At 65.4% G+C, this 56,971-nt stretch carries 50 protein-coding genes, 3 tRNA genes and 1 riboswitch (2 of these 54 running past the window's edge); of the genes, 24 read left to right on the top strand and 29 right to left on the bottom strand.

Annotated features, from left to right (window positions below; genetic code table 11):
* On the top strand, positions 1–1,399 hold the 3' end of the coding sequence (locus DC366_RS02110) for a vitamin B12-dependent ribonucleotide reductase (RefSeq protein WP_108690511.1). 2,282 nt of this gene lie to the left of the window's left edge; only the last 1,399 of its 3,681 coding nucleotides appear in the window; its start codon lies beyond the left edge, outside the window; the stop codon is at positions 1,397–1,399.
* Between the two features lie 147 nt (positions 1,400–1,546).
* Here DC366_RS02110 and DC366_RS02105 read toward each other — a convergent pair whose 3' ends face one another.
* The 4 genes from DC366_RS02105 to DC366_RS02090 form a co-directional block, all read right to left on the bottom strand.
* Positions 1,547–4,678 (bottom strand): efflux RND transporter permease subunit, encoded by a 3,132-nt coding sequence (locus DC366_RS02105; protein WP_108690510.1) that lies wholly within the window; start codon positions 4,676–4,678, stop codon positions 1,547–1,549.
* Positions 4,675–5,916, bottom strand: coding sequence for an efflux RND transporter periplasmic adaptor subunit (locus tag DC366_RS02100; protein WP_108690820.1), 1,242 nt, complete (start codon positions 5,914–5,916; stop codon positions 4,675–4,677). The genes DC366_RS02105 and DC366_RS02100 overlap by 4 nt, the downstream gene beginning before the upstream one ends.
* A gap of 86 nt (positions 5,917–6,002) precedes the next feature.
* On the bottom strand, positions 6,003–6,764 hold the full coding sequence (locus tag DC366_RS02095) for a SpoIIAA family protein (protein WP_165802826.1): 762 nt from the start codon (positions 6,762–6,764) through the stop codon (positions 6,003–6,005).
* 59 nt (positions 6,765–6,823) lie between these two features.
* The gene (locus DC366_RS02090) at positions 6,824–7,576 is read right to left on the bottom strand and encodes a TetR/AcrR family transcriptional regulator (RefSeq protein ID WP_165802825.1); all 753 of its coding nucleotides are present in this window, start codon (positions 7,574–7,576) and stop codon (positions 6,824–6,826) included.
* 129 nt (positions 7,577–7,705) lie between these two features.
* Here DC366_RS02090 and DC366_RS02085 point away from each other — a divergent pair, with 129 nt between their 5' ends.
* The 7 genes from DC366_RS02085 to DC366_RS02055 all read left to right on the top strand — a co-directional run bounded on the left by DC366_RS02085 (position 7,706) and on the right by DC366_RS02055 (position 14,146).
* Complete coding sequence (locus DC366_RS02085) at positions 7,706–8,392, top strand: helix-turn-helix domain-containing protein (RefSeq protein WP_207768646.1); 687 nt, start codon at positions 7,706–7,708, stop codon at positions 8,390–8,392.
* On the top strand, positions 8,382–9,455 hold the full coding sequence (locus DC366_RS02080; protein WP_108690507.1) for an extracellular solute-binding protein: 1,074 nt from the start codon (positions 8,382–8,384) through the stop codon (positions 9,453–9,455). The genes DC366_RS02085 and DC366_RS02080 overlap by 11 nt, the downstream gene beginning before the upstream one ends.
* A 119-nt stretch (positions 9,456–9,574) precedes the next feature.
* Positions 9,575–10,453, top strand: coding sequence for an ABC transporter permease (locus DC366_RS02075; protein WP_108690506.1), 879 nt, complete (start codon positions 9,575–9,577; stop codon positions 10,451–10,453).
* A complete protein-coding gene (locus DC366_RS02070) occupies positions 10,450–11,241 on the top strand; it encodes an ABC transporter permease (protein WP_108690505.1) in 792 nt (263 codons plus the stop codon). The genes DC366_RS02075 and DC366_RS02070 overlap by 4 nt, the downstream gene beginning before the upstream one ends.
* Entirely contained in the window at positions 11,238–12,350 is a 1,113-nt protein-coding gene (locus DC366_RS02065) for an ABC transporter ATP-binding protein (protein ID WP_108690504.1), read from the top strand. The genes DC366_RS02070 and DC366_RS02065 overlap by 4 nt, the downstream gene beginning before the upstream one ends.
* Before the next feature lie 11 nt (positions 12,351–12,361).
* Complete coding sequence (locus DC366_RS02060) at positions 12,362–13,750, top strand: NAD(P)/FAD-dependent oxidoreductase (protein ID WP_108690503.1); 1,389 nt, start codon at positions 12,362–12,364, stop codon at positions 13,748–13,750.
* Positions 13,751–13,795: 45 nt separating this feature from the next.
* A complete protein-coding gene (locus DC366_RS02055; RefSeq protein WP_108690818.1) occupies positions 13,796–14,146 on the top strand; it encodes a cupin domain-containing protein in 351 nt (116 codons plus the stop codon).
* A gap of 105 nt (positions 14,147–14,251) precedes the next feature.
* On the opposite strand, the gene DC366_RS02050 is transcribed toward DC366_RS02055, so the two are convergent.
* The 4 genes from DC366_RS02050 to DC366_RS02035 all read right to left on the bottom strand — a co-directional run bounded on the left by DC366_RS02050 (position 14,252) and on the right by DC366_RS02035 (position 17,391).
* Positions 14,252–14,806, bottom strand: coding sequence for a CHAP domain-containing protein (locus DC366_RS02050; RefSeq protein WP_108690502.1), 555 nt, complete (start codon positions 14,804–14,806; stop codon positions 14,252–14,254).
* 213 nt (positions 14,807–15,019) lie between these two features.
* Positions 15,020–16,078, bottom strand: coding sequence for a methyltetrahydrofolate cobalamin methyltransferase (locus DC366_RS02045; protein ID WP_108690501.1), 1,059 nt, complete (start codon positions 16,076–16,078; stop codon positions 15,020–15,022).
* Positions 16,079–16,099: 21 nt separating this feature from the next.
* Positions 16,100–17,029 (bottom strand): methylenetetrahydrofolate reductase, encoded by a 930-nt coding sequence (locus DC366_RS02040; protein WP_108690500.1) that lies wholly within the window; start codon positions 17,027–17,029, stop codon positions 16,100–16,102.
* A 26-nt stretch (positions 17,030–17,055) separates the two neighbouring features.
* Positions 17,056–17,391, bottom strand: a complete 336-nt coding sequence (locus tag DC366_RS02035) for a virulence factor (RefSeq protein WP_108690499.1) — start codon at positions 17,389–17,391, stop codon at positions 17,056–17,058.
* 262 nt (positions 17,392–17,653) lie between these two features.
* On the opposite strand from DC366_RS02035, the gene DC366_RS02030 reads away from it, so the two are divergent.
* The 3 genes from DC366_RS02030 to DC366_RS02020 all read left to right on the top strand — a co-directional run bounded on the left by DC366_RS02030 (position 17,654) and on the right by DC366_RS02020 (position 20,111).
* Positions 17,654–18,772, top strand: a complete 1,119-nt coding sequence (locus DC366_RS02030) for a Ppx/GppA phosphatase family protein (RefSeq protein WP_108690498.1) — start codon at positions 17,654–17,656, stop codon at positions 18,770–18,772.
* The gene (locus DC366_RS02025; protein ID WP_108690497.1) at positions 18,769–19,485 is read left to right on the top strand and encodes an RlmE family RNA methyltransferase; all 717 of its coding nucleotides are present in this window, start codon (positions 18,769–18,771) and stop codon (positions 19,483–19,485) included. Before DC366_RS02030 ends, DC366_RS02025 begins: the two co-directional genes overlap by 4 nt.
* Positions 19,486–19,634: 149 nt before the next feature.
* Positions 19,635–20,111 carry a fasciclin domain-containing protein gene (locus DC366_RS02020; RefSeq protein WP_108690496.1) on the top strand — a complete coding sequence of 159 codons (477 nt, stop codon included), beginning with the start codon at positions 19,635–19,637 and terminating at the stop codon, positions 20,109–20,111.
* Positions 20,112–20,219: 108 nt separating this feature from the next.
* Here the strand turns inward: DC366_RS02020 and DC366_RS02015 are convergent, their stop codons facing one another.
* Entirely contained in the window at positions 20,220–22,487 is a 2,268-nt protein-coding gene (locus DC366_RS02015; RefSeq protein WP_108690495.1) for a hypothetical protein, read from the bottom strand.
* A gap of 172 nt (positions 22,488–22,659) precedes the next feature.
* Here DC366_RS02015 and DC366_RS02010 point away from each other — a divergent pair, with 172 nt between their 5' ends.
* Complete coding sequence (locus tag DC366_RS02010; RefSeq protein WP_165802824.1) at positions 22,660–23,301, top strand: thiamine diphosphokinase; 642 nt, start codon at positions 22,660–22,662, stop codon at positions 23,299–23,301.
* 4 nt (positions 23,302–23,305) lie between these two features.
* Here the strand turns inward: DC366_RS02010 and DC366_RS02005 are convergent, their stop codons facing one another.
* The 7 genes from DC366_RS02005 to DC366_RS01975 form a co-directional block, all read right to left on the bottom strand.
* The gene (locus tag DC366_RS02005) at positions 23,306–24,232 is read right to left on the bottom strand and encodes a DMT family transporter (RefSeq protein WP_108690493.1); all 927 of its coding nucleotides are present in this window, start codon (positions 24,230–24,232) and stop codon (positions 23,306–23,308) included.
* Positions 24,233–24,241: 9 nt separating this feature from the next.
* Positions 24,242–25,615, bottom strand: coding sequence for an L-serine ammonia-lyase (locus DC366_RS02000; RefSeq protein WP_108690492.1), 1,374 nt, complete (start codon positions 25,613–25,615; stop codon positions 24,242–24,244).
* A gap of 233 nt (positions 25,616–25,848) precedes the next feature.
* A complete protein-coding gene (locus tag DC366_RS01995; RefSeq protein WP_108690491.1) occupies positions 25,849–27,129 on the bottom strand; it encodes an amidohydrolase family protein in 1,281 nt (426 codons plus the stop codon).
* Positions 27,129–28,073, bottom strand: coding sequence for an ABC transporter permease (locus DC366_RS01990; RefSeq protein ID WP_108690490.1), 945 nt, complete (start codon positions 28,071–28,073; stop codon positions 27,129–27,131). The genes DC366_RS01995 and DC366_RS01990 overlap by 1 nt, the downstream gene beginning before the upstream one ends.
* Positions 28,073–29,122 (bottom strand): ABC transporter permease, encoded by a 1,050-nt coding sequence (locus DC366_RS01985; RefSeq protein ID WP_108690489.1) that lies wholly within the window; start codon positions 29,120–29,122, stop codon positions 28,073–28,075. The genes DC366_RS01990 and DC366_RS01985 overlap by 1 nt, the downstream gene beginning before the upstream one ends.
* Positions 29,112–30,656 (bottom strand): ABC transporter ATP-binding protein, encoded by a 1,545-nt coding sequence (locus DC366_RS01980; protein WP_108690488.1) that lies wholly within the window; start codon positions 30,654–30,656, stop codon positions 29,112–29,114. Before DC366_RS01980 ends, DC366_RS01985 begins: the two co-directional genes overlap by 11 nt.
* Positions 30,657–31,712, bottom strand: a complete 1,056-nt coding sequence (locus tag DC366_RS01975) for a BMP family protein (protein WP_207768644.1) — start codon at positions 31,710–31,712, stop codon at positions 30,657–30,659. It lies immediately after the preceding gene.
* 246 nt (positions 31,713–31,958) lie between these two features.
* On the opposite strand from DC366_RS01975, the gene DC366_RS01970 reads away from it, so the two are divergent.
* Entirely contained in the window at positions 31,959–32,435 is a 477-nt protein-coding gene (locus DC366_RS01970) for a c-type cytochrome (protein WP_108690487.1), read from the top strand.
* 69 nt (positions 32,436–32,504) lie between these two features.
* Here DC366_RS01970 and DC366_RS01965 read toward each other — a convergent pair whose 3' ends face one another.
* The 5 genes from DC366_RS01965 to DC366_RS01945 all read right to left on the bottom strand — a co-directional run bounded on the left by DC366_RS01965 (position 32,505) and on the right by DC366_RS01945 (position 39,876).
* Positions 32,505–34,943 carry a GcvT family protein gene (locus DC366_RS01965; protein ID WP_108690486.1) on the bottom strand — a complete coding sequence of 813 codons (2,439 nt, stop codon included), beginning with the start codon at positions 34,941–34,943 and terminating at the stop codon, positions 32,505–32,507.
* A complete protein-coding gene (locus tag DC366_RS01960; protein WP_108690485.1) occupies positions 34,940–35,830 on the bottom strand; it encodes a phosphotransferase in 891 nt (296 codons plus the stop codon). Before DC366_RS01960 ends, DC366_RS01965 begins: the two co-directional genes overlap by 4 nt.
* Positions 35,827–37,809 (bottom strand): ABC transporter permease, encoded by a 1,983-nt coding sequence (locus tag DC366_RS01955; RefSeq protein ID WP_108690484.1) that lies wholly within the window; start codon positions 37,807–37,809, stop codon positions 35,827–35,829. The genes DC366_RS01960 and DC366_RS01955 overlap by 4 nt, the downstream gene beginning before the upstream one ends.
* A gap of 11 nt (positions 37,810–37,820) precedes the next feature.
* Complete coding sequence (locus DC366_RS01950; RefSeq protein ID WP_108690483.1) at positions 37,821–38,852, bottom strand: quaternary amine ABC transporter ATP-binding protein; 1,032 nt, start codon at positions 38,850–38,852, stop codon at positions 37,821–37,823.
* Between the two features lie 88 nt (positions 38,853–38,940).
* Positions 38,941–39,876: an ABC transporter substrate-binding protein gene (locus DC366_RS01945; protein WP_243405005.1), complete on the bottom strand. Its 936-nt coding sequence runs from the start codon at positions 39,874–39,876 to the stop codon at positions 38,941–38,943.
* A gap of 211 nt (positions 39,877–40,087) precedes the next feature.
* Between DC366_RS01945 and DC366_RS01940 the strand changes: the two genes are divergently transcribed.
* The 3 genes from DC366_RS01940 (at position 40,088) to DC366_RS01930 (ending at position 42,717) form a co-directional block, all read left to right on the top strand.
* The gene (locus tag DC366_RS01940) at positions 40,088–40,864 is read left to right on the top strand and encodes a DeoR/GlpR family DNA-binding transcription regulator (RefSeq protein WP_108690481.1); all 777 of its coding nucleotides are present in this window, start codon (positions 40,088–40,090) and stop codon (positions 40,862–40,864) included.
* The gene (locus DC366_RS01935) at positions 40,861–41,640 is read left to right on the top strand and encodes an inositol monophosphatase family protein (RefSeq protein WP_108690480.1); all 780 of its coding nucleotides are present in this window, start codon (positions 40,861–40,863) and stop codon (positions 41,638–41,640) included. Before DC366_RS01940 ends, DC366_RS01935 begins: the two co-directional genes overlap by 4 nt.
* 75 nt (positions 41,641–41,715) lie before the next feature.
* Entirely contained in the window at positions 41,716–42,717 is a 1,002-nt protein-coding gene (locus DC366_RS01930; protein ID WP_108690479.1) for a GlxA family transcriptional regulator, read from the top strand.
* A gap of 28 nt (positions 42,718–42,745) precedes the next feature.
* On the opposite strand, the gene DC366_RS01925 is transcribed toward DC366_RS01930, so the two are convergent.
* The 4 genes from DC366_RS01925 to DC366_RS01910 all read right to left on the bottom strand — a co-directional run bounded on the left by DC366_RS01925 (position 42,746) and on the right by DC366_RS01910 (position 49,046).
* Positions 42,746–43,729 carry a C45 family autoproteolytic acyltransferase/hydrolase gene (locus tag DC366_RS01925; protein ID WP_108690816.1) on the bottom strand — a complete coding sequence of 328 codons (984 nt, stop codon included), beginning with the start codon at positions 43,727–43,729 and terminating at the stop codon, positions 42,746–42,748.
* 11 nt (positions 43,730–43,740) lie between these two features.
* Positions 43,741–45,228 carry a biotin carboxylase gene (locus tag DC366_RS01920; protein ID WP_279305749.1) on the bottom strand — a complete coding sequence of 496 codons (1,488 nt, stop codon included), beginning with the start codon at positions 45,226–45,228 and terminating at the stop codon, positions 43,741–43,743.
* Positions 45,225–47,984 (bottom strand): aminotransferase class I/II-fold pyridoxal phosphate-dependent enzyme, encoded by a 2,760-nt coding sequence (locus tag DC366_RS01915; RefSeq protein ID WP_108690477.1) that lies wholly within the window; start codon positions 47,982–47,984, stop codon positions 45,225–45,227. Before DC366_RS01915 ends, DC366_RS01920 begins: the two co-directional genes overlap by 4 nt.
* 78 nt (positions 47,985–48,062) lie before the next feature.
* Complete coding sequence (locus tag DC366_RS01910; RefSeq protein ID WP_108690476.1) at positions 48,063–49,046, bottom strand: carbon-nitrogen hydrolase family protein; 984 nt, start codon at positions 49,044–49,046, stop codon at positions 48,063–48,065.
* Positions 49,047–49,249: 203 nt separating this feature from the next.
* Here DC366_RS01910 and DC366_RS01905 point away from each other — a divergent pair, with 203 nt between their 5' ends.
* The 7 genes from DC366_RS01905 to DC366_RS01875 all read left to right on the top strand — a co-directional run bounded on the left by DC366_RS01905 (position 49,250) and on the right by DC366_RS01875 (position 54,451).
* Positions 49,250–49,915 carry an outer membrane protein gene (locus tag DC366_RS01905; protein WP_108690475.1) on the top strand — a complete coding sequence of 222 codons (666 nt, stop codon included), beginning with the start codon at positions 49,250–49,252 and terminating at the stop codon, positions 49,913–49,915.
* Positions 49,916–50,127: 212 nt separating this feature from the next.
* Positions 50,128–50,203, top strand: a tRNA-Val gene (locus DC366_RS01900).
* An 82-nt stretch (positions 50,204–50,285) separates the two neighbouring features.
* A riboswitch (cobalamin riboswitch) is annotated at positions 50,286–50,491 on the top strand.
* 136 nt (positions 50,492–50,627) lie between these two features.
* Positions 50,628–52,469 carry a TonB-dependent receptor plug domain-containing protein gene (locus tag DC366_RS01895; RefSeq protein WP_108690474.1) on the top strand — a complete coding sequence of 614 codons (1,842 nt, stop codon included), beginning with the start codon at positions 50,628–50,630 and terminating at the stop codon, positions 52,467–52,469.
* Positions 52,456–53,322: an ABC transporter substrate-binding protein gene (locus DC366_RS01890; protein ID WP_243405004.1), complete on the top strand. Its 867-nt coding sequence runs from the start codon at positions 52,456–52,458 to the stop codon at positions 53,320–53,322. The genes DC366_RS01895 and DC366_RS01890 overlap by 14 nt, the downstream gene beginning before the upstream one ends.
* A 53-nt stretch (positions 53,323–53,375) precedes the next feature.
* The gene (locus tag DC366_RS01885) at positions 53,376–54,044 is read left to right on the top strand and encodes an adenosylcobinamide amidohydrolase (RefSeq protein ID WP_108690473.1); all 669 of its coding nucleotides are present in this window, start codon (positions 53,376–53,378) and stop codon (positions 54,042–54,044) included.
* A gap of 107 nt (positions 54,045–54,151) precedes the next feature.
* Positions 54,152–54,228 (top strand) — tRNA-Asp (locus DC366_RS01880).
* Between the two features lie 146 nt (positions 54,229–54,374).
* Positions 54,375–54,451: transfer RNA gene (locus DC366_RS01875), tRNA-Asp, on the top strand.
* A gap of 43 nt (positions 54,452–54,494) precedes the next feature.
* Here DC366_RS01875 and DC366_RS01870 read toward each other — a convergent pair.
* Entirely contained in the window at positions 54,495–54,674 is a 180-nt protein-coding gene (locus DC366_RS01870; protein ID WP_108690472.1) for a hypothetical protein, read from the bottom strand.
* Positions 54,675–54,848: 174 nt separating this feature from the next.
* On the opposite strand from DC366_RS01870, the gene DC366_RS01865 reads away from it, so the two are divergent.
* The gene (locus tag DC366_RS01865) at positions 54,849–55,295 is read left to right on the top strand and encodes a type II toxin-antitoxin system RatA family toxin (protein ID WP_108690471.1); all 447 of its coding nucleotides are present in this window, start codon (positions 54,849–54,851) and stop codon (positions 55,293–55,295) included.
* Here DC366_RS01865 and DC366_RS01860 read toward each other — a convergent pair.
* The 3 genes in view from DC366_RS01860 to DC366_RS01850 are tightly spaced (each overlapping or abutting the next) and all read right to left on the bottom strand, a layout consistent with a single transcriptional unit that may run on beyond the window.
* On the bottom strand, positions 55,284–55,766 hold the full coding sequence (locus DC366_RS01860; protein ID WP_108690470.1) for a CinA family protein: 483 nt from the start codon (positions 55,764–55,766) through the stop codon (positions 55,284–55,286). The two genes, DC366_RS01865 and DC366_RS01860, sit on opposite strands and share 12 nt — an antisense overlap.
* Positions 55,763–56,260, bottom strand: a complete 498-nt coding sequence (locus DC366_RS01855) for a phosphatidylglycerophosphatase A family protein (RefSeq protein WP_108690469.1) — start codon at positions 56,258–56,260, stop codon at positions 55,763–55,765. The genes DC366_RS01860 and DC366_RS01855 overlap by 4 nt, the downstream gene beginning before the upstream one ends.
* Positions 56,257–56,971: the 3' portion of a bifunctional 2-C-methyl-D-erythritol 4-phosphate cytidylyltransferase/2-C-methyl-D-erythritol 2,4-cyclodiphosphate synthase gene (locus DC366_RS01850; RefSeq protein ID WP_108690814.1), read on the bottom strand. The gene runs 416 nt beyond the window's last position; 715 of the gene's 1,131 nt are visible here — the last part of the coding sequence; its start codon lies off the right edge, out of view — the gene reads right to left on this strand; its stop codon occupies positions 56,257–56,259. Before DC366_RS01850 ends, DC366_RS01855 begins: the two co-directional genes overlap by 4 nt.

The raw sequence follows: 56,971 nt of genomic DNA, 5'->3' as shown, positions 1-56,971 counted from the left end.
GGGATCTGCGTTCGACATCCGTTTCGTGTTCAACCAGTGGACGCTGGGCCTTGAGTTCTGCACAAATGTGCTGGGCATCCCCGAGGCCAAGCTGAACGATCCGGCCTTCGATCTGCTGGCGCATCTGGGCTACAGCCGCGCCGATATCGAGGCGGCGAACGACCATGTCTGCGGCACCATGACGCTGGAGGGCGCGCCCTATCTCAAGACCGAGCATTACAGCGTCTTCGACTGCGCCAACCCCTGCGGCAAGAAGGGCACCCGTTACCTCAGCGTGAACAGCCACATCACCATGATGGCCGCCGCGCAAAGCTTCATCTCGGGCGCGATCTCCAAAACGATCAACATGGCCAACGACGCCACGATCGAGGATTGCCAGAAAGCGTACGAGCTGTCTTGGTCCCTCGGGGTCAAGGCCAACGCGCTTTATCGCGACGGCTCGAAACTCAGCCAGCCGCTGGCATCGGCGCTGGTCGAGGATGACGACGACGCGGCCGAGGTGCTGGAAAGCGGCTCGAACCACGAAAAGGCCGCCGTTCTGGCCGAAAAGATCGTCGAGAAGATCGTGATCAAGGAGGTCAACAAGTTCCAGCGCGACAAGATGCCGGAGCGCCGCAAAGGTTATACCCAGAAGGCGATCATCGGCGGGCACAAGGTTTACTTGCGCACCGGCGAATATGCCGACGGCCAGCTGGGCGAGATCTTCATCGACATGCACAAGGAAGGCGCGGGTTTCCGCGCGATGATGAACAATTTCGCCATCGCCGTCAGCGTCGGCCTGCAATACGGCGTGCCGCTGGAGGAGTTCGTCGATGCCTTCACCTTCACCAAGTTCGAGCCCTCGGGCATGGTGCAGGGCAATGACAGCATCAAGAACGCGACCTCGATCCTTGACTACATCTTCCGCGAGTTGGCGGTCAGCTATCTGGACCGCACCGATCTGGCGCATGTCAAGCCCGAGGGCCACAGCTTTGACGATCTGGGCCGCGGCGAAGAGGAAGGCGTGCGCAACATCACCGAGATGAGCGAGGCGGCCGCCACGAAATCGCTCGAAGTGCTCAAGCAGATCAGCTCGACGGGGTATCTGCGAAAGCGGCTTCCGCAGGAGCTCTATGTGCTGAACGGCGGGCAGGCGTTTGCGGCGCAGGCCGGCGGCGATCCGGTCAGCAGCCTTCAGACGCTGGTGCCCGAAACGGCGATGGGCACGATGACCGCGACCACCGCATCGGCCACCACGGCCACGTTCAGCGCCACGTCCACCTCCATGGACGCACGCGTCAAGGCCAAGATGCAAGGCTACGAGGGCGAAGCCTGCGGCGATTGCGGCAACTACACGCTGGTGCGCAACGGCACCTGCATGAAGTGCAACACCTGCGGCGCGACCAGCGGGTGCAGCTGAGGGATTGAGGGGTGGGGACCGGTGTTAGAGCACCGATCCCCGGCCTGGTCTCTCGCATTGGCCCGCCAATGGAAACACGAGGAACGATGCCAAAACCATCCGGGGGCGTCCATGCGGCGTCCCCGTTTCTTTGCAAGCATCCTTGCGTCACGCCGATTGCTGCGCGCCGATATCGGGCGCAGGGTCGGCGCGGCGCGCCTTCTTCTCGCCCAGCATCAGCATCGCGGGGGTGACGATCAGCGTCAGAACGGTGGCGATCACGAGGCCCCCGGCGATGGCCGAGCTGAGCTCGGTCCACCATTGCGTGGAAGGGGCGCCGTAGACGATTTCGCGCGTGAAGAAATTCAGGTTCACGCCGATCACCATGGGCATCAGTCCAAGCGCCGTCGTCACGGAGGTCAGCACCACGGGGCGCAGACGCTGCGCGCCGGTGCGCAAGGCGGCCTCAAGCGGGGACAGGCCCGCCTTTTTCAGATCGTTGTAGGTGTCGATCAGGACGATGTTGTTGTTGACCACGATTCCGGCCAGCGCGATCACTCCGATTCCGCCCATGACCACGCCGAAAGGGCGGCCGGTGACGATCAGGCCGAAAAGGACGCCCGCGATCGAAAAGACGATGGCACTCATCACGATGAACGCCTGGTAGAAGCTGTTGAACTGGATCACCAGGATGATGAACATCAGGAAGATCGCGGTGATGAACGCGCCGATCAGGAAGGTCATCGCGTCGGTCTGGTCCTGCGCCTCGCCGGCAAAGCTGGCCTCGGCGCCGGCGGGCAGATCCATCGCGTCGATCGCCGATTGCAGCGCCGTGACCTGATCGTTGACCAGCACGCCGGGGGCGACATTCGCCTCGATGGTGATGACGCGGCGCTGATCGACGCGGGTGATGGTGCCGCTGCGGGGCGACGGCTCGAACGTGACGAAATTCGAGATCGGGACAAGGCCAGTCGATGTCGGAACGCGCAAGCTTTGCAGCTCTTCCAGCGTGCGCTCGTCGGCGGGGAAGCGCACGTTGATGTCGACCGTTCCGTCGGCGCCGTCGGGGCGGTAATCGGCGACGGTGATCCCGCGCGTCAGCAGCTGGACCGCCTGCCCAAGGGTCGAGACATCGGCGCCAAAGCGCGCGGCCTCGGAGCGGTCCGCGATGATGCGCCATTCGACGCCGGGCAGGGGGCGCGTGTCGGTGACATCGGTGAATCCGCCGATCTCGGTCATCGCGGCGCGGATTTTTTCGACCGCGCCTGCCTGGGCCTCGGGATCGCGGGCGAGCACGCGCAGGTTGATCGGCTTGCCGGTCGAGGGCCCTTGCGAGGCCGTCTGCACCTGCACGTCGATACCGGGAATGGCGGTCATCTCGGCGCGGATCTCCTCGCCGATCTCCTCGGCGGTGCGGCGCGTGTTCCATTCGGTGAATTCGATCTGCACCGTGCCGATCAGGTCCGCCGTATCGCGGTTCGACCCGCCGGTGCGGGCATAGACCGAGGCGATCTCGTCATAGTCGAAAAGGCGCTCTTCGACCCGGCGCACCAGCGCGTCCTTCTCGAAGATCGAGAAATTGTCGCGCGCGCGCACCTGCACTTGGGCAAAATCCGGCTCGATCGAGGGGAAAAAGCTGATGCCGGTGCCGAACTGGCCATAGGCGCCGAAACCGGCCAGCAGAAAGGTTACGGCCATCAGCAGCGTCGCCCAGGGGCGCAGGATCGCGAATTGCAATAGCTTGACATAGCCGCCGGTGAACCCGCCCAGGTCGCGCGGATCGCCCTTTTCGGCGGCGTGCAGCGTCGCCTTGTCCTTGGCCGACTGGGGCGGCTTCTTGCCGATGAGGCCGCCCACGACGGGGATGAAGATCAGCGCCATGAACAGCGATGCGGTCAGCGTCAGGATCACGGTGATGGGCAGGAACTTCATGAATTCGCCCACGATGCCGGACCAGAACAGAAGCGGAAAGAACACCGACAGCGTTGTCGCGGTCGATGCGATGATCGGCCAGGCCATGCGCTTGGCCGCGAAGGTATAGGCGGCCTTGGGCGCGTCGCCCTCCTGCAGGCGGCGATCGGCCAACTCGGTCGTGACGATGGCGCCGTCAACCAGCATCCCCACCACAAGGATCAGCGAGAAGAGCACGACAAGGTTCATCGTGTAGCCCATGAACCAAAGCGCCGTGACACCAGCCAGAAACGCACCCGGAATCGCAAGGCCGACCAGCAACGCCGAGCGGATGCCAAGCGCCCAGACGATCACGATCATCACCAGGATCACGGCGGCGATGACATTGGCCTCCAGATCGCTGAGCATGGTTTCGACCTGCTCGCTTTCGTCCTGCATGTAGGCAATTGTGACGCTCTCGGGCCAATCGGCCTGCGCCTGCGTGATCAGCGCGCGCACGGCTTCGACCGTTTCGATGATGTTGGCCCCGACCCGTTTCTTGACCTCCAGCGCCAGCGCGGGCTGTCCGTCGATGCGGGCAAAGCCGGTGGGATCCTCGAACGTGCGCCGCACCGTCGCCACGTCGCCGAAGGTGACAACCGTGTCGCCGCGCACCTTCACGGGCAGGTTCATCACGTCCTCGACATCCTCGATCAGGCCCGGCACCTTCAGCACGATCCGCCCCGCGCCGTTTTCGATGGCGCCCGCCGCGATCAGACGGTTGTTGCGGTTGATCTGGCCGATCAGCTCCTCGAAACTGATGTTGTAGGTCTCGAAAACGGTGGGGTCGATCAGCACCTCCAGCAGCTCGTCGCGCGCGCCGCCGACATCGACCTCCAGCACACCGTTGAGCGCCTCGATCCGGTCCGACAGATCCTCGGACAGCGAATTGAGCGTGCGTTCGGGCACGGGGCCGGACAGGATGACCGTGAGGATCGGGAAAAGCGCGGTGTTGATCTCGGTCACGACCGGATCGGTGGCATCATCGGGCAGTTCGGGCTCGGCGCGGTCGACGCGCTCGCGGACCTTGTTCAGCGCCTCCTCGGCGTCAAACCCGGGGTCGAATTCCAGCTGCACGCTGGCATAGCCCTCGCCGGCGTGGGCGGTCATTTTCTCGAGCCCGGCAATCGCGCTCAGCTCGGTTTCCATCGGGCGGACCAGCAGGCGCTCGGAATCCTCCGGCGAGATGCCGTCGAGCGTGGTGGAGACATAGAAGATCGGGATCGGGATCTCGGGCGAGCTTTCCTTGGGGATGGTGATATAGGCGTAGGTGCCGACGGCAAGGACCATGATCAGGGCCATCACCACGACGCGGCTGCGGCTGAAGGCGGCGTCGATGAGACCGTTCATTGAATCGCCTCCGCGTCATCGCCTTCGTCGCCGCCCGCTCCGGTGATCTGGCCGCTGGCATCGCTGCGGGTTTCCAGATCGGGCGCGCCGGGCACCGGCGCCTGCCGGCCGGGATCGTCGCCGTCGGTTTCGGGCTGGGGATCGACAGTCTCGCCGTCATTCACGAATCCCTGGCCGATCGAGATGATCTGCGCCTCTTCGGGCAGTCCCGACACCCAGATGCCGTCCGTCTGCGCGCGCACGATGTCGATCGCGTGAAACTCCACGACATTGCTGTCATTGACCGTCTTGATCCCCAGCGTGCCGTCCGTGTCCAGCGACAGGATCGCGGGCGAGACGAAATGAGCCGACGCCTTGCCCGTCGGGATGCGCAGCCTCGCGCTGATCCCGGCGGGGATCGCGCCATCGTCGTTCGCCACCTTGACCTCGGCCAGGAAGGTGCGCGTTTCGGTATCGGCGCTGGTGCCGACGAAGGTGACTTCGCCTTGCCCTTCCGCGCCGGTGATAAAGGACACCTCGGCGCTCTGGCCGGGCTTGATGTCGGCGCGCGCCTGCTGCGGGATCTGAATGCGGATCGTCAGCGGCGTGTTGTCCACGATGCGGCCCACATCGGCGCCGGTCGATATGAACTCGCGCGTTTCGATGTCCAGCGTTTCAAGCCGCCCGGAGAAGGGCGCGCGGATCTCGGTGTTCTTGATCGCCTCCTCGGCCGAGCTGACGCCGGCCCGGGCCGCGGCCAGTGTCGCGCGCGCCTGCGCGACGCGGTCCACTGTTGCGACGCCGCGCTCGACCAGCTCGCTGGCGTTGTCGAACTCTCGCTGGGCGCGGCTCAGCTCTTCGCGGGCGCGCTCAAGATCGGAGCGGCGCGCGGCGGTGTCGAGCCGCGCGATGACCTGACCGGCCTCCAGATCGGCGCCCTTGTCGACCAGCAGCTCGGCGATCTGGCCGGATGTCTCGGCGCGGATAAGGGTGTCGCGTGCCGGCAACGCCTGGCCCTCGGCGACGAAGACCTGCTCGATCTGCTCGGCGGCCGAGCGGCGGACCGCAACGGTCACCGCCTTGCGCGTGACCGGTCCCGTCGCGGGGCCCGACGTGTCAGGCGAGGGCAGGATATATCCGCTGCCCATCCAGGCGATGATCGCCGCGGCAAGACCGCCCGCCACCCATCTGGAGCGGGACGAGCCCTTGTCGCTGTCGAATTCGAGGCGCTCGCGCCCGCCATTGCTGGCATCGGTCATCGTCTGGTCTCCTTCGGGCAGGGGCCCTTGCGGGCGCGCGCCCTTTCGGATTGTCGGTCGGAATTGTCCGCGGCGCCGCCATGCGGTCAGCTGCGGCGCGCCCAAGCCCACGCGGCGTCCTCGTCAGAGGCGTCGAAGAGGCGCATCTCGAACGGCATCATCGCCGCCACGGAGCGCACCATCGTCGCCATCCAACCGGGCGCGCCGATGATCGCATAGCGCCCGACATGCGTGATCGCGCCGAATTTGACGCCCATGAAGGCGCCGTCCATCAGGATCGACGGATCAAAGCCCTCATAGCTCTTGATCCGCACAAGAAGGTCAATCTTCTTGCCGTCCTCAAGATAGGGCTCAAGCGGGGCCATCACGCTTCTTGCGTCCTCGGCGGTGATCGCGCCATCCACCTCAAAGGCGAGCAGCCCGTCCGAGCCGTCCTCCAGCAGCGTCATGCCGCGGCCCGAGCCCGCCGCCGGGCGGGCAGGCAGGTCCGACGCGAACGCTTCGGCCGCCGCCACCTCGGTCGAGGCGAAACATTTCATCTCGATCATCGGCAGGACGGGATCGATCCATTTCAAGAGCGCGCCGAAAGCCTGAAGATCGCTGACCAGCGCCATTCTGGCGATTTTCGACCACTGCGTCAGCAGGCCGAATTCAAATTTCATGTCCTCGGCAATCGCGTCTGCGGTGATGTCGCTCCAGTTTTCGGCGCGCACGATCAGGCCCAGCGGGCCGTCCCCCTTCAGCACCGGCGTCAGCTCGCGCTCCATCGTCTCGATATCGGATTTCTCCAGCACACCTTCCAGCGTCAATTCGTAAACGTCCGGCTTGAGTTCCCTGATCTTGATCATCGTCATCTCCCTTGCGTCTGTTAATGAACATGCGCGCTGCATGCAGGTTCCACGGTGCGTCAGCCATCGACGATGGCGCGCAGCATCAGCCGGTATTCATGCGGATTGGACAGGGCAATGCTGCCCCCCGGCAGGCCCAGAAGGCGGTCCATCAGTGCGCCTTCGGCGATCATCCGGCTATCCAGAATGTCCGTCCCGGCGTCCGTGTCCCCGGCCTCGGCGGCGCGCACCGCCTGCTGGATGACCGCGCGGCGGCCATGTGCGCAGGCCAGGATCGTCTCGACCGCAAGGTCGATCTGGGGCACGTCAAAGCATCCCTCGGCGACGCCGTCGGCAATCATGTCGCGCAGGACGGGCGCGGCGGCAGCGGCGGAGGCGGCTGATATGCGCTGAAACAGCACCTCGTTGCCGGGCTGCAGCATCGCGCCGAGAATAAACTTCATCTGCGGCGCGCGCGCGGCCTTCCAGCGGCTCGTTTCGGCCAGAAACGCGTTGAACCGCGTCAGCGCATCGCCTGCCGCGAGGGCGCGTGCGACATCCGCGGCCTTCAGCGCCTCGCGCGTGAAACGCTCGACCACACCGTCGAGCAGATCCTCCTTGGCGGTGAAGTGATGATAGAATCCGCCCTTGGAAATACCGGCCTCGGCCAGCACGTCGGCAATCGTCACGTCGTCCCAGCCGCGGGCAAAGAACAACCGCTGCGCCGCATCCAGCAGCTGCGCACGCCGCATTTCCGGCGGCATGCGCGTGCGCTTGGCGCCGCTCTGGGTCTTGGGTTCCGCATTGTCCGAGATGGCCTGCCTTTCTACCAACCGACCGTCGGTATGTAGTGGGCGGCCGCTGGATGTCAAGGCACGCAATGCGGATGGAAAAACAACCATTGAACTTTTGTTCTGTCTTACTTAACGTTTGTTAAGTGCCGTGCCGCGATGGGGGGAAATGTGGAGCTGCAACCGACACCCGAGATGCGTCCCGATGACGACCAGGCCCATGCGCTGGTCGCGGACCGCCTGCGCAAGCTGCGCAAGGCCAACGGGCTGTCCTTGCGGCAACTGGCCGACGCGATCGGCACCTCGGCCAGCTTTCTCAGCCAGCTGGAGCGCGGCCTGACCGGCGCCAGCACGTCCACGCTGATCCGCATCGCCGATTGCTATGGCACCAGCATTTCCGAGCTCTTCGACGAATCGGGCGTCAGCGACCGCCATCCGATCATGCGCAAACACGAACGCCCGGTGCTTCAGGCGATGCACGGCCAGAAAAAGGCGCTGCTGTCGCGCCGCCCGCTGACCCAGTTCGAGACCTATGTCGCGCAGTTCCAGCCCGGCGGCTCGACCGGGGACGAGCCCTATACCCACGGCGCCTCCAGCGAGATGCTGGTCGTGCTGAAAGGGGCGGTATCGCTGACGCTGGACGACCGGCAATTCGCGATGGAAGAGGGCGATTGCGCCGAATACCAAAGCTCGGTCCCCCACCGCGTGGTGAATACGGGGGCCGATATGGCGGAGGTGATGTTCATCATCTCGCCGCCGACATCAACCGCCAAGCAGTTGCAGAACTATGGCAACGATGGCGGCGCACAGGATTCCGAGACGACAACTGACCAAGGGAGTAGGTCCAATGAAGATTGATTTTCTAACGCGTAGCGCGCTTGCCGTCGCCCTGATTTCGGGCGGCGCGGCACTGGCGCAGGATGGCCCCGTTGCGGGCGACGTGGCCGAGGGCTCGCTGGAGGGCGAGACGCTGACCTTCGTGTCCTATGGCGGCATCTATCAGGACGGGCAGACGGCATCGCTGCAGCCCTTCGTCGAGAAATCGGGCGTCGAGCTTTATTCGGACGGCCCCACCTCGCTGGCCAAGCTGCAGGCGCAGGTCGAGGCCGGCAACGTCATGTGGGATGTGGTCGATACCGGCGATTTCCTGCCTTACGTGCATTGCGGCACGTTGTTCCAGAAGCTCGATTTCAGCAAGATCGACACCTCCAACATCCCCGAAGGCCAGGTTGGCGAATGCAGCGTTCCGGCGATGAACTACGGCGTTCTTCTGGTCTATAATGCCGACAAGTACGGCGACAACCCGCCCACCGGCTGGGCCGATTTCTTTGATACCGAGAAATTCCCCGGCACCCGCGCCATGCCCGGCTATGCCGAGCCGAACGGCTATATCGTCGAGGTGGCGCTGCTGAACGCGGGCGTGACCAAGGAGGACATGTTCCCCACCGATGTCGACCTTGCGCTGGACCAGTATCGCGCGATCCGCGACAATCTGATCCTGTGGCAGACCGGCGCCGAGTCCCAGCAGATCATCGAGGCGGGCGAGGCCGACATGGTCATCGCATGGTCGGGCCGCGCGCTGGCCGCCGTCAAGAACGGCGCCAATTACGAGCCGGTCTGGAATGACTGGGTCGTGGTGATGGACCAGCTGACCATCCCCGTCGGCGTCAAGAACCCCGATGCCGCACATGCGCTGATCAACGCCGCCATCGGCAAGCAGGCGCAGGAGACGCTGACCGAGCAGACATCCTATTCGCCGATCCACATGGGCGCAGAGCCGCAAGTGGACGAGCTGACGGCGAAATGGCTGACCAACTCGCCCGAGCGGATCGCCCAAGGCTATCTTCAGAACGTGCCGTACTGGGTCGAGAACTACGAGGCCCTGTCGGAAAAATGGGCCGAGTTCATCGCGGGCTACTGACCTAAGCCATGCCAGATGCCCCGGCCCGGTTCTACCCGGCCGGGGCAGATCCTGCCAGTCACTGCCGCAGCCGCCGCTGCGTTTGCATCCTGCCCGCCCTCAACCCAGCGGTGAGAGAAATGTCCAATTCAAACACGAAGCCCGACGGCGCCGCGCGCCTCGGCTGGGCCGGGGTCCGGCGCCATCCGCTGCTGCTGGTGCTGCCGGCGCTGGTGCTGCTGATCCTGATCATGGCGGTGCCGCTGATCACCATCATCGCGCGCAGTTTCATCGATCCGGTGCCGGGTCTTGGCAATTACAGCTGGTTTTTCAGTCACAAGCTGAACCTGATCGTTCTGTGGCGGACCTTCGTCATCTCGTTCTGGGTGACGATTTCCTGCGTGCTGGTGGCCTACCCCTACGCCTTCGCCATGTCCGTGGCAGGCCCGCGCCTGCGGCTGATCCTGGTGCTCTGCGTGCTGGTGCCGTTCTGGGTGTCGGGCGTGGTGCGCACGCTGGCCTGGGTGATCATCCTGCAGGATACCGGCGTCATCAACCAGTTCGTGATCTGGCTCGGATTTGACAAGCTGTCGCTGATCCGCACGCAGCTGGGCGTCACCATCGGCATGACGCAGGTTCTGCTGCCCTTCATGGTGATGCCGCTTTTCGCGGTGATGCGCGGGATCGACCTGCGCCTGATCGAGGCGGCCAAGAGCCTTGGCTCGCATCCCGTCAAGGCGTTCTTTCAGGTCTATCTGCCGCTGTCGCTGCCGGGAGTCTTTGCGGGCGCCACGATCGTCTTCATCCTCGCGCTGGGGTTCTACATCACACCCCTGCTGCTGGGCGGGCCGTCCAGCACGATGTTGTCCACGCTGGTGCAGCAACAGGTCATGTCGCTGCTGAACTGGGGCAGGGGCGGCGCGATGGGGGTGATCCTTCTGGTGGCGACCTTCGGGTTCCTGGCGCTGGCCAGCCCCTTCATGCGCCGCAAATACGACATCTCCGGAGGCAGCAAATGAGACGCATCCTTCCCCGTATCCTGCTGGGCACGATCTGCGTGCTGATCGCGCTGTGGCTGGTCGCGCCGACGCTTGTGGTGGTGCCGATGTCCTTTGCCGAGCAAAAATCGCTGGTCTTCCCGCCCTCGGGATTCTCGCTGCAATGGTATGAGAATTTCTTCACCAACAAGCAGTGGTATGGCAGCCTGATCGTGTCGCTGAAGGTGGCGCTCATCGTGGCGCTGCTGGCGACGGTGCTGGGCACGCTTGCGGCCATCGGGATCGAGCGGGCCAAGGGGCGCAGCGCGGGCATCCTGCGCGCGATCCTGATCACGCCGATCATCATCCCCGGCGTCGTCATGGCCATCGGCATCTATGCGGTCTATCTCGACACGCGGCTGGTGGGCACGCTGACGGGCTATGTGCTGGCCCATACCATGCTGGCGCTGCCCTTCGTGGTGATCGCGGTCGGCGCCAGCCTGTCGGTTTTCGATGCGCGGCTGGAGACGGCGGCGGCCAGCCTTGGCGCCTCGCGCCTGTCGGCCTTTTTCACCGTCACCTTGCCGCTGATCCTGCCGGGGATCCTGTCGGGGATGCTGTTCGCCTTCGTGACGTCATTCGACGAGGTGATCGTATCGCTTTTCATCACCAGCCCGCAGGCGACGACGCTGCCGGTGCGAATCTTCGCCTCCATCACCCGCGATTCGGACCCGACCGTTGCCGCCGTCGGATCGCTCACCTTTCTTGCCACGACCATCATCATCGGCGCGGGGCTGCTTGTCGGAACCAGAAGAGGACGTTCAAAATGAAGGATTTCGCGACCAAGGCCAAGGGCGCCGCAATCGACATCAAGGGCGTGAGCAAGCACTACGGCCGCTTCAAGGCGCTGGACGATGTCGATTTGCAGATCCAGCCGGGCGAGTTCATGTCGTTCCTGGGCCCCTCGGGGTCGGGCAAGACGACGACGCTGAACCTGATCGCCGGCTTCACCGATCTGACGCGCGGCGAGATCCGGCTGGACGAGCGGTCCATCGGCAACACGCCCGCGCACAAGCGCAATATCGGCGTGGTGTTCCAGCATTACGCGCTGTTCCCGCATATGACCGTGGCGAAAAACGTCGCCTATCCGCTGCAGCAGCGCCGCGTGCCCAAACCCGCGCGCGAGGCCGCCGTGCGCGAGACGCTGGCCAAGGTGCAATTGCAGGATTTCGCGCACCGCTATCCCAGCGAGCTGTCGGGCGGGCAGCAACAGCGCGTGGCGCTGGCCCGCGCCATGGTGTTCGACCCGTCCGTTCTGCTGATGGACGAGCCCTTGGGCGCGCTCGACAAGAAGCTGCGCGAGTTCCTGCAGCTCGAAATCAAGCGCATCCACCGCGAGTTGGGCAGCACCTTTGTCTATGTCACGCATGACCAGGAGGAGGCGCTGGTTCTGTCGGACCGCATCGCTGTCTTTAACAAGGGCAAGATCGAGCAGGTCGGCACCGGGATGGAGCTTTATACAAAGCCCCGGACACTGTTCGTCGGCCAGTTCATCGGCGAAAGCTCGGTCCTGCGCGGCGCGCATGTGGAGGATGGCGGCGCGGCGGTCTTTACCATCAACGGCACGCCCGTCAGGGCGGCGCGCCCGGCGGCGGGCGAGGGCGCGCATGTGATCCTGCTGCGCCCCGAGACGGTCAGCGTTCATGGCGCGGCCAGCGATGCCCCCGAAGGCGCCAACCGCCTGACCGGCACCGTGACCGAGGCGCTTTATCTGGGCTCCGGCGTCAAATACGAGGTGACGATCCCCGGCGGCACGGTGATTTCCGCGCGCATGGCCAATGCCGAGCGCCTTCTGACCATCGGCGAAGAGGCCACCGTCGCATGGCAACCCCAAGACAGTATCCTGCTGGCCGATGACGGCTCGGCGGCGCAAATGTGATGGACAGCTCAATGGACGTGAAAAAGAATGGCGGCATTTCGTTCTGGTATGACGACATGGGCGGCATCCCCGCCTATCGGGCGCCGCTGCCGGGTGATCTGGATGTGGATGTGTGCATCATTGGCGCGGGCTATACCGGGCTGTGGACCGCGTATTACCTGAAAGAGGCGCAGCCGGATCTGAACATCGCCATTGTCGAGCGCGAATTCGCCGGCTTCGGCGCGTCGGGGCGCAATGGCGGCTGGCTTTCGGGCGGGTTTGCGTGGAGCCGAGAGAACTATCTGGACAACGGCACGCGCCAGGGCGTCATGGACATGGAGCGCGCGCTGCTGGGCGTCGTGGATGAGGTGATACGCGTGGCCGATGCCGAGGGTATCGACGCCGATATCCGCCGCACCGATTGTCTGACCTATGCCTGCTCGCCCGCGCAGATGAAGCGTCTGCGCGCCGAATATGACCAAAGCATCGCGTGGGGCGTGCCGCAGGATCGACTGGCCCTGATCGGGGCGGACGAGGCGGCCAGCCGCATCCGCGTGAAGAACGCCCATGGCGCGCTGGTCTCGCACGGGGTGGCGCGGGTGCAGCCTGCGAAGCTGGTGCGCGGCCTTGCCGCCGCGGTCGAGCGGCGGGGCGTGCGCATCTATGAGCAGACCGCCGTCAGCGCGATCTCCAAGGGCTGCGTCGAAACAGATCGCGGCCGCGTGCGCGCGGATCGCATCGTGCGCGCGACCGAGGGCTATACGTCCAGCATCAAAGGGGCCGAGCGCGAGTGGGTGCCGCTGAACAGCGCCATCGTGGTGACGGAGCCCTTGCCGCAATCCATGTGGGACGATCTGGGCTGGGAGGATTACCAGCTTCTGGGGGATGCCTCGCACGCCTATTGCTACGCGCAGCGCACCCGCGAGGGGCGCATCGCCATGGGCGGGCGCGGGGTGCCCTACCGCTATGGCTCGGGCACCGACACGCGCGGCCAGACCCAGCCCGAGACGATCGCGCAGCTCAAGGGTATCCTCGCGCGGCTCTTGCCGCAGACCAGGGGGATCGGCCTGCATCAGGCGTGGTGCGGCGTTCTGGGTGTGCCGCGCGACTGGTGCGCCACGGCCGGCATCGACCCGGCGACCGGCATCGCCAAGGCCGGCGGATATGTGGGCGTCGGCGTGTCCACCTCGAACCTTTCGGGCCAGACGCTGGCCGATCTGGTGCTGGACCGCCGGACCGAACGGACGGACCTGCCATGGGTCAACCGCAAGGTGCGCCGCTGGGAGCCCGAGCCGTTCCGCTGGCTGGGCATTCACGCGATGTACCGCCTCTATCACATGGCCGACCGCCGCGAGGCGCGCCAGGGCGGCGCCGAGACCTCGATGCTGGCGCGGTTGGCGAACAAGATCACCGGGCGCTGAAATCGCATCGGCCTCCAACACCCCAACACATCAAGGAGAATGAAAATGATTGATCTTTCGGTATTCAGCGAACTGGCCGGAATGGACCTTGGCGCAATGGCCGACAAGCCCACGGCGCTGCAGCCCGGCCAGACCGAGGCCAGCACGAATCTCTGGGCCTCGCCCGACGGGCGGCTGAACATCGGCGTTTGGGAATGCACGCCGGGCCGCTTTACCGCCGACCGCGCCGACAATGCCGAGTTTTGCTATATCCTCGCCGGCAAGGCGGTGATGACGCAGAACGACGGCACCAAGCGCGAGCTGGTGCCGGGCGACGCGCTGATGCTGCCGCAAGGTTGGAAGGGCGAATGGGAAATCGCCGAGCATGTGCGCAAGATCTACGTGATCTACGGCTGACGCCGGGCCGCGCGCCGTCATCGACGATGACAAGGAAAATGCAAAACGCCCCGGCAACCTGCCGGGGCGTTCTGTTCTGGGCGTGGCTTGAAAGATGCGCGCCGTTTACTCGGGCTGGGCGGGCGGCAGGATGAAGCCGTTGACCGGATAGACGCTGCCAAAGCTGTCGGGATTGCTCTCCAGCCGGACCGAGGACCAATCGCCCTTGCCGGACACGTCGATGACGGTCATGCCCTGGCTGACCTGATCGCGGTGCCAGTTGGCGTGATCCACCCGGATCCGGTCGGGCGCGACGATTTCGGAGACGACGGCGACATGGCCCAGCGGCATCGACGGGGTCGAGCGAAAGGACATCACCGCGCCGACGGCCGGCTCCTTGGACTGGTCGAAGGCGCCCGCGGCCTTGTTCCACCATGTATGGGCGTTGCCGCGGATGTTGATGCCGCTGACATTGCGCGCGAAGGGCACGCACCAGACGCGCTGGCCCTTGGCGCGCAGATCGGCCGCCTCGCGCAGCGCCATCGCCTCGCGGGCGGGGTCGATGCTGGCGGCGGCGGCGGGCTCGTCCATGCGGGGGGCAGTGGCGCAGGCGCCCAGGGTGAGGCCAGCGGCACACAAAAGCGGCGCCATGCGCCAGAAGCGGTTTGATCGGAGTGTCATCGGTCCCTCGAATGTCTGTCTGCCCTTGACGCTCTTGCGGCGTCCGCGGGTCTGTTTCCTACAAAATTGAGGAAAACCGAAGGCATTAGACGCAGCGCGGCAAAAAACCGCTCAAATCGCAGGCAAAACACGCCGATGCGGAACTGTGATAAAATTGCCCGCACATGAAAAAGCCCCGCCGAAGCGGGGCTTTGCACCTTGTTTGACAGGCGATCAGCGGCGTTTGCGCCCGCCGACGCGGCCCGCGCGGCCGCGGCCTTCTTCGCCGGCCTTGGGGGGCGGTTTGTTGAACTTGATCCACTCGCCGCCATGCGGGTCGTTGTTGGTCAGGAAGTTGGCGGCGCGAATCGCCTCCATCTCGGACCCGGCCTTGGGCAGGGTGCTGCCCAGACCGAAGAGCTGGCAGAACGTTTCGTCATCCATGTCCTCGGGGATCTGCAGGCCGGTCGCGGCCACCTCGGCGCGCTTTTCGGCTATCTTCGAGGGCGGGACGGGCAGGCCGACCGGGTTCATGATGGCCGAGGTCATGCCCGCGCCCATCGCCATGGGAAGGAACGCGTTGTTGATGCCGTGCCGGTTGGGCAAACCAAAGCTGATGTTGGAGGCGCCGCAGGTGGTGTTCACGCCCAGCTCCTCGCGCAGGCGGCGCACGAGGGCAAAGACCTGCAAACCGGCGGTGCCCATCGCGCCGATCGGCATGACCAGCGGATCGACCACGATGTCATGCGCAGGGATGCCGAAATCGGCGGCCCGCTCGACGATCTTCTTGGCGACGGCAAAGCGCACGTCGGGATCTTCGGAAATGCCGGTGTCGTCGTTCGAGATGGCGACAACCGGCACGTTGTATTTCTTGACCAGCGGCAGCACGAATTCCAGCCGGTCCTCCTCGCCCGTCACCGAATTGAGCAGCGGGCGCCCCTCGCAGACCTTCAGCCCCGCCTCCAGCGCCGCCGGAACCGAGCTGTCGATGCAGAGCGGCAGATCGACAAGACCCTGAACCAGCTCGACGATTTTCGTCATCAGCGGCGGTTCGGTCTCGTTCGGGTTGGGGTTGGAGTTATAGACGACGCCCGCATTGATATCGAGCACCGTCGCGCCTGCATTGGCCTGCGCGACGGCATCCTTTTCGATGGTCGAGAAATCCCCGGCCTCCAGCTCGGCGGCCAGCTTCTTGCGGCCCGTGGGGTTGATGCGCTCGCCGATGACGCAAAAGGGCTCGTCAAAGCCGATGACGGCGGTTTTCGTTTTGCTCTCGACGATAGTGCGGGTCATGTGTGTTCCTTGATTACGTAATTATCGGGCCGAAGCGGGCACGCCGGAGGCGCCTGCATTCTGGATGGCCCATGTCGCATTCGCGTTGATACCCCCCAAGGGAAAGAAATGCACGTGGGTGACGTTGAAGCCCGGATTGGCGGCCTTGTGCGCGGCCAGATCGGCGATCACGTCCGTCGGCTCGTAGGGCAGCAGCAGCTTGGTGACATCCATCGCGCGCTTTTGCAGCACCTTCAGCGACGGGCCGACGCCGCAGGCGATGGCGAACTTGATCAGCGTCTGCAACTTCGCCGGACCGGCGATGCCGATATGGATGGGCAGGGTGATGCCGTTCGCCTTGAGCGTGTCCGCCCATTCGATGATCGGCCCGGCCTCGAACGCGAATTGCGTGGCCAGCGCCATTTCGGCATCCGAAGTCTCGGAGAATGCCTGTTTCCATTTCAGCGCGGCGCTGACATTGTCGATGCCCCCTGACGGATCGATATCGCGGTTGCCCTCGGGGTGCCCGGCGACATGCAGCCGCTTGAAACCCGCCTTGCCGAACTCGCCCGATTCCAGCAATTGCATGGAGCTGTGATACTCCCCATGCGGCTGCGCGACGCCTCCCGCCAGCACCAGCGCCTGATCGACGCCGGCCTCGCCTTGATAGCGCGCGATCCAGTCGGCGAGGGTGGCGCGGTCCTTGATGATGCGCGCGGGAAAATGCGGCATGACCGGATAGCCCTGATCGGCAAGGCGGCGCGCGGTGGCGACCATATCCTCGATCGGGGTGCCCTCGATGTGGGCGATGTAGACGCGCGTGCCCTCGGGCAGCAGCTCGCAGAAATCCTCGACCTTCTCGGCGGTGCGCGGCATCACCTCGATCGAGTAATCCTTCAGCAGCGCCTCGACGGCGGCGGGGGGCGTTGCAGGCGCCGACTGTCCACGCTTCTTGAAATTCAAAAGAGCCATCAGAGCTTCCTTTATCCCGGTTGGGGTCATGCGTTGGCGGTCTTGTCTTTTGCGGTGTCTGCGGCCGGCGCGCGCCCGTCATTGGCGATCAGCGCCTTCAGGCGCTCGCGGTCGTATTCGGCATCGATGCGCGCGGCCTCGGCCTCGGCTACGGCCTCCGCCTCGCCCTCGACCGCGTACGGCGCGGCCTTGCGCCATTCGGCCAGGTAATCGTCGGTGCCGGCCGCGCCGGTCTTCATCGCGGCGCGGTCGATGGCCTGCTCGAACCGCTCGGGCAGCTGGCGTTTCGCGCCGCGCCGACCCTTGCCCACGATGACCTGGGCCGGAATGTCGCGCCAATATACGATCGTTACGTCAACCATGATGATTCCCCGCTGATTTGCACCTGTCTAATGCACCGCCCCACACCCGCGACGCCTGTTTTCGACCCAACGGGCGTGCAGAGCGACGCGGGCGAATCTAGGCCGCGCCGCCGCGCATGGCCAGCGCGCCGCGCGCCCATAATTTTCATCATTGCCATGAGGCAAATGAGGGCGCCGCCGCAGATGTCCTTGCGCTGCGGTCTTGCATGGGCGCGGCGAAACCCATACTCTTGGGACAACTCGAAATGGAGGGCGTTCCCCTATGACGCCCAAGCGTCCCGAAGGTGCGGGCGCTAACCCGATGTCGGCCCTGAGCCCCGCGCCGAACCCGCCCGACCGCGCGCCGCTGTATGCGGCGCTCGATCTGGGTACAAATAGTTGCCGGATGTTGATTGCCGAACCACGCGGCAACCAGTTCCGCGTGATCGACAGCTTCAGCAAATCGGTGCAACTGGGCGCCGGTCTGGAAAGTAGCGGCCTGCTGTCGCGCGCCTCGATCGGGCGCACGATACAGGCGCTGCGCGTCTGCCAGCAGAAACTGAAACGTCACAAGGTCGGCTCGATGCGCCTGGTCGCGACCGAGGCGTGCCGCCGCGCCAGCAACGGCGCGTCCTTCATGGCGCGTGTCCGGCGCGAGACCGGGCTGATGCTGGACGTGATCACCCCGCTGGAAGAGGCGCAGCTGGCCGTCGTCAGCTGCGCGCCGCTGGTCAGCTATGACACCGATCAGTTGCTGGTGGTCGATATCGGCGGCGGCTCGACCGAGCTGGTCTGGATCGACCTCACGGATGTGCCCCGGGCCGAGCGGCGCCGCGCCATAATGCGTCTGCATGGCGGCTTCAACACGGCCGAGGGCGCGGGCGGGCCGCGGGCGCGCGTGGTCGACTGGATCAGCGTGCCGCTGGGCGTCGCCACGCTGCGCGACCAGTTCCAGGATGTCGAGGATGACGGCGCGCGCTTCGCGCTGATGAGCTGGTTTTTCGAGGAAAACCTGATGGAATTTGCGCCCTACAAGCGCGAGCAGTCGCGCAAGGGGTTCCAGATCGTCGGCACCAGCGGCACGGTCACGACCGTCGCCGCCAGCCATCTGGGGCTGAAGCGCTATGACCGCAACCGCGTCGACGGGCTGCGCATGACCTCGGACGAGATCGACACGGTCATTCGCAGTTATCTGGCGCTGGGGCCGGACGGGCGGCGGAGCGATCCGCGCATCGGTCTGGACCGGCACGCGCTGATCATGTCGGGGGTCGCCATCCTGCAGGCGCTGCTGCGCTGCTGGCCGACGGACCGGCTGTCGGTTGCCGATCGCGGTCTGCGCGAGGGAATGCTATACGCCCAGATGGCCGCCGACGGCGTGCTGGCGAGCGAGGAGAGCGCATGAACAAGGGACCCGATGGCAAGAACACGTCAGGGCGCGGACAGCGCGATCTGACCGTTCGGGTGAAATCCGCGCGGGGCCGCAAGGCGTCCTCGACGCGCTGGCTGCAGCGGCAGCTGAATGACCCTTACGTGAAACGCGCCCAGAACGAGGGATATCGCGGCCGCGCGGCGTTCAAGATCATGGAGGTGGACGACAAGTTCCGCTTTCTGGTGCCGGGCGCCCGCGTCGTCGATCTGGGCTGCGCGCCCGGCGGCTGGATCCAGGTGGCGGTGCCGCGGATCAATGCGCTGGGAGAAAAGGGCGGCAAGGCCGTGGGCACGATCCTCGGCATCGATCTGCAGGAGGTGGAGCCGATTGCCGGGGCCACGATCCACCAGCTTGATTTCATGGATGAGGGCGCCGACGAGCAGGTCAAGCAATGGCTGGGCGGGCGCGCCGACGTGGTGATGTCCGACATGGCCGCCGCATCGTCGGGCCACAAACAGACCGATCACCTGCGCATCATCTCGCTCTGCGAGGCGGCGGCATATTTCGCCTTCGACGTGCTGGAGGAGGGCGGCACCTTCGTGTCCAAGGTGCTGGCTGGCGGCGCCGAGGGCGAGCTGCAAAAGCTGCTGAAACAGCGCTTTACCAAGGTCTCGCACGTCAAACCGCCCAGCAGCCGGTCCGACAGCTCGGAAAAATTCGTGGTCGCCACGGGCTTTCGCGGCTGAGCCGGGGGCCCGCTCTGTTTCCGGTCCGCGCGGGCGGGCGTAGAACCGCCTGTGCCCGCAGATCACGGATACGTGAGTGATCCTGTTCGCTTCCGCCTCCGTAATCCTTGTATCGCCGATGACGGCGACGACTTGAGAGGAGACTTGTTATGATCCGCAGAACCTTCATGGCCCTTGCCGCATCGACGGCGCTCGCATTCCCTGCAATGGCGCAGGAAAAGGACATCGTGGATACCGCCGTTGACGCGGGCTCGTTCAGCACGCTGGTTGCCGCTGTCGAGGCCGCCGGACTGGTCGAGACGCTGAAGGGCGAAGGCCCGTTCACCGTGTTCGCCCCCACAGACGACGCGTTCGCCGCGCTGCCCGAAGGCACGGTCGACGACCTGCTGAAGCCCGAAAACAATGACAAGCTGACGGCGATCCTGACCTATCACGTGGTGGCCGGCAAGGTGATGTCCGGCGATCTGAGCGACGGCATGACAGCCGCGACCGTTCAGGGCGACGACGTCACCATCAAGACCGAAGGCGGCGTCATGGTGAATGACGCAAATGTCACGTCCGCCGATATCGAGGCGTCGAACGGCGTGATCCACGTCATCGACAAGGTGCTGATGCCCGCCATGTAAGGCAGGCAGCGTAGCGGCGATATGGTTTTTGCGCCGCTGCAATAAATGAATGACAAACGCTGCCGAAGCGATCTTCGGCAGCGTTTTCATTTTGCGGGCGTTGCCGGATCAGGCCGATTTGCGGAACTCGGTCACGTCGGTCACGGCAAAGCGGCCGCCGCGCAGCTTTTGCAGTTTACCCTGCCGCAGCAATTGGCCGAACGAGCGCAGCCCTTCCTCGCGCGAGAAATCGTCCTCATGCGCTTCGCGCAGCTTCTGCATCAGCATCGGGCGCGAGAATTGCGGCGTGCCTTCGACATCGGCCATGTAGGCGGCGGCGGCCTCCAGCAGATCGGTCAGGCTGCTGGCGCCCACCTGCTCGGCATAGTCGGCAAAGCTGCCCGCGCCCTGCACAGTGCCGCGATCGGCCTGCTCCGGCGCCTGGGCCGAGGGACGTGCGGCGGAGCTGGTCACATCCGCGCGGGTGATGCGGCGCGGGCGCACCGGCGCGGCGGGGGTGTCGATGCGCTGCTCGGCCACCAGCCGGAGCGGGGCCGGGCGCGCGGTCTGGGTGGCGCCGGGGCGCGGCGTGGCGGAGGTCACCGAGTGCGGCCTGCGCGGGCGCACCGCGTTTTGCAGATCGTTGCGATAGGGCTGATCGTCGACGGCCTCTCCCATGGCGCCGCCGGCGCGGCGCTCGGCGCGGGTGGCGGCAACGGCGGCGCGCAGATGCTGGATGGCGCTGCGGCGCTTGTTGGATTCCGGCTCGCCCAGCTGCGTGTCGGCCTCGTCAAAGATGCGGCCCGCCTGCGTGTCAGGGGCATCCGGCCCATACCGGCGCGCATGCCGATCCTCGGCGTCATCGCGCGCCTCGATGCGGTCCTCATCGCCTTGCTCGTCCTGCGCCATGGCGGCGTCTTCCGCTTCGGTGGCGTCGGCATCGGTGTCGCTGGCGCCGACTTTCTCATCGCCATCCTGCGCAGCATCGGGCGCGCCGGTCGGATGGGGGATCTGCTCTGCCGGTGCGCGCGAATGCTGCAGTTCGGCTTCGACTTCGGCCAATTCGCGCTGAAGATCGGCCTCCGCATCGGGGCTGAGCGCGAACGCGCCCGCGTTGCCGCTTGTCTCCTCCTCCAGAAGGCCACTTTCCAGAGCCGCGTCCAGATCGGCGCGCTTCATCTTGATGACGCGCGCGGCCAGCGGGCGGGAGGCGGCATCCTCCGCGTCATCCTCGTCCTCGGCGCAGGCTGCTTCTGCGCTGTCCTTGGTTGGCTGGTCGCCTGCCTCACTGCCAGCATCCTGCGCGCTTGCCTCCGTCGCGGCCTGCGCGGGCGTCTCGTCGACCATTGCGTCGGCCAGGAGGCGGCTCAGCGTGTCGTCGCCGTCGGCGCGGTCGCCGAAGTAGTCCAGCGTCGCGTCCTCTTCGGCATCCGCCGCGTCGTCCGGAGTGTCGCCTGACAAAGCGTCCTGTTCATCGGAGGGGACGCTGATTTCTTCAACCTCGTCGGGCGCATCTTGCCCGGCGCTGAGGCGCGAAAGGATGTCGTCATCGGACGCCTCCGGCGCGCCGCTGGCGGCGTCCTCTTGCTGCTCGGCGGCGGGTGCCTCGGGGGCGTGTTTGGCTTCAGCTTCATCGGTTTGCGCCGCGTCATCGGCTGCATCGTCGACCACGTCCGGCGAAGTGTCGGCGGATGGGATGTCCGCATCCTCTGCGGTTTTTGCCGCCTCGGCGGTGCCTGCGTCCGCATCCTCGTGCAGATCGCCGGTTTGCGGCGCTGCCTCATCCACGGTTTCCGCGTCCTCGGGGCCGGGCGCAGACAGGAAATCCTCGGCGTTGTCATCGTCTTCATAGTCGCTGGCCGCAAAGGCGGAGGCGCCGGGATTGGCGACGGCACGGATGCGGCGCAGCTTGTCGGCGATGCTGTCGCTGCCGCCCTGCGGCATGTGCGCGGCGCTTTGGGCGGGCTGTTGCGGCGCGGCTTGGGCGAAGGGATCTGCCACAGGAGGCGCTGCACTGCGCGCTGGCGACGCGGGAGCGTCGGGCGCGGCTGCAGGCAGCGCGCGGGCCGTATCGCCCGCGGTGTCTTCGGCCCATTCTTCGGTGTCGATATCCATGCCTTGCGCCGCGGCGGACAGCGCCGCCGGATCCGCGCGCAGATGGATCTTGCCGTCCGTATCACGGGCCTCGACACGGCGCGAAATCTCGCGCTCGGCGATGCGGGCCAGCATTTCGGCATCGGGCGTTGCGGGCTCGGCACCGAAGTACCGGTCATCCGCCGCCAGATCGCGGAAATACTCTGCGATGGCCTTCATGGTGTCGAACGAGTCGTCGAAGCCTTCCAGCGTGCACGAGAACGTGCCGTAGGAAACCGTCAGGATCTTGCTTGTGCTAACCATTATATGCTCGCCTTTCCTTGCCTGCGAAGACAATCTTTACCATGACAGGCACGACGAAAGAGGTCCGAATCTGCGATGTTGAGCGTATCATTTCATGGCAAGATTGTGATTTGTTTCCTTTAAGGCCCTAAATCCGGAGAATTCTACAGTGATTGTTCACAGTTCAGCGCCAATGGCCCTGATCGGCGGCGCGCCAGTGGCTTGCGCAGCGCTGGACGAGGTGCTTTCGCTGTCGCAAGACGTGGTCGCCGCCGATGGCGGCGCCGCGACAGCCGCGGCGCGCGGTCTGGCGCTGAGCGCGGTGATCGGCGATCTTGATTCGATCACCGAAGACGCGCGCGCGGCCTATGACGACATCCTGCACCATGTGGCCGAGCAGGACAGCACCGATTTCGAAAAATGCCTGGTGCGGATGGACGCACCCCTGATCATCGGCGCGGGCTTCAGCGGCGGGCGGCTGGATCACCAGCTGGCCGTGTGCAATGGGCTGGTGCGCCATCCGTCGCGGCGCTGCATCCTGATCGGCGAGGAGGATATCGTCTTTCTGGCGCCGCCCGCGCTGGCGCTGGATCTGGAGGCGGGCACGCGGGTGTCGCTGTTTCCCATGGGCGCGGTCGAGGGGCGCTCGGAGGGGCTGAACTGGCCCATCGGGGGCTTGGTTCTGACGCCGGACGGGCAGATCGGCACCTCGAATTTTGCCACCGGCCCGGTGCAGCTGAGCGTGACGGCGCCCAAGTTGCTGGTGATCCTGCCATCCGCGTATCTGCGCGCGGCGGCCTCGCTGTTGATGACGGCTCCGGCGCGCTGGCCCTGAGGGCTCAGGGCTGGGGCAGGGGCCGGCGCTCCAGATGGCGCTCGCGCAGGAACACGAAGAGGCCCGACGCCACGATCAGGCCGATCCCGGCAAAGCTGATAATGTCCGGCAGATCGCCAAAGATGTAGTATCCCAGCGCGGTGGCGGTGACGATCTCAAGATATTGCACCGGCGCCAGAACCGATGCGGGCGCGAATTTCAGCGCAAAGCTGATGCAGATATGGCTGGCGGTCGCGCACAGCCCCAACACCACCAGCAGCCAGAAGATGCGCGCGTCCGGCCAGGACGGATCGAGCGGCCCGATGCCGCTGCCGTCAAACAGCCAAAGGACCGGCAGCGCGATGGGCAGCGCGGCCAGCCCGGTATAGGCCTGCAGCGTGATCGGGTGCATCCGCGTGGCCATCCGCCGGGTCAGGATCATGTAAAAGGCAAAGAGGAGCGCCGTGACCAGCGGCAGCAGCGCGACAGGGCCGAAGTCCTGAAACGACGGCCGGATGATCAGCAGCGCGCCGCAAAAGCCGATGGTGCAGGCGACATAGCGGCGCGGGCCGATCGGCTCGCCCAGCAGCAGACCGCCCAGAAGCGTCAGGATGAACGGCTCGACAAAGAAGATGGCGATGGCATCGGCGACCGGCATGAATTGCAGCGAATAGAAAAAGCAGCCCGTCGCCACCAGCAAAAGCGCCGCGCGCACCAGATGCAGCGCCGTCTCGCCGCGCCCTGGCCTGTGCAGCCAGCCCATGACGGCGGCCAGCGGCATCAGCAGCAGCGCCTGCGCGAGGAACCGGATCGTCGCCACCTGCGCCACGGCCATGCCGTCGCCGATCAGCTTGGCAAAGCTGTCCATGACTGGGGCGATGACGGAAAACCCGACCATGAACAGGATCCCGAGCGTGACGCGGGCGCTCGGGTCATGGGCCGGTTGCGACATGGTGCAGGCTCAGCAGTTGGGCACGTTGACGGCAAGGCCGCCGAGCGAGGTTTCCTTGTATTTGTCCATCATGTCGGCGCCGGTCTGGCGCATCGTCTCGATACAGGCGTCCAGCGGCACAAGATGCGTGCCGTCGCCGCGCATGGCAAGGCTGGCGGCCGATATGGCCTTGATCGCGCCAAGGCCGTTGCGCTCGATGCAGGGCACCTGCACGAGGCCCTTGACCGGATCGCAGGTCATGCCGAGGTGATGCTCCAGCGCGATTTCGGCCGCGTTCTCGATCTGCATGGGCGTGCCGCCCATGACCGCGCAAAGCCCCGCTGCGGCCATTGCCGCCGCGCTGCCCACCTCGGCCTGGCAGCCCGCCTCGGCGCCCGAGATCGAGGCGTTGAACTTGACCAGCCCGCCGATGGCGGCGGCGGTCAGCAGGAAATCCTCGACATGATCCTCGGAGGCGCCGGGATGGTGATCGAGGTAATAGCGGATGACGGCGGGCACCACGCCCGCGGCGCCGTTGGTGGGCGCGGTGACGACCTGGCCGCCGGCGGCGTTTTCCTCGTTCACGGCCATGGCATAGACGCTCATCCAGTCGTTGATCTTGTGCGGCGCGTTCTGGTTGGTGCCGCGCTCGGCGATCAGCGCGTCGCGGATCCCCTTGGCGCGACGCTTGACGTTCAGACCGCCGGGCAGGATGCCGTCCGTATTCATGCCGCGCTCGATGCAGTCGTTCATCACCTGCCAGATACGCTTGACCCCGGCGCTCATGTCCGTCTCGCCCTTGCGCGAAATCTCGTTCGCCTTCTTCATCTGGGCGATGGATTTGCCCGAGGTCTCGCACATCTGCAGCATTTCGGCGGCGGATTTGAACGGGTAGGGCACAGGCTCGCCCTCGTCGGTGTTGCGGCCTGCGGCCAGTTCGGCGTCGGTCATCACGAAGCCGCCGCCGATGGAGTAATAGGTCTCCTGCAGGATGGTATCGCCCTGCTTGTCGGTGGCCATCAGGACCATGCCGTTGGCGTGGCCGGGCAGGGCCGGGCCGAAGTCGAACAGCAGATCCTCCTTGGGGTCGAAGCGCAGCGCCGGCAGGCCGTCCGGCGTGACGGTCTGCGTCTCGCGCATGCGCTCCATCACCTCCTCGGCCTTCTCGTGGTCGTAGGTTTCGGGAACGAACCCGGCAAGCCCGAGGATCGTGGCGCGGTCCGTCGCATGGCCGACGCCGGTAAAGGCCAGGCTGCCATGCAACGAGCCCTTGACGCCCGAACATTCGAACGGCGCCGCGCGCATCTTGTCCAGAAACCGGGCGGCGGCGACCATCGGTCCCATCGTGTGGGACGACGACGGGCCGATGCCGATCTTGAACATATCGAAGACGGACAGAAACATGGACGGATCCTTCTTGCGGCGGTGTTTTATGTGCCGTTCTGACAGGTTGCCTGCATGGTTAATATACCCAATGCGGCATTATGGGGTCGCGGATGAACATCCGCTGGCGGCGGCGGTATCCTATAACCTGTGGACGCGGCATGCATTTGGCAAGTTCAGGAGGGGCGTTGCCCCTTTTTGCCTTCGGCAAATTCACCCCAGGATATTTTTGGCAAGAAGAAAGCGGGCGTGCGTCAGTCATGCATGCTCTGGTGACGCCGTCGCACGCGGTCGGGCCTGCCGGGCAGGGTGAGGTCGGCATCCATGCGCGCGCTGCGCGAGATGATGCGCCCCTTGGAGATCACGCAAAGCCGTGCCGCGCGCAGGCGCAGCGCCTCAATGGGGTTTGCCGCGTCGAGGATGACCAGCGAGCCATGCGCGCCCACATGCAGGCCGTAATCGGTCAGCCCCATGATCGCGGCGTTCTGATGTGTAACCATGTCGAAACAGCGCGCCATGTCCTCGGGCGAGGACATCTGCGCCACATGCAGGCCCATGAAGGCCACATCCAGCATGTCGGCGGTGCCGAGCGAATACCACGGATCCAGCACGCAATCCTGCCCCCAGCCGACGGTGATGCCATGGGCCTGCATTTCCTTGACCCGCGTCAGGCCGCGGCGCTTGGGGAAACTGTCATGGCGCCCCTGGATCATGATGTTGATCAGCGGGTTCGGCACGGCGGTGATCCCGGCCTCGGCGATCAGGGGCAGAAGTTTGGAGACATAATAATTGTCCATCGAGTGCATCGATGTCAGGTGGCTGGCATTGACGCGCCCCTGAAGACCGAGGCGCTGGGCCTCACAGGCCAGCGTTTCGATATGGCGGCTGAGCGGATCGTCCGTCTCGTCGCAATGCAGATCGACGGGCAGGCCGCGCTCCGCCGCGATCTCGCACAGCTCGCGGACGGAGGCGGCGCCGTCGGCCATGGTGCGCTCGAAATGCGGAATGCCGCCGACCACGTCCAGCCCCATGTCGAGCGCGCGCAGTGTGTTCTGCCGCGCGGTGGGATCGCGGTAGAACCCGTCCTGCGGGAAGGCGACAAGCTGCAGGTCGATGTAATCCTTCACCTGCTCGCGCACCTCCAGCATGGCGCGCACGCCTTTGAGGCTGTCGTCGCAGGTGTCCACATGGCTGCGGATCGCCAGCAGGCCCATGGAGGCGGCCCAGTCGCAATAGGTGAGCGCGCGGGCGATCATCTCCTCCTCGGTGGTGATGTCTTTCAACTCGCCCCAGAGCGCGATCCCCTCCAGCAGCGTGCCCGACGCATTGATGCGCGGCGTGCCATAGGATTGCGTGGCATCGAGGTGGAAATGCGGATCCACGAAAGGCGGCGAGACCAGATCGCCCGCCGCATCGATCACTTCGCGCGCGTCGGTGCCCAGGGACTCGATCGCGGTGATGCGGCCATCCTTGATGCCGATATCGGTGGTCTGGCCATCGGGCAGCGTGCCGCCCTTGATGATGATGTCGAACATCAGCGTTCTCCCTTGTTGAATGGCACCATGAGGGCGCCGGGCACCTCGGCACGGCGCGACATGACGACCAGCGCGAGGATCGAGAGGATATAGGGCATCATCAGGAAGATCTGATAGGGGATGCCCGCGCCCAGCGGCGTTTGCTGAACCCGGATCTGCAGCGCGTCGAAGGCCGCGAACAGGATCGCGCCCAAGAGCGCCTTGCCCGGTTTCCACGCGCCGAAAACGACGAGCGCGATGCAGATCCAGCCGCGCCCCGACACCATCTCGAAAAAGAAACTGTTGAAGGCGGACATCGTCAGGAACGCGCCGCCGACCGCCATCAGGCCGCTGCCGACCATCACCGCGCCCATGCGGATCGCCGTGACCGAAAGGCCCTGCGCCGCCACCGCCTGCGGGTTTTCGCCGGCCGCGCGCACGGCAAGGCCCAGCGGTGTGCGGTAGAGGACGAGCGCGACAATGACGACCATCGCGAAGGCCAGATAGGTCAGCGGCGTTTGCGCAAAAAGGGCCGGCCCGATCACCGGGATCTTGGACAGCAGCGGGATTTCCAGCGGCTGAAAGGGCGTGATGCTGGGCGGGCTGGTCACCTCGGGCAGGGCGAGGCGGTAGGCATAGTAGGTGCTGGACGTCGCAAGCAGGGTGACGCCGAGGCCGACCACGTGCTGCGACAGGCCAAAGGGCACCGTCAGGATCGAATGGATCAGGCCAAAGCCCATCCCCACCGCAAAGGCGACCGCGACGCCGGGCCAAAGGCCAAGGCCCGAATAGACCGCCATCCAGCCGGCGAAGGCACCGGCGACCATGATCCCCTCGATCCCGAGGTTCAGGATGCCCGCCCGCTCGCAGATCAGCTCGCCCAGCGTGGCGAAGATCAGCGGCGAGGCGATGCGGATCGCGGCGGTCCAGAAGCTGGCGGTCAGGAAAATCTCGAAAATATCCATCATTCCCTCACCACGCGGAACCGGGTCAAGAGGATCGCCACGACCATCAGGAGCAGCGCCGTCGCCAGCATGATATCGGCCAGATAGGTCGGCACGCCCACCGCGCGGGACATGGAGTCCGCGCCGACGAATATGCCCGCGACAAAGAGCGCCGCCGCCACCACGCCCAAGGGGTTGAGCAGCGCCAGCATCGCCACGATGATGCCGGTGTAGCCAAATCCGGGGCTCAGATCGAGCGTGAGATTGCCCTTGAGCCCCGCCACTTCGGAGAAGCCCGCCAGCGCCGCAAGGCCGCCGGACAGCAGCGCCGTCTTGATCAGAACGCGGCCTACCGGGATGCCGGCGAACTCGGCGGCGTTGCGGTTCAGGCCGACCGCGCGCATCTCGTAGCCCAGCGTGGTGCGCGTGCCGATCACCCAGACGATCACCGCCGAAATCAGCGCAAGGCCAAAGCCCCAGTGCAGACGCAGCCCCTCGATCAGCCGGGGCAGGCGCGCCTCGTCGATCAGCCGCGCGGATTTGGGCCAGCCCATGCCCATCGGATCCTTGAGCGGGCCTTCCAGCAGCATCGACACGAAGAGCAGGAAGATGAAATTGATCAGCAGCGTCGTGACGACCTCGTCAACGCCCAGCCGCACCTTTAGCAGCGCCGGGATCAGCAGCAGGATCGCGCCCGCGACCATCGCGAGGATCGCCATGGTCGGCAGCAGCAGGATGGCGGGCCAGTCCAGAAGCCCCGCGCCGAGGATGGCGACGACCAGCGCGCCGGCATAAAGCTGCGCCTCGGCGCCGATATTCCACAGGCGCGCGCGAAAAGCGACGGCGACGGCGAGGCCGGTGAAGATCAGCGGCGTCGCGCGGTTGAGCGTCTCCAGCAGTGCGAACTTGCTGCCGAACGCGCCCTTGAGGATGAGGCCCAGCACTGAAAACGGGTTGGCGCCCGCCAGCATCGCCAGAAGCGACGCGATGACGACCGTCGCGGCGATGGCCAGCGCGGGCGGCGCGAGGGTGCGCAGCGCCGTGGGATTGGCGACCGGCTCAAGACGCATGGGCCGTCTCCTCGAAGCCGTGACCGGCCATCCAGACGCCAAGCTGCGCGGGACTCATCGTGCCGCGCGCGAATGGCGGCGACAGGCGGCCTTCGGAGATGACATGAATAACGTCCGACAAGGCCATGATTTCATCCAGATCTTCGGAGATGAGCAGAACAGCGGCGCCGCGATCGCGGGCCGCCAGCAGTTGCGAATGGACATAGTTGACCGCGCCGATATCAAGGCCGCGCACCGGCTGGTTCGCCAGGATGATCTGCGGCGCGCCTTCCATGACGCGGCCCAGGATCAGCTTTTGCATGTTGCCGCCCGACAGCAGCCGGATGCGGGTGCCGGGGCCGGGGCAGCGCACGTCATAGCTGTCGATGATGCGCTGCGCGAAGGCGCGCGCGGCTCGCCAGTTCATCCAGCCATGGCGGCTGAACGGCGGGTCCTTGTAGCTTTCCAGAATGGCGTTTTCGGACAGGTCGAAATCGGCGATGGTGCCGGTCTTGTGCCGGTCCTCGGGGATGCGGGCGATGCCGGCGCGCACGGCGGTGCGGGGGCTCCAGTGATGCACATCCGCGCCGTTCAGGACCAGCGCGCCGCTGGCGGGCCGGGTCATGCCGCCGACTAGGTCCGCCAGCGCCGACTGGCCGTTTCCCGACACACCGGCAAGCCCGGTGATCTGCCCGGCATGCAGGCTGAAATCCAGCGTTTTCAGCCCCGGCGCGCTGCCGCGATCGGGGGTCGAGACGCCCCGCAGCGCGAGCAGCGGCGCCCCCGCCACGCCCGGCACCGCCTTGGGCGCGCTCACCTCGCCGCCGACCATGCGGGCGGCCAGATCATGCCGGTCCGTGTCGCCGATGGCGCCCTCATGCACAACCTTGCCATGGCGCAGGATCACGACGCGGTCGGAAATCGCCATCACCTCGTGCAGTTTGTGCGAGATGAAGATGATCGACAGGCCCAGGGCGACGGCGGTGCGCAGCGTTTCGAACAGATCGTTCGTCTCCTGCGGGGTCAGCACCGCGGTCGGCTCGTCCAGGATCAGGATGCGGGCATCGCGATAAAGCGCCTTGAGGATCTCGACCCGCTGCCGTTCGCCCACGCTGAGCGCGGCGATGCGCGCGTCGGGATCGACGCTGAGCTTGAAATCCTGCGCCAGCCTCAGGATGCGCGCCCGCGCCGCCGCCCGGTTCAGCCCCGGCGCGAAAAGAGGCCGCGTGCCCAGTGTCACGTTCTCCAGCACGGTCATGTTCTCGGCCAGCGTGAAATGCTGATGAACCATGCCCACCCCGGCATCGAGCGCGGCGCGCGGATTGCCGGGGGGCAGGGGCGCCCCCATGACTTCGACGCCGCCGGAATCGGCGGTATACTGACCGAAGAGGATATTCATCAGCGTGGTCTTGCCGGCGCCGTTCTCGCCCAGAAGGGCGATCACCTCGCCCTTGTGCAGGGTCAGGCTGACAGCATCATTCGCGGTGAGTGCGCCGAATGTCTTGGTGATATTGTCGAGGCGCAGGACCACCTGCGCCTCTGTCTGGTCTGGCATTTACTGGGACTTCGGCTCTTCGTCGTTGATTTCCACGGTGAAGTCGCCGGACATGATCTCGCCCGTGCGGGCCTCGACCAGATCGATGGCCTCCTGCGGCACCTTGCCCTTGAACGTGCCCAAGGGGGCCAGTTCGGCGCCGCCTTCGGCCATATAGGAATAGGTGCCGTAATCGGCCGCTTCGAAGGTGCCGTTGCGCACCTGCTCGATCGCCATGTTCAGCGTCGGCTCGAAATTCCAGATCGCCGATGCGACGACGGTGTCGGGATACTGCTCTTGCGTGTCGATCACGTTGCCGATGGCCAGAACGCCCTTTTCCTTGGCCGCGTCACTGACGCCGAACCGCTCGGCATAAAGCATGTCGGCGCCGTTCTCGATCATGGCAAAGGCGGTTTCCTTGGCGGCGGGCGGATCGAACCACGAGCCGATGAAGCTGACCTGGAAGGTGGCATCGGGGCGCGTTTCGCGCACGCCGGCCATGAAGGCATGCATCAGGCGGTTCACCTCGGGGATGGGAAAGCCGCCGATCAGGCCGACATTGCCCGTCTCGGTCATGGATCCTGCAATGATTCCCGTCAGATACGAGGCGTCCTGAATGTAGTTGTCGAAGACCGCGAAATTCGGCAGCGCGCCGTCTTCCTTGAAGCTGGAGCCCAGAAGGAAGGCGATATCGGGATATTCGGCGGCCACGTCACGCGCCTCCTGCTCGACCGCGAATGCCTCGCCGATGATCAGCTGATAGCCGCTTTCGGCATATTCGCGCATGACGCGGGCATAATCGGTGTTCGAGACGTTCTCGGAAAAGGCATAGTCGATATCGCCCCGCTCGGCGGCGGCTGTGGCGGCCTTGTGCAGGCGGCTGACCCATTGCTGCTCGACCGGGACGGTATAGACGCCGGCCACTTTGATCGGCTCGGCGGCAAGGGCGCGCCCGGCGCCGGAAAAAAGGCCGATGGCCAGCGCGGCCGCGGCGGCACTGGCCAGAAAGTGGCGGCGCGTCATGCCGCGCGGCAGTGTCGGTGCGGTCTTTTGCGGCGGGTTTGATGCGTCTGTCATTGGTTCTGTCCCCCTTCGGATCCATGCAGCGTCATTGGCGCGATCCTAGGATCAATTTTCACCGAGCGCCAGAGTTTTGCAGCATGGATAGAGGGCAAATGCCGAAGGATCCTGCGCCGTGCGGAATGCTTCGGGCGGTCGCGTCTTGCCGCCGTCGCGAAGACGGCTCTTTCGGAACCGGCGCGGCGTGCTATGTGTTGTCTCGCAGAACCACAGGAAAGGTCCGATGCGGGCCGAGGAGAACCGATGAAACCATTCGTTGCAACAGCCACCGCAATCGCCCTGATGCTGGGCGCGCCAGCCCTTGCCGCGACAGATGACGCCGAAACCGCCGCGATCGAGCCGAGCGGCGATGCCGCCGCAGGCGAAACCGTGTTCGGACGGCAATGCGCCACCTGCCACGTGGTCAAGGACGACGAGGGCGAGCTTCTGGCAGGCCGGAACGGTCGCCAGGGTCCGAACCTCTACAACATCACCGGACATCATGCCGCTGTCGTCGAGGATTTCAAATACGGCAAGTCGATGGCCGAGGTTGCCGATACGGACACGATCTGGACTGAGGAAAATTTCGTCGCCTATGTCAAGGATCCCACCGACTGGCTGCGCGAGACTCTTGATGACAAGAAGGCCCGCAGCAAGATGGCTTGGAAGGTGCGCGACGACAAGGATGCGGCGGACGTTTTTGCCTATCTGCATTCGCTGTCGCCCGGCGACGCCGAATGATCGGACCGAACGGCTGAAACAGAAGGGCGGGCGCTTGCGTCCGCTCTTTTTTGTTTCAGCGCCGCGCCGTCAAGCTTTGACGCGCTGCATGTCAGGATCGTAAAGCGGCGCCATGTGCGCCTTTGCGGGCACCCGGACACCGGCCACCTCCAGCTCATACTGCCCGCCCAGCACATGATCCCGGGTGACGCCGCCGGGATCGCGCACGTATCCCATCCCGATCGGCAAGCCCACCGTGTGCCCGAACCCCGCCGAGCTCAGCCAGCCACAGCGCTCGCCGTCGCGATAGATCGTCTCGCGCCCCGACAGGATCACGTCCTTGGCGGCGGTGAAGGTGGCCATCATCTTGCGCACGCCTTGCGTCTTTTGCGCGGCGCAGGCGGCGCGGCCGCGAAACTCCAGCCCGGTTTTCAGTTTCACCGCCCAGCCAAGGCCTGCCTCCAATGGCGTGTGATCGGGCCCGATATCCGAGCCCCAGGCGCGATACCCCTTCTCCAGCCGCAGCGACTCGATCGCGCGATAGCCCGCATTGCGCAGGCCATGCGGCGCGCCGGCCTTGTGCAGGGCGGCATAGACGGCTGTGGCGTATTCGCAGGGCAGGTGCAGCTCCCAGCCCAGCTCGCCCACGTAGGTTACGCGCAGCGCGCGCACCGGCGCGCCCGCAATGCCGATGGTCTGCGCGGTGCCAAAGGGAAAGGCGCCGTTCGAGACATCCGCATGGGTCAGCGATTGCAGGATCTCGCGCGCTTTCGGCCCCATCAGCGACAGGACCGCCAAGCCCGAGGTGACATCGACCAGCTGCGCGTTCATGCCCGCCGGGATATTGCGGGCGATATGGTCGAAATCATGGGTGGCAAAGCCGGTGCCGGTGACGATGTAGAACTCGTCCGGCGCCACGCGCAGACAGGTCAGATCGCATTCGATGCCGCCGCGATCGTTCAGCATCTGCGTATAGGTCAGCGTGCCGGCCGGGCCGCGCACGTCATTCGCGGCGATCCAGCCGAGCGCCGCCTCGGCATCCGGGCCCTTCAGCGTGAATTTGGCAAATGACGTCTGATCGAACAGGACGGCCGCCTCGCGCGCGGCCTTGTGCTCGCGCGCGACGGCGCCGTGCCAGTTGGGCGTCTGGAAGGTGTAGATGTCATGCGCGTCCTCGGTGCCTTCGGCAAACCAGTTGGGCCGCTCCCAGCCCAGTTTTTCGCCGAAAACGGCGCCGCCTTCCTTCAGGATGTCATAAAGCGGCGACTTGCGGCAGGGCCGGGCCGAGCTGTGCTCCTCATGCGGCCAGGCCATGGTGTAATGCTTGCCGTAGGCTTCATAGGTGCGGCTGCGGATCCAGTCATCGTCAAAATGCGGCCGCCCGAAGCGGCGGATATCGACGGCCCACAGATCATAGGGCGGCGCGCCCGTGGCCACCCATTCGGCCAGCGCCATGCCCGCGCCGCCCCCCGCCGCGATGCCGTAAGCGTTGAAGCCCGCGCCGACAAAGAAATTGCGCAGCTCCGGCGCCTCGCCAAGGATGAAATTGCCATCGGGGGTGAAACTTTCGGGGCCATTGGTCAGCGTCTTGATCCCGGCCGTCTCCAGCGCGGGAACGCGGCCCAGCGACAGTTCCATCAACTGCTCGAAATGATCGAAATTGCTGTCCAGCAGGGTGTAGTGAAAATCCTTGGGGATGCCGCCCTTGGCCCAGAAGATCGGGTTCGGCTCGTAGCCGCCCATGACCAGCCCGCCGACCTCCTCCTTGTAGTAGGTCAGCCGGTCGGGATCGCGCAGGGTGGGCAGATCCGGCGTGACCCCGTCGAGCCGCTCGGTCACCATGTATTGATGCTCGACCGGCACCAAGGGCACGTTGACGCCCACGCGTTTGGCAAAGGCGCGGGTCCACTGGCCGCAGCAGGCGATCACGATGGGGGTGTCGATCCGGCCCTTTTGCGTCTGCACCCCTCGGATCACGCCATCCTCGACGATCACCTCCGTCACCTTGGTATCCTCGAAGATGCGCGCGCCTTTCTGCCGCGCGCCCTTGGCCAGGGACAGCGTGATGTCGGATGGGTTGGCCTGCCCGTCGGTGGGCATGTAGGCGGCGCCGATGACGTCATCCACCTGCATCAGGGGCCATAGCGCCTGCGCCTCCGAGGGCGTCAGCAGCTCCATCTCCAGCCCGAAACTATGCGCGGTGGTGGCCTGCCGTTTCACTTCGGTCCAGCGCTCGGCATTGCAGGCAAGGCGCAGGCCGCCGTTCATCTTCCATCCCGTCGCTTGCCCCGTCTCGGCCTCCAGCCGTTTGTAAAGGTCCACCGAATAGCCCAGAAGCTGCGTGATATTGGCGTTCGAGCGCAGCTGCCCGACCAGTCCCGCGGCATGGAACGTGGTGCCCGATGTCAGCTTCTTGCGCTCCAGCAGCACCACGTCCCAGCCCAGATCGGCCAGATGATACGCGGTCGAACAGCCGATGATGCCGCCGCCGATGATGACGGCGCGCGCCTGGGTGGGAAATTCGCTCATGGGGTTTCCTTGTCGGTAAAGGCGGCCAGCGCATCGCGAAAGCGGCTCAGGTTCTTGTCGGTGTAAGCGGCATAATCGAAATCGATGGCCGAGCTTTGCTCGCTCACCATGGACCACATCGTCTCGCGCAGAAGGGACGCGCATTTCATCGCCGTGTAGCTGCGCCACAGGTCATCGCCGGGCGGCACGCCGTAATAGCGCGTCAGCATCGCCTCTTCGGCAGGTTGGTCCAGATCGCAGTTGGAGGCCAGCCCGCCCAGATCGAACAGCGGCGAGCCCCAGCCGCCATACTCCCAGTCGATCACCCACAGCCGCCCGGCGCCGCGCAGGATATTGGCGGGCAGCAGATCGTTATGGCCCAGCACCAGATCGACAGGGCCGACCGCGCGTTCCAGCAGATCCGCCTGCTCCAGCAACCCGGCCAGGGCGGGCGTGTGGCGCGAGCCGGCCTCGCGCAGGTCATGGGCGTAGCTGCGCAGGATGTGGAACACCCAGAATGACAGGATCGGGCCATGCGCGTGGCGCGGCATCTCGCGGTGCAGGCGCGCGATCAGGTCGGTCGCATCCATCAGCGTTTCGGGATCATGCAGATCCGCCTCGGTCAGGGCGGCGCTCTCGACGAAGTCGATGACCAGCGCGCCGGGGGCATGGTAATGCACGGCGGGCGACAGCCCGGCAGCGGCGGCGGCGCGGCTGAGCGACAGCTCGTGCCAGCGCAGGATGCCGTGTTCGGGAATGTCCTGGCCCAGCCGCACGACGTAGTCGCGGCCCTGATCAGTCAGCTTGATGTTGTGATTGGTGATGCCGCCCTCCAGCGCCACTGCCGCGCCGGGCGCGGTCCAGCAGGGCAGGGCGCGCGCGGCGGCGATTGCCTCGTCCGGTGTCATGTCAGACCCAACCTTTCCCTTGATTTCGCCGCCATCGCCGAGATGACGCGATCGGCGACAATGGCGATGAACGCCACCGCCAGCCCCGCCACGATGCCTTGGCCCACATTCGCCTTGGTCAGCGCGATATAGACCTCCTGTCCCAGATCGCGCGTGCCCACGAGCGCGGTGATGACCAGCATCGAGATCGCCAGCATGATCGTCTGGTTCAGACCCAGCAGCAGCGAGGGCGCCGCCAGCGGCAGCTTGATCCGCCACAAAAGCTGCCGGGGCGTGCAGCCTGCGACCAGCCCCGCCTCGATCATCTGCGGATCGACGCTGCGCACCCCGTGGGCGGCATAGCGCACGGCGGGCGCAAGCGCATAGAGCACAACCGCGATCATGGCCGAGAAATCGCCGACGCGGAACAGCATGACCACCGGGATCAGGTAGACAAAGCTGGGCAGCGTCTGGAGCGTGTCGATGAAGGCGCCCACCCAGGCATGCGCGCCCGCCCTCTGGCCCGCCCAGATACCCAAGGGAACGCCGATCGCATAGGCGATCAGCACCGACACGCCGCACAGATAGACCGTGGTCATCGCCTTGTCCCACAGGCCCACGCAGGCGATCAACCCGGCCATGACGGCGGCCATCAGGCCCAGCCGCCAGCCGCCGATGCGCGCGGCCGCCAGCCCGGTGGCGAGGATGCCCCACGCCCAGGGAATGCCGGTAAAGAAGCGTTTCACCGGCAGCAGAAGATAGGTCAGAAACGCCGATTTGATCGCGTCCAGCGTATCGAAAAAGGTGACGTTGATCCACCGCATCGCCTCTTCCCAGAAGGCCGAGGTGGTCAGCGTCAGGCGGTCGGGGAAATCCTGCAACGCGGGCAGGGCGAGGCCCAGCAGATAGGTTGCGACAACCACCGCCAGCGCCGCGGTGATGTAGGGATGGCGCTGCAGGGGCCCGGCGCCGCGGTCCGGCGCCGCGTCCGGCAGGCGGCGCGCGAAAGCCTGGCTGACGCGGTCCAGCGCGATGGCGATCACGACGATGGCCAGCCCCGCCTCGATCCCGCCGCCGATATCAAGACGCCTCAGCGCGCTGAGCACGTCAAAGCCCAGACCGCCCGCGCCGATCATCGACGCGATGATCACCATGTTCAGCGACAGCATGATCACCTGGTTGACGCCGACCATCAGCGTCGGCGCGGCCGAGGGCACCAGCACCTTCCACATCATCTGGCGCCGGGTGCAGCCGGCCATATGCCCGGCCTCGACCACCTCGGGCGGCACCGATTGCAGCGCGACGGTGGCGACCCGCACCATCGGCGGCATCGCGTAGATCACTGTGGCCACCAGCGCCGAGACGGGGCCGAAACCAAAAAGGAACAGGATCGGCACCAGATAGGCAAAGATCGGCACCGTCTGCATCAGGTCCAGCACCGGGCGCAAGCTGCGCTCGACCCACGCCAGCCGGTAGCAGGCGATCCCGAGGGCCAGACCGCCCAGCACCCCGATCGGCACCGCGATCACGACCGAGGCGAGCGTGACCATCGCGCTGTCCCATTGCCCGAACACCGCCAGATAGACGAAACACGCCCCCACCAGCACCGCCAGCCCCCAGCCGCGCGCATAGAGCGCCAGCAGCATCATCAGCGCCGTGACCGCGACCCAGCCCAAGGGCGGCGCGATCTGCACCGCGTTGCTGCCCAGCCCGGTGATGAACCCGTCCGCCAGCGCCGCGCGCGCCAGATCATAGGGCAGCTCGATCAGGGACGACACGAACCGCGTGAGATCCTGAAACGTGAACAGCCCGAAGGTCGCGTCCTCCAGCAGCCATTTCATCGCCGCCGATATCCAGCCCTCGAAATCGATCTGCCAACCCTTGGGAAAGCGGATGATCCAGCGCGCATCGAGCGCCTTGTAGAGCTGGAAAGACCATGTCGACAGCGCCCATGTGACTGCCAGAAGCGCCCACCAGAACAGCGCGCCGGGCGCGATCATGCGCCGCCACCTCATTCAGCCGCCGGGACGCGGGGCCGTCCGATCAGCACGTCGACAACGGCGGCAGCGCCGATGCTGCCGATGGGCGCGCCATCCTCGATCACGCGGAAGGGCAGGTTGGCGGCCTCGATCCGGTCGGCGGCATCGGCGACGCGCACCGCGGCGTCCAGATCGCCCGCGTAAGGGCCGCGGCCCAGCGGCGCCATGACCGCGCGCAGCGTCAGAACCTTGCCGCGCGGGATATGCTTGGTGAATTCGGCGACATAATCGGTGGCTGGGTTCAGTACCAGCTCTTCGGGGGTGGCGGTCTGCACGATGCGCCCGTCCTTCATCACGGCAATCCGGTCGGCAAGGCGGATCGCCTCGTCGAAATCATGGGTGATGAAGACGATGGTTTTCTTCAAAAGTCCCTGAAGGCGCATGAATTCGTCCTGCATCTCGCGCCGGATCAGCGGATCGAGCGCCGAGAACGGCTCGTCCAGGAACCAGATCTCCGGCTCGCCCACCAGGCTGCGGGCAATGCCGACGCGCTGTTGCTGCCCGCCCGAAAGCTGGCGGGGAAAATACGCCTCGCGCCCCTTCAGTCCGACGATTTCGATCATCTCATGGGCGCGCGCCTCGCGGGTGCGGCGATCCACGCCCTGCACGTCCAGCGGAAAGGCGACGTTCTGCAACACCGTCAGATGCGGCAGCAGCGCGAAGTTCTGGAACACCATGCCGATCTTGCGCCGCCGCAGCTGCGTCAGCTGCGCCTCCGTCATTGCCAGCAGATCCTCGCCATCGAACTGGATCTCGCCGCCCGTCGGCTCGACCAGCCGCGACAGGCAGCGCACCAGCGTGGACTTGCCGGACCCCGACAGCCCCATGATGACGAAAATCTCGCCCTCGCGGATATCCACATCGGCGGCGCGCACGGCGCCGATCAGCCCCGCCTCGCGCAGGGCGGCATCATCGGGGTCCGGCGTGCGGGCCAGAAACGCGGCGGCCTGGGGCCCGTAGATCTTCCAGACATTGCGGCAAAGCAGCTTGCGTGTGCGGGGCATTGGCACCTCGTCACCGGCCCGCGGGGGGCGGGGGATATGTCAGGCGAAAATGCGGGGGCTGGGCGCCCCCGCGACGGCTCGGGCAGGATCAGTTGATCCAGCCATCCACCTTCTCCTCGTTCGCGGCCATCCATTCCTCGGCCACCGCCTCGATCGACTTGCCGTCCAGATCGACGGCCGAGACCATCGCGCTCATCTCTTCGTTGGTCAGGGTATAGTTGCGGATGATTTCGGCCGCGCCGGGCCATTTCTCCTCGACCCCGGCCCAGGCGACCTTCCAGATCGGGCCCGACGGCTTGGCGCAGTCATAGGTGGCATCGGGGTTCACGCTGGCGGCGGGATCCTCGTAGCATTCCTTGGAATAGGGCGGGAATTCGATGAACTTGCCGTCATATTTCACGCTGGCCCAGTGCGGCGTGTAGACCCACAGGATGATCGGCGCCTCGCGCTGGTAGGCCGATTCCAGCTCGGCGAAAAGCGCGGCATCGGTGCCGGCGTGAACCACCTCGAAATCCAGCCCCAGCGCCTCGACGCGTTCCTCGTCAAAGCCGCCCCATGTGACGGGCCCGCCCAGATAACGGCCCATCGGCGCCGTTTCGGAGGTGGCGAATTCGGACGCGCAATCCTTCAGCGCCTCCCAATTCGGCAGGCCGGGGCAGCGATCCTCCATGTAGGAAGGATACCACCATTCCTCGATCGCGACGAGACCGCCTTCGCCCATATTGACGACATTGCCGGTCGCAACGGCCTCGTCCATCGCCTCGCGGCCGGTGGTTTCCCACATTTCGACGGCAACATGTAGATCGCCCGTCTTGAGCCCCGCAAACTGCGCGATGTAATCGGCCTGAACCAGCTCGGTGTTGTAGCCGGCCTTCTCCAGCACGTCCTGCAGGATGGTGGCGTTGACGATCTGGCCGGTCCAGTCATGGGTAGTCAGGCGGATGGGGTCCTGGCTTTCGACCTCGGCAAGCGCGGGGGCGGTGGCAAGGGCGGCCAGAGCGGCGGACATGGCGATATGTTTCAAGATGGGCTCCCTGGGATATGGGCCGCACCTCATTCGGGCGGGCGCGGCCTTCTGCCCTTAAGTCAACCGCATAAAACAACATAAAGCAACATTTAATGTGGGTTTATGTTGTAGTTGGTGGGCGGGCATGTCAAAACCGGCTTGTGCCGGGCGCGCAAGAATGCGAACGGAACGCCGATCCCGACCATCGCCGGAAAGGCCATGACGCCTCATGGACAGCGCCCCTCCCACCCACCGACAGCAGGAAATCCTGGACGCGCTGCGCCGCGCGGGCGGCTCGCTGCGGGTGCAGCGGCTGGCGGCTGATCTGAACGTCAGCGAAGAGACCGTGCGCCGCAATCTCAAGCGGCTGGCGGATGCGGGCCTTGTCGACAAGATGCATGGCGGCGCTCGGCTGGCCGATGAGGGCGGGGAGGGCGATTTTCAGCATCGCCTGCGCATTGCGCCGGACGCCAAGCAGCGCATCGCGCGCCACGTGGCGACGCAGATCCCCGACGGCAGTTCGCTGTTTCTGGATGTGGGCAGCACGACCAGCTACATTGCCGACGCGCTGCGCGATCATTCGGGCCTTCTGGTGGTGACCAATTCGGTGTCGGTCGCCTACAAGCTGGCCACGCGCGGCGGCAATCAGGTCTACATGGCCGGCGGCGCGCTGCGGGCCCATGATGGCGGTGCGTTCGGCGCCGAGGCGATGGATTTCGCGCTGAGGTTCAAGACGGACCTTGCCGTGCTGTCGACCGCAGGCATCACCGCGCGGGACGGCTTCTTGCTGTTCGATCTCGAAGAGGCGAATTTTTCACGCGCGATCCTGTCGGGCGCCGCGCGGCGCATGGTGGCGGCGGATTCGGCCAAGTTTGGCCGCGCGGCGCCGATCACGCTGTGCGATCCGTCGCTGATCGACGCGCTGGTGACGGATGCCGCCCCGCCCGCCGATCTGGCGGCGGCCGCGGCAGAGTGGGGCACGCAGATAGAGGTGGCAGATCCATGAGCCTGAACGATATCGCAAACACCGCCGCACGTATTGCCGAAGCGGCCAGCGCCGTGCCGATGCGGTATTTCCGGCAGGGCGGTCTGGGGATCGAGACGAAGGATGACGGCGACAACAGCCCCGTCACCATCGCCGACCGCGAGACCGAGACCGCTATTCGTGCGGCGTTGGCCCACGCGTTTCCCGGTCACGGCGTCTTTGGCGAGGAGTTCGGCACCCAAGGCTCGCTGGACGGCCCGGCCTGGATCATCGACCCGATTGACGGCACGCGCTTTTTTCTGACGGGCTACCCTGCCTTCGGGATGTTGATCGGGCATTTGCAGGCCGGAGTGCCGCAGGTGGGGATCGTGCGCATGCCGGCCTTGGGCGAAACCTTTGCGGGCATCCGCGGCGGCGCGGCCACGTGGAACGGCGCGCCGATCAGCGTGCGGGCCACGACGCGGCTGGAGGATGCGCTGCTGTTCGTGAACGAGCCGGAGCGCACACATGCCGCCGATCCCGCGCTTTTCGCGCGGCTCTGCCGCGCGGGCTACACGCGGCGGATGTCCTATGACTGCTATCCGCACGCAATGGTTGCCGCCGGGCAGATCGACGCGGTGACCGATATGGGGCTGGAGCCCTATGATTTCATGCCGCTCGTCCCGCTGGTCGAGGCCGCGGGCGGCGTCATCACCGACTGGCAGGGGCGGGCGCTGAGCCTTGGCTCGGACGGGCGGGTGGTGACGGCGGCGGGCGCCGCGCTTCACGCGCAGCTGCTGGAGCTGTTGAACGGCTGAGGCATGAGCGCGTCATGCACTCTGGGCCTTGCCGCGGCGGCGTGTTAATTTGACGCGCAACCACGGACGGACGCGATGGCCTATTCCGATTACATCCCCAAGGGCGCAGTCAGCTTCAAGATCGCCAAGGTCGCGGCACCTTGCGTCTTCGACTTTGTTCTCTTGCCGAAACTGACCATGCTGGCGCTCTCGGCGGCGATCGAGCCGCTCCGCGTGGCCAACCAGATATCGCAGCAGGAGCTTTATCGCTGGCGCACCATGACGCCGGGCGGCGCGCCGGTGCGGTGCTCCAACAACCTGTCGCTGGTGCCCGACGCGCCGCTGGGCACGCCCGCCCGCGGGGCGCGCGCGTTCATCTGCTCGGGCGTCGAGCCGGGCGAGACGGTGGATGCCACGGTCACGCAATGGGCGGCGCGGCAGGCGGCCCATGGCACGTCCGTCGGCGCGATCTGCACCGGCGCCTTCACGCTGGCGCGGGCGGGGCTGCTGGGCGGGCGCACCTTTACGCTGCACTGGGAAAACCAGCCCTCCTTTGTCGAGACTTTCCCCGATCTGGTTCCCACGCCGAACCTTTACGAGGTTGACGGCGATCTGATGACGGCGGCGGGCGGATCCGCGTCGACCGACCTGATGCTGAGCGTGATCGAGGATGATTACGGCCATGATTTCGCGCTGGTCGTGTCGGACATGTGCCTGCACGGGCGCAGCCATTCAACGCACATGCCGCAAAAGACCGCCCGCTCGGCCGTGATCGGCAGCCGCAACCGGCATCTGATCGCGGCGATGCGTCTGATGCAGGTCAATCTGGAAGAGCCGCTGGGCGTCGAGGCGATCGCGGGCGAGGTCGGCATTTCCAAGCGCCAGCTGGAGCGCAGTTTCGCGCAGCATACCGGCCTCAGCCCGCGGCGCTATTACACCGACATGCGGCTGGCCCGCGCCTATTCGCTGCTGAGCGAGACGGACCTGCCCATCGCCGAGATCGCCGCCGCCACCGGCTTTGGCGGCACCTCGGCGTTTGCCCGCGCGTTCAAGGCCAAGTTCGATACGGCGCCGGGCAAGTTTCGCAAGCGGTGGTAGGGCGCAACACGCCCGGTGCGCGCTGCACTCACTTCGCCGCCGGCGTCCCGTCGGGCGTATAGATCACGCGCATATCCTCGCGGAAATCATGCAGATCCAGCGGCCAGCGGGCGCGCGGCCAGCGCAGCTCCATCTGGCGGCGCCGGGGGCGGTAAACGGCCGTGTAAAGCGTGCCGAAGCCCTCATCGAAGCGCGGCGAATAGAGCGGCGGGCGCAAAAATGCGCCGATGAATTTCTCCTGCGGCTCGACATGCAGGGTCAGGCGGCGCAGCAGATAGCGCTCGCGCTCGACCGTTTCGGTGAATCGCGCGTGGCTGGCCCATTCCACCCGGTCCTGGTGGTTGGTGGCGACGGCCTGATGGGTGATGACCGCCGGGCGATCGGGGGCCATCAGCGCGGTCAGGAACCGGCGCCGCGCGTCCACCACGGTGACGTTATAGCTCATATGCGTCGGCACGCGGGCCAGCACGCGGCCTGCCTGCTCGGCGGTGTCGCAGGTCTGCAGCACATAGCGCAGGATCAGCGGCACACCGAACCCGTCGCCCACCACGCGCCGCCCGCCGAAGGTCAGCGACACGGCCAGCCCCGCATCGTTGATTCCGTCCACCAGCCCCCACAGCCCGTCGGATGTGCCCATCACCGCGCGGCCCTGCCAGTTGCTGCGCAGCACAAGGCTGTCGAACGCCTTGGCCGAATAGTCGTAATTGCGCACCAGCAACGGCTCGGCCCCGGGCCAGAGTGCCTGGCTGCAGGATGAAAGGTAAGGCGGCGGGCAGTAGAAGCTGAGAAACCGCGCCGCGTGATCGGTGCCGCCCGCCAGATCGCACAGCCGGTCATAGAGCCCGACCAGTTCGGGCATATGCGCGCGCAGCGCCTTGCGGCTGTCCAGATAGCCGGGCCGCGCCTCCGGCCCCTCGCGCGCCCACCAGCGATGGTAGTCGGGCCAGTATTCGGCGAACAGCCCGGCCCATGTCGGACCGGGCCCGTCCTCGGATATGGCGCGCCAGTTCAGTCGCACGCAGGCTAGAGGATCTTGAACGCAGGATCGGCCAGCGCGGGCCCGGCCTCGGCGGTCGGCATGGGGCGCCCATGCACACCCTTCTTGATGCCATGGATCCAGCGCTTGCTCCGCTCGGTCAGCTTGAAGCCATTGGTCATCGAGCGCCCGCGCGTGACCAGAATGCCGATATCGGCGCCCTCATAGCGGTAATCGCCGGGCTGCAGGATGCGCAGGAAGAACGCCTCGCTTTCGGACTCGACCGCGCGGCGGTGATAATCGAAGCGGTTGAAATCGATGCTGCCATCCTCGCGCATGCGGTAGATGCCCGTTTCCGGCACGTCGGTGGCGATGTCGACGGTATCATCGGTATGCTTGATGACCATCTGGGACCACGAATCGATCATCTTGGGGTCGGCCCAGCGGTTGTTCAGCTCCTTGATATCCAGACTGAATTTCTTCTTGGAGAATTCCAGAAGGTGGAACAGGAACAAGGGCGCGTCGGCATGCGCAAAGGCCGCGTGGTTGGTCATTGATGACGCGCCGGTGATGCGCGGGTTCAGCTCGCCCAGCCAGATATCGCCGGTTTTCTTGTCGATCAGGAAATCCAGCTCGAAATAGCCGCGATAGCCCTCCTTGCGCAGCTGCTCGCCGAATTTGAAGGTCAGCTCGCGTGCCTTCTGGCGCACTTTCGGCGGGAAGGCGGTGCTGAAAATCTCGTTCCCGCACCAGCCGCCGCGATAGGGCGTCAACTCCTTGAAGCCGACCAGCTCGGTCATCAGCGGTCCGACGATGGTGCCTTCGCGGGTTGCGCAAGCCTCGATGGCCGAGCCGCGGCAGTCGATCCGCTTCATGATCTTGATCTCGCCTTGGCCGACGATCTCATGCTCGTGGCGCCTGAAATCGGCCGCCGACTTGATGAAGAACGTGGTGTGCCCGCTGTCGCCATAGGCCGATTGCAGGACCAGATCGTGACCAAGACCCGCCTTGTCGCAAACCTCCTTCAGGTGGTCATAGCTTTCGACCACGCTCAGCGTATTGGGCACCGAGGGCACACCGGCCTTGTTGCCGATGCGGACCGTCTCGATCTTGTTGTCCATCTTCTGGCGCAGCTTGGCCTTGGGGAACCAGACATCGGCGCCCAGCTCCTTGGACAGACGCTCGGTTTCCTCATCGAACATCAGGAACACGAATTTCGGCTTGCCGCCGCGCCGCTTGATCAGGTCGATCACTTCCTTGTGCTGCAAAAGGTAGTTGTTGATATCCTCGATCGACTGGAATTCGGCATGCGGCTGCTCGGAGGGCACGAAGGTGTTGGGGTGCTTGCCGCCATAGCAGTCGATATAGCTGATATATTTGAAATTCTTGCACCACTCGTCGAGGCCGAGAAGGTTGAAGTTGGTGGCCGAGATGAAATAGATCGGATCCTCGTTGCGGTGAAAATGACGGCGGATTTCCGAGATGTTCTTGAGCTCTGTTGCCATTTGCGTGTTTCTCCCTTTGTCGTTTCTTATAGTTTCGCGCGTGCGTCGTTCAGCTTGAGCCGCGCCTGATTCGCCTCGCCCGCGCGCTTCAGCGCGTCCTGCGTGAACACCCGAAGGCCCAGATCGCCGCGATATCCGTGGATCTCGCTGACGTCCAAGGCCCGCATGAAGGACAGGATTTCAGGGCTGACCACCTGGCCCGGCACAAGGATCGGAAAGCCGGGCGGGTAGGGGATGATGAATTGCGAGGACACCACCGGATCGCCGCTGGCCATCGCGTCGTGGATCGAGCCGTCAAGCTCCAGATAGTCGCAGTTCTTCTCGTCATAGCTGAGGAAGAAGGCCGAGCGGATATCGCCCTCCGGCGTCTCGGATCCGGACCGGAACGCATCGTGAAAGCGCGAGAAATCGGGCAGGGGGGGCAGATCGTCCATCAGGTTGGAGACGCGCTTTTCAAAGCCGCGCCGCTCCATCATCGACGCGTCATCCTGCAACTCGTCCAGCTCGCGCGCGATTTCCACCAGCACCTCGATCAGATAGGCGACCGAGGACCGCGTGGTGCCGATATTGGTCATGAACAGGACCGTGTTGCGCGACGTCTTGTTGATCTGGATGCCGTATTTGTCCATCAGGATATCGGTCTTGAACGTGTCTCCGTCCCAGCCGGTGCCGCCCACGGACAGCGTCACGCGGGTGGCGTCCAGAACGAACTCGTCCTTTTCCCAGCACTCCCACATATCGGTCCAGCCCTGTTCGGGGTCGTAATAGCTGGTCACGCCGCTCTCGCGGTGGGCCTCGGGGATCATGTCACCGGCGGCCAGCACCTTGAAATACTTCTGCAAAAGCGGATGGGTAGAGATCGCGCGCCGCATCGACATCGCCGCCTCGACCTGGCGCTGGACAAATTCGAAGCCTTCCAGTTCGACCTGCCGGCGGCCCACATCCAGCGACGCTATGATCTGATAATTGGGCGAGGTGGAGGTGTGCGTCATATACGCCTCGCGAAAGGACGCCTCGACCTCGCCCTTGAAGTCCTGATCGTTGACATGGATCATCGAGCCCTGGCGCAGCGATGTCAGCGTCTTGTGCGTCGATTGGGTGGCATAGACGCGCACGCGCGATGTGGGCGGCGGGATCAGGCGGGTGTTCAGCAGCGTTTCGGTATCGGCATCCTTCAGCACCTCCTGCTGGGCATCGAAGGCCTTGATATGCTCTTCGCTGCGCAGCCGCTCGCGCAGGTTGTTGGCGGCGTTCATCGCCGTGCGCTGGCGATAGGTGGGCCCGAAACGGGCAAAGGCGAACCATGCCTCGTCCCACAGGAACACCAGATCGGGCTTGATGGCGAGACATTCCTCCATCACCCGCTCGACGTTATAGACGATGCCGTCAAACGTGCAGTTGGTCAGCAGCAGCATGCGCACGCGATCCAGCTTGCCCGCCGCCTTCAGCTCCAGCAGTTGCTTTTTCATCTCGCGCAGGGGCACGGCGCCGTACATCGAATATTCGTTCAACGGATAGCTGTCGAGATAGCAGACCTGCGCGCCGGACAGCACCATGCCGTAATGGTGCGACTTGTGACAGTCGCGGTCGACCAGCACGATGTCGCCGGGGCGGATCAGCCCCTGCACGACGATCTTGTTGCAGGTCGAGGTGCCGTTGGTGGCAAAATACGTCTGCTTGGACCCGAAGGCGCGGCTGGCAAGGCGCTGCGCCTCCTTAATCGGGCCGATCGGCTCCAGCAGGCTGTCGAGCCCGCCCGACGTGGCCGAGGTTTCCGCAAGGAAGATGTTGGGGCCGTAAAAGGCGCCCATGTCCTGGATCCAGTGCGACCGTGAAATCGATTTGCCGCGGCTGATCGGCATGGCGTGAAACACGCCGGTGGGCTGCTTGGAATACTCCATCAGCGCGGTGAAGAACGGCGTCTTGTAGCGCGACTGCACGCCGCGGATGATGTTCAGATGCAGCTCCAGGAAATCTTCCTGATTATAGAACACCCGGCGGCAGATGCCGAGGTCCAGCCCCGCGATATCCTCGACCGAGCGGTCGGTGATCAGATACGCGTCCAGCTCGGGGCGCACGCGGGCGATCATGCGGCACAGCTCGGGGCCGTAATTGCCGGGGTCCAGTTCCTCCAGTGCCTCCATCCCGCCGGCGCGGTTCAGATAGCGCGCAAGGATCGGCAGATCGACCTTGGATTCCAGGATCAGGCCGGGGCGCACAACGATGGCCTGGATATTGTGATTGAACAACACCCCCACCAGCGCATCCTGCAGGCTGGGCACGACGACAGTCTCGTAGTGAAAGGGGTCCTCGGGGCGGCGCATGCGGCTGAAATTGGATTTCAGCCAGCGCTCCTGATGCTCGTTGAGATTGTCGACGATCATCACTTCGAAATAGGGCTTGGTGTGGGCGCGGGCCTCCAGCGATTGCATCGCCTCGTCTTCGTGATCGTCCGATTCCGTGCCGTCGCGGTCCAGCGGGATGTGGCGCCGCCGATACGCGCCGCTGGTCAGCGCGCGGGTGATGCGCTGCACGGTGAAGGCCAGGTCTTCGTAATGTCCGGTGTCGAAGGCGCGGCGCAGCATGTCAAAGGCGGCGGTGCCGGGAAAGGCCCAATACGCCTCGATCGGGGCGAGCGAATGTAGCAGACCGTCGATCTTCGTGGTCAGTGACTTGGCCATCCGGCCCCCCGGCGCGCGTACCAGCGCCCCCGTGGCCTCGCGCAGCGCGCTCCAGCGGTCGGCGCGCAACTGCACGGCCGAGTAGTAGTCTGTCATGGACTGCATTCAATTTCCCCGTGTTGTGGCGGCGGATCAGGATGGTCGCGGGGGGGAGTTGATGTATCCTGATCGTCCGCGGTGTCATCAATTCGTGATCGGCGGCAATCCCCCGTTGAAACCCGGCGCATCCCCCTCGGGCAGCGCGCCGCCGCCTGTATCCTTGCCGATCCGGGCATCCGGCGCGGTCAGATCGGCGCGCAGCGCGCCGACGCGGTCCTGGCGCGGAATGTCGAGCGGACCCAGCCGGTGCAGATAGGCATCCGTGCCGCTGGTGCGGTCATAGACGGAAAAATCCACCTCGCGGTCGCGAAAGCTTTTCAGCACTTGGCCCAGCCCCTTCATGCCGCGCTCGCGCTGGCGGCGCACGGTGTCCAGATCCACCTCGATCGGGAACATGTCCTCCTGGCCCGCGGATTGGTGCAGCACCATCGATGTCGGATCCACGACGCAGGATTTGCCCACACCGCCCGCGCCAAGCCCGTTCACATCGAAGATATAGCATTGAAACTGCGCCGCGGTGGCCCGCGCGATGGCCAGCTCGGCCTCGCGGTCGGTGGTCCCGGTCAGCACCGGGTGCAGCAGCACCTCGACCCCTTGGCTGGTCAACTGGCGCGTGGTTTCGGGAAACCACATGTCATAGCAGATCGAGAGGCCGAAGCGGCCCACCTCGGGCACGTCGAAGATGCAGAATTCGGTCCCGGCCTCGACCCCTTCCTCGTAGGGGCGGAAGGGGAATATCTTGCGATAGGTGCAGATAACCTCGCCCGCCGGGTCGATGACGCTGGCGGTGTTGAAGATGCGCCCATCCTCGGCCGTCTCGAACATCGAGCCGGGTATCAGCCACACATTATGACGCCGGGCCGCCTCGCAAAAGCGGTCCACCGTCTCGTTGCGCAGCGGCAGTGAGAATTTTGTCAGCGGGCCAAACGGCGCAAGCTCGGAAAACAGCACCATCTGCGTCCAGGGAAACCGCGCCATGAGCAGATCCAGCCGATGGAGCATCCCATCCACATTGGACTGCAGCGCGTTGACGTGCATCTGAACGCCTGCGATGGCGAATGGTGTCATCTGGCCCGTTCCCCTCGTGGTTTTCCCAGCGGTTCGGCCAGCTTACGCCAGGTGGATTCGAAATAACAACAGTGGAGTGGCACCCCGCCGCCCGAGGCCGCGCGCAGTAAAGTGGTCGTTCCCCCTCCAAACGGACGGGGCGCGGCCCGGCGCCGGTGTCCTAAGGAGGGGCACTGAAGTTCGGAACAAGGGGAAAAACTGTCATGTTCATCAAAAACCTCGGCATCATTGCCGGCGTCGCGGCATCGCTTGGGGCTAGCGCCGCGCTGGCGGGCAACGTCGCGCCAGCGCCAGCGCCTGCCCCGATCATCGCGCCCGCCTTGGTCGACTGGTCCGGCCCGTTCGTGGGCGCGCAGTTCGGCGGTGGCTTTGCCGATACCGATTTCCGCTACAGGGGCGCGACACCGAACGCGGCGGACCATGACAGTGACGGGCTGTTTGGCGGCATTTACGGCGGCTACGATTTCCAGTCCGGCGCGAATGTCTTCGGCGTGGATCTGGCCTATAATTTCGCGGACATCACGGGCTCCACGGAATGCCCGAACCCCACATTCACCTGTTCGTCGGAGCTGGAGGATTTCGGCGCGATACGGGGCCGCTATGGCCGGGCGTTCAACGACATCCTGATCTACGGCGCCGCCGGCTATGCGTTCGGCGACGCCAAGGCCGATGCCGCGAGGGCCGGGGCAGCGCCGGTATTCCTCGACAACAGCGCCAGCGTGGATGGCTGGACGGCGGCCCTGGGTGTTCAGAAAATGCTGCAATCGGGCTGGGCGCTGCGCGGCGAGGTTGCCTATTACGATCTTGCCTCCAGCACCGGCGCCATCGTTGCCGACAGCGGCGATCCGGCAAGATCGGCATGGACATGACGACGGTGTCGATCGGGATCGAAAAGCGCTGGTAAGCAGGCGCTTGCGTCCGACCCTGGAAAGGGCCGCAGGACGCCAAGGTAATCGGCCGTGCTTGAAGGTCGTTTAACGATTTTTATCAGTGTGTTGCGTCGCCGACTTCAACCAAAGCGGCGCAGATCTGCTCTCAAGGCTCTTGCCAGATCCCGCGCGCACCACTAAAGGGGGCGCGCGGGTGATTAGCTCAGTTGGTAGAGCGCTTCGTTTACACCGAAGATGCCGGGGGTTCGAGTCCCTCATCACCCACCATCCCGCGCTTTTCAGCTTGTGCAGGCCAGCCATCATTCGGCCCGGCGCGGCATTTTTCCCTTTCTAACGCAGGGCGGCTGGGCTAGAGGTGACATGCTTTGGCCCGGACGGGAAACCGTTCGGATAATAGGGAACTACGGTGCGGCGCCATTTGCCAAAACCGTGACTGCCCCCGCAACTGTAGGCGGCGAGCGAAGCCGGAATCATGTCACTGCCGTATCCACGGCGGGAAGGCCCGGCCAGCGACGACCCGCAAGTCAGGAGACCTGCCAAAGTGCTCACCCTGTCCGGACGCGGGGCGCGTCGTGGGCAACGGATTCTTCCGGTGTGGTGGCATTTTCGCCGCCTGCGGAGGGGCCAGACGTCACTCCGCATGCATATCCTCGACTGCACCGCCTCCGCCCGAGGCGACCCGGAGACGTAAATGAAACGCTCTTTTCTCACCACGACATGCCTCACCGCAACCGGTCTGGCCCTTGGCGGCACGCTGATCGCAAACGGCGCCGCCGCGCAGCAAACCTATGATCTGGGCACTCTCGTCCTGTCCTCCAGCCTCACCCCGGTCGAGCTTGGCCGCACGGGCGCCACCGTCGAGGTGCTGGAGGGGGGCGAGGTGGGCCGGAACGACACCCGCGTTCTGGACCGCCTTGACCGGCTTCCAGGGGTCTCCTCGTCGTCGACTGGCGGCTTGGGCGCAGGCTCGACCTTGCGTATTCGCGGGCTTTCGGCCCGGTATGTCGGGGTGCGCCTGAACGGCATGGACATATCCGATCCCTCCAATGGCGGTCAGGAGTTCAACTTTGGCGGGCTGACATCGTCGGGCATCCAGCGCATCGAGGTGCTGAAGGGCTCGCAATCTGCGCTCTACGGCTCGCAGGCGATTGCGGGCGTGATCAACATGACGACGTTCACGCCCGAAAAGCTGGGATATTCCGGCGAGGCAAATGTCGAGGCCGGCACCTATGACACCTACTCCGGCAGCCTGAGCGCGGGCTACAAGACCGAGCGGGGCTATGTCGCGCTCAGCTATGGCCGGATCGAAACTGACGGCTTCTCGGCGCAGAGTTTCAACACCGAAAAGGACGGCTTCCGGCAGACGACCGTTGATATGACGGGCGAATATGCGGTCACTGACAGCCTCACGGTGGGGACCGCGCTGCATTACCGCGACGGCAAGGTCGAGATCGACCGTTTCAATGACCCTACTGGCGAGAACTACATCGAGGAATGGGGCGCACGTGTCTTTTCAACGCTGGAGGCCGGTGCGCTGACCCACACTGTCAGCTACACCTATTTCGATATCGACCGCGACGATCCCGGAGGATTCACCCGCAAGTTCACCGGCGAGCGCCAGACCTTCGATTATCTTGGCACTGCCGAACTGGGCGCGGCCACGACACTTAGTTTTGGGGCCGAGCACGTAACCGAAAAGTTTACCAACGATGCCGACCGCGGGTCAGAAGACAATACCGCGATAAAGGCCGAATTGCTGGTCAGCCCCACCGACCGGATCGATCTGTCCGCGGCGCTGCGCTATGATGACAACTCCGATTTCGGCGGCAAGACAACGGGCCGACTGGCGGCCGTGTGGCGACCTGTCGAGGATGTGGCGTTCCGCGCCGTCGTCGGGACAGGCTACCGCGCGCCATCGCTTTACGAGCGTTTCAGCCTTTATGGCCTTCCGTCGCTGCAGCCCGAAAACAGCACCAGCTATGAGCTGGGCGTCGAAAAGACGTTCGGCACCGCCGGCTACGTCAAGGCGACGGTGTTCTACACGACGATCGACGATCTGATCGATTTCGATTTCTTCAACAACGGATGCAACAATGGCAACCAAGGATGCTACCTTCAGGTACTTGGGGAAACCACATCGAAAGGCATCGAGTTGTCGGGTGAATTTGCGCTCACAACTGGCCTGAGCGTCTTTGGAGCCTACACCTACAACGACGCCGAGACAGACGGCCAGCGTCTGCAGCGCACGCCCAAGCATGATCTGGTTGTCGGGCTCAGCAATGACTTCACCGACAAGCTGTCCGCATATGTTGACGTGCGCCATGTCGCTGACATCATCCCCAGCCCGTTTGCCCCGGTCGGTCACAAGGTCGGCGACTATACCCTTGTCGGGGCGGGCATGTCCTATGACGTCACCGAAAAGGCCGAGCTTTACCTGCGGATCGAGAACCTCTTTGACGAGGATTACGAGACGGCGGGCGGCTACAACCAGCCCGGCCGCGCGGCCTATGTCGGGCTTCGTGCGACCTTCTGATCGCATCAGGTGCATCGCTGCGCGCGCCCTGCTGGCGGGTGCGGCGGTGCTGATGGCGCCGCCGGTGGCGGCGGCGCCGCAGCGCGTGGTGTCGATCAACCTGTGCACCGACCAGCTGGCCATGCTGCTGGCCGCGCCGGGGCAGCTGATCTCGGTCAGCCGCATCGCGCTCGATCCGCGCGTGTCGGCCATGCCCGAGCGCGCGGCGCGCCACCACATCAATGCCGCGCGCGCCGAGGAGGTGCACGCCATGACGCCCGATCTGGTGGTTGCGGGCGAGTATACCAACCGCGATACCGTTGCGCTGCTGCGGCGGCTGGGGATCGAGGTGGTGCAGTTCGACATCGTGCATTCGCTGGATGAAGTGCGCGAGCGCATCGCGCAGATGGGCCGCGCGCTGGGGCGCGAGGCGCAGGCGGACGCCATGATCGCCCAGTTCGATACGGATCTGGCGCGCCTGCGCAAAGGGCAGGGCGCGGCGCCGGGGCCGGATGCGCCGCGGGCGGCGCTTTATTCGGCCAACGGCTATACATCGGGAGACAAGTCCCTGTCGGGCGAGATCCTGGCCGCGGCGGGCCTGCGAAACGCGCCGGCCGAGGCGGGCTATGGCTGGGGCAAGCTGCCTTTGGAGATACTGGCGATGATCCAGCCCAATCTTGTCGTCACGGCAGAACGCTATCCGGGCGGCTCGCGCGCAGAGGAGGTGATGGATCACCCGGTGGTGGCCGGGCTGCGCGGTCCGGCGGCGCGCGCCACGATCTCCGATCAGGATTGGGTGTGCGGCACGCCTTTCGTCCTGCGCGCGATCGGTGATATGGCGGATGCGCGCCGCCGGATCGAGGCGGGCGAATGACGCGGGCGGATCGGCGTCCATGCGGCGCCCCGACCGCGCTTTGAGGAGGCACCATGCCCGCACTTCAACTGGACGTCCCGTGGCTGGAATTCGATCTTGGCGGCGATTTTCAGGTGCTCAGCTGGGCGATCAACCGCCCCGGTCTGGTCACGGCGCGCCGAATCCTCTGGCGAGAGGTCCGCAATGCCGATCTGCCGGAAACCCTGGATGTCGAAGGCTGGTTGCAGGGCGCGCTGGCCGCGCGCGGCGCACTGGACGCGGTGACCTTCCTGACATCGCGCGACATCCGCCATCATCACGTGGCAACGGCGCAGAGCGGTGACGGGCGGGCCACCGCCATCGCCACGGTGGGGCTGTCCAACGCCGAGCGCATCGGCCATCGGCAGGATCGCACCGGCCACGATTGGGGCACGATCAACATCGCGCTGCGCCTTGATCCGGGCCATGGCGCGGGGCTGACCCATGCGGCGCTGCTGGAAGCGCTCAGCATCGCGGCCGCCGCGCGCACCGCGGCGGTGATGGAGGCGGGACTTGATCTGCCCGCCGGGCGTGCCACCGGAACCGGCACGGACTGCATCGCCGTGGCCGCCCCGCCGGGTGACATCTCATACGCCGGCATGCATACCGAGCTGGGCGAGGCGGCGGGCCGGGCCGTCCACAGCGCGGTGGCGCAGGGCGCCGAGGAGTGGATGCGCCAATACCGCCCGGCCGTCTCGCCCTGACGGAATGCGCTCGCGCATTTTTCGCGCATCTGCCGCTTGACGCCCCCCTGCGGGCCGACTAAAGACATGCAACGCTTGGCGGGCAGTGGCCCACCGGCGCGCAGTGGGCGGTTGTAGCTCAGTTGGTTAGAGTACCGGCCTGTCACGCCGGGGGTCGCGGGTTCGAGCCCCGTCAACCGCGCCATCACTGCATTTTTCCTTGGTATCGCTGCATAATGCGCACCCGCTCAGGGCCCCGGCGGTCTGCGCGATAAAATCGCGCGGTGCCGGGAAAAGGGCGCAATTCACCATTGACGGCCCTCGACGGCTCCACTAATCCAAGGCTCACGCGCGGTTGTAGCTCAGTTGGTTAGAGTACCGGCCTGTCACGCCGGGGGTCGCGGGTTCGAGCCCCGTCAACCGCGCCACTTTTCTCCTTAATATAAATTGCCGGATGCGGCAGCCGCGCTGTCACGGGCGATAGCCGCGCCGCAGCGCCTTTTCCGGCGTCAGCGCGTCGGGCCAGCCGAAATAATGCTCGATCGCGTAGAGCAGCACGCAAAATGCGATGATCGCCAGCACGAACTTGACCCGGCCCGCACTGGGCGGATGACGGGCCCAGCGGGCCGCGCGAAGCAGCCAATGGGTCATCGGCGGGCCTTCCCGCGCTGCATGAGGTTCGCGTTGAAGCCAATTGAAGTGAAAAGAAAAATAATGATTCTCCCGGTGCGTCTTGCGCCGTGCGCGCCGTGCGGCCCTTGTCTTTTCGGTGCCAGTCTATGACATAGGGCGGACCTGTCACGAAAAAACACAGGAGCCGGACACGTGCCGACCCATTCCGAAACCCGCCAGCTGCCCTATTCGGCGCAACAGATGTATGATCTGGTCGCCGATGTCGATAATTACCCCGAATTCCTGCCGTGGAATTCAGCCGCCCGCGTGCGCAGCCGCACGCCCCAAGACGACGGCAGCGAGGTGATGGAGGCGGATCTGGTCATCAGCTTCAAGGTCTTTCGCGAGAAGTTTACCAGCCGCGTGGTCCTGTGGCCGGCCGAGAAAAAAATCGACACGAAATACCTGGACGGGCCGTTCAAGCATATGATTTCCAAATGGCAATTCACCGACACCGAGGGCGGCTGTGCGGTGGATTTCCATGTCGATTTCGAATTTCGCAACCGCCTTTTGCAATCGGCGGCAGGGCTGTTCTTTTACGAGGCGATGCAGCGCATCGTGCGCGCGTTCGAGCGGCGCGCGCATGAGCTATACGGCTGACATCCGCTCCAGGGCGGCGCCAAGCAGCGCCAGCGCGTGATCGCGCGCCGCGCGGCGCACGGCCCCGCGTCCCAGCGCGCCGAACTCCTGCATATCGACCTGCACCGGCACGCCCGTGCGCGCGATGCCGAAGCAGACCCGCCCCTCCGGCTTGGCGTCCGAGCCGCCCGGCCCGGCGATGCCGGTGATCGACACGGCCAGATGCGCGCGCGAATTGCGCAGCGCGCCGACGGCCATCTCAGCCGCGACATCGTTGCTGACGGCGCCGCGCGCGTCAAGCGTGGCCTGCGCGACGCCGAGCATCTGGATTTTCGCCTCATTCGAATAGGTTACAAAGCCGCGTTCAACCACATCGGAACTGCCCGGCACCTCCGTCAGCGCCGCCATCACCATGCCGCCCGTGCAGCTTTCGGCGGCGGCGATCATCACCCCCTTGCCGCGCGCCAGCGCCAGAAGATCCTCGGCCCTCATGTGCCCAGAAGGCCGTGGGAAATCCCCGCCAGAACGATGACGCAGATGGCGGCCAGCGCGCCCGCGAACACATCGTCCAGCATCACGCCCAAGGGCGTGTGGCGGCGATCGGCCCAGCCCACGGGGCCGGGTTTGAAGATGTCGAAAAGGCGAAACAGCGCGAAGGCGGCGATCCAGCCGGGCCAGAGCGCGAAGATCGACGCGCCCACATGCCACGCCCCGAAGGACAGCGGCAAGAGGGCCACCCATTGGCCCACGACCTCGTCCACCACCACATAGGACGGGTCCTGATCGTCCTGCCACCGCGTCACCTGCGTGGTCGCCCAGAGCCCCTCGAAGAATACCGCGATGATCGCGATGACCAGCAGCCATGGCCCGCCCAGAAGATGCAGCAGTGCCGCCATCGGCAGCGCCGCCAGCGAGCCCCAGGTGCCGGGGGCAGGACGCAGATTGCCGATCCCGCCAACCGTCGCCACCAGTCGCGCGACCCTCATGGCCGCACCAGAAGCACGCTGGCCAGCGCCGCGATCCCCTCCTCGCGCCCGGTAAAGCCAAGGCGCTCGGAGGTGGTGGCCTTGATCGAGATGCGCTCCATCGCCAGTCCGGTGATCTGCGCGACGGCGCGGCGCATCTCGTCCGCATGCGGGCCGATCTTGGGCCGCTCGCAGACCAGCGTCAGGTCCATGTTGCTGATCTCGAACCCTTTCCCGGCGGCCAGCGCGACGGCATGGCGCAGGAAGACATGGCTTTCCGCGCCTTTCCACTGCGGATCGGAGGGCGGGAAATGGCGCCCGATATCGCCCTCGGCCAGCGCGCCGTAGATCGCATCGCACAAGGTATGCAGCCCGACATCGGCATCCGAATGGCCCTGCAATGCGCGGTCATGTGGCACGGCCACGCCGCACAGCATCACATGATCGCCCGGCCCGAAGCGGTGCACGTCATAGCCATTGCCGATGCGAATATCCATTCTACCTCTCAGCTGCGCTTCTGCGCGCGCGAAATCGTGGGGATGCGTGATCTTGAGATTATCCTCATCGCCCGGCACGATCTGAACGTCAAGACCGGCGGCGCGCGCCACCGCGACATCATCGGGCGCATCCCCCTCAAAGGCCCGGTGCGCCGCCAGAATGGCCGCAAAGTCAAAGCCTTGCGGCGTTTGCGCGCGGTAGAGCCCTGCGCGCTCGCGCGTCCCGGTCACCCGG

Origin of the sequence: Pelagivirga sediminicola (assembly GCF_003072125.1) — a bacterium.
GTDB lineage: Bacteria > Pseudomonadota > Alphaproteobacteria > Rhodobacterales > Rhodobacteraceae > Roseovarius > Roseovarius sediminicola.
This window is presented reverse-complemented; position numbering and strand designations above follow the sequence as displayed.

Excerpts from the sequence above, each read along its gene's own strand:
- DC366_RS01940 (WP_108690481.1), top strand. The coding sequence starts at position 40,088 with ATGGACAGCGCCCCTCCCACCCACCGACAGCAGGAAATCCTGGACGCG.
- DC366_RS02020 (WP_108690496.1), top strand. The coding sequence starts at position 19,635 with ATGATCCGCAGAACCTTCATGGCCCTTGCCGCATCGACGGCGCTCGCA.
- DC366_RS01955 (WP_108690484.1), bottom strand. The coding sequence starts at position 37,809 with ATGATCGCGCCCGGCGCGCTGTTCTGGTGGGCGCTTCTGGCAGTCACA.
- DC366_RS01980 (WP_108690488.1), bottom strand. The coding sequence starts at position 30,656 with ATGCCAGACCAGACAGAGGCGCAGGTGGTCCTGCGCCTCGACAATATC.
- DC366_RS01990 (WP_108690490.1), bottom strand. The coding sequence starts at position 28,073 with ATGGATATTTTCGAGATTTTCCTGACCGCCAGCTTCTGGACCGCCGCG.
- DC366_RS02040 (WP_108690500.1), bottom strand. The coding sequence starts at position 17,029 with ATGGCTCTTTTGAATTTCAAGAAGCGTGGACAGTCGGCGCCTGCAACG.
- DC366_RS01905 (WP_108690475.1), top strand. The coding sequence starts at position 49,250 with ATGTTCATCAAAAACCTCGGCATCATTGCCGGCGTCGCGGCATCGCTT.
- DC366_RS01930 (WP_108690479.1), top strand. The coding sequence starts at position 41,716 with ATGGCCTATTCCGATTACATCCCCAAGGGCGCAGTCAGCTTCAAGATC.
- DC366_RS02105 (WP_108690510.1), bottom strand. The coding sequence starts at position 4,678 with ATGAACGGTCTCATCGACGCCGCCTTCAGCCGCAGCCGCGTCGTGGTG.
- DC366_RS01950 (WP_108690483.1), bottom strand. The coding sequence starts at position 38,852 with ATGCCCCGCACACGCAAGCTGCTTTGCCGCAATGTCTGGAAGATCTAC.
- DC366_RS02100 (WP_108690820.1), bottom strand. The coding sequence starts at position 5,916 with ATGACCGATGCCAGCAATGGCGGGCGCGAGCGCCTCGAATTCGACAGC.
- DC366_RS01915 (WP_108690477.1), bottom strand. The coding sequence starts at position 47,984 with ATGCAGTCCATGACAGACTACTACTCGGCCGTGCAGTTGCGCGCCGAC.
- DC366_RS01970 (WP_108690487.1), top strand. The coding sequence starts at position 31,959 with ATGAAACCATTCGTTGCAACAGCCACCGCAATCGCCCTGATGCTGGGC.
- DC366_RS02035 (WP_108690499.1), bottom strand. The coding sequence starts at position 17,391 with ATGGTTGACGTAACGATCGTATATTGGCGCGACATTCCGGCCCAGGTC.
- DC366_RS02030 (WP_108690498.1), top strand. The coding sequence starts at position 17,654 with ATGACGCCCAAGCGTCCCGAAGGTGCGGGCGCTAACCCGATGTCGGCC.
- DC366_RS01975 (WP_207768644.1), bottom strand. The coding sequence starts at position 31,712 with ATGACAGACGCATCAAACCCGCCGCAAAAGACCGCACCGACACTGCCG.
- DC366_RS02060 (WP_108690503.1), top strand. The coding sequence starts at position 12,362 with ATGGACGTGAAAAAGAATGGCGGCATTTCGTTCTGGTATGACGACATG.
- DC366_RS02070 (WP_108690505.1), top strand. The coding sequence starts at position 10,450 with ATGAGACGCATCCTTCCCCGTATCCTGCTGGGCACGATCTGCGTGCTG.
- DC366_RS01895 (WP_108690474.1), top strand. The coding sequence starts at position 50,628 with ATGAAACGCTCTTTTCTCACCACGACATGCCTCACCGCAACCGGTCTG.
- DC366_RS01855 (WP_108690469.1), bottom strand. The coding sequence starts at position 56,260 with ATGAGGGTCGCGCGACTGGTGGCGACGGTTGGCGGGATCGGCAATCTG.
- DC366_RS01985 (WP_108690489.1), bottom strand. The coding sequence starts at position 29,122 with ATGCGTCTTGAGCCGGTCGCCAATCCCACGGCGCTGCGCACCCTCGCG.
- DC366_RS02095 (WP_165802826.1), bottom strand. The coding sequence starts at position 6,764 with ATGATCAAGATCAGGGAACTCAAGCCGGACGTTTACGAATTGACGCTG.
- DC366_RS02000 (WP_108690492.1), bottom strand. The coding sequence starts at position 25,615 with ATGTTTCTGTCCGTCTTCGATATGTTCAAGATCGGCATCGGCCCGTCG.
- DC366_RS01885 (WP_108690473.1), top strand. The coding sequence starts at position 53,376 with ATGCCCGCACTTCAACTGGACGTCCCGTGGCTGGAATTCGATCTTGGC.
- DC366_RS02050 (WP_108690502.1), bottom strand. The coding sequence starts at position 14,806 with ATGACACTCCGATCAAACCGCTTCTGGCGCATGGCGCCGCTTTTGTGT.
- DC366_RS01965 (WP_108690486.1), bottom strand. The coding sequence starts at position 34,943 with ATGAGCGAATTTCCCACCCAGGCGCGCGCCGTCATCATCGGCGGCGGC.
- DC366_RS01995 (WP_108690491.1), bottom strand. The coding sequence starts at position 27,129 with ATGTTCGACATCATCATCAAGGGCGGCACGCTGCCCGATGGCCAGACC.
- DC366_RS01910 (WP_108690476.1), bottom strand. The coding sequence starts at position 49,046 with ATGACACCATTCGCCATCGCAGGCGTTCAGATGCACGTCAACGCGCTG.
- DC366_RS02015 (WP_108690495.1), bottom strand. The coding sequence starts at position 22,487 with ATGGTTAGCACAAGCAAGATCCTGACGGTTTCCTACGGCACGTTCTCG.
- DC366_RS01870 (WP_108690472.1), bottom strand. The coding sequence starts at position 54,674 with ATGACCCATTGGCTGCTTCGCGCGGCCCGCTGGGCCCGTCATCCGCCC.
- DC366_RS02055 (WP_108690818.1), top strand. The coding sequence starts at position 13,796 with ATGATTGATCTTTCGGTATTCAGCGAACTGGCCGGAATGGACCTTGGC.
- DC366_RS01860 (WP_108690470.1), bottom strand. The coding sequence starts at position 55,766 with ATGAGGGCCGAGGATCTTCTGGCGCTGGCGCGCGGCAAGGGGGTGATG.
- DC366_RS01960 (WP_108690485.1), bottom strand. The coding sequence starts at position 35,830 with ATGACACCGGACGAGGCAATCGCCGCCGCGCGCGCCCTGCCCTGCTGG.
- DC366_RS02010 (WP_165802824.1), top strand. The coding sequence starts at position 22,660 with ATGGCCCTGATCGGCGGCGCGCCAGTGGCTTGCGCAGCGCTGGACGAG.
- DC366_RS02045 (WP_108690501.1), bottom strand. The coding sequence starts at position 16,078 with ATGACCCGCACTATCGTCGAGAGCAAAACGAAAACCGCCGTCATCGGC.
- DC366_RS01935 (WP_108690480.1), top strand. The coding sequence starts at position 40,861 with ATGAGCCTGAACGATATCGCAAACACCGCCGCACGTATTGCCGAAGCG.
- DC366_RS02080 (WP_108690507.1), top strand. The coding sequence starts at position 8,382 with ATGAAGATTGATTTTCTAACGCGTAGCGCGCTTGCCGTCGCCCTGATT.
- DC366_RS02025 (WP_108690497.1), top strand. The coding sequence starts at position 18,769 with ATGAACAAGGGACCCGATGGCAAGAACACGTCAGGGCGCGGACAGCGC.
- DC366_RS02005 (WP_108690493.1), bottom strand. The coding sequence starts at position 24,232 with ATGTCGCAACCGGCCCATGACCCGAGCGCCCGCGTCACGCTCGGGATC.
- DC366_RS02075 (WP_108690506.1), top strand. The coding sequence starts at position 9,575 with ATGTCCAATTCAAACACGAAGCCCGACGGCGCCGCGCGCCTCGGCTGG.
- DC366_RS02065 (WP_108690504.1), top strand. The coding sequence starts at position 11,238 with ATGAAGGATTTCGCGACCAAGGCCAAGGGCGCCGCAATCGACATCAAG.